This is a genomic window from Mariniradius saccharolyticus AK6, assembly GCF_000330725.2.
Lineage (GTDB): Bacteria > Bacteroidota > Bacteroidia > Cytophagales > Cyclobacteriaceae > Mariniradius > Mariniradius saccharolyticus.
Genome location: NZ_AMZY02000013.1, coordinates 1 through 57671, shown reverse-complemented (window position 1 = coordinate 57671; position 57671 = coordinate 1). Strand labels below are relative to the sequence as shown.

General features: G+C 45.5%; 51 protein-coding genes and 1 tRNA gene (1 of these 52 running past the window's edge). 27 read left to right on the top strand and 25 right to left on the bottom strand.

The window, feature by feature from the left end; all coding sequences use genetic code 11:
• From C943_RS13260 to glsA, 7 genes are all read right to left on the bottom strand, one after another.
• Nucleotides 1–709, bottom strand: the 5' end (the start) of a protein-coding gene (locus C943_RS13260; protein WP_157198545.1) for a patatin-like phospholipase family protein. The gene continues 956 nt to the left of window position 1, outside the view; the window shows 709 of its 1665 coding nt (coding positions 1–709); it begins with the start codon at nt 707–709; its stop codon lies beyond the left edge, outside the window.
• A 408-nt stretch (nt 710–1117) separates the two neighbouring features.
• Nucleotides 1118–2479, bottom strand: coding sequence for a sensor histidine kinase (locus C943_RS13255; protein WP_008628664.1), 1362 nt, complete (start codon nt 2477–2479; stop codon nt 1118–1120).
• 244 nt (nt 2480–2723) lie between these two features.
• Nucleotides 2724–4847, bottom strand: a complete 2124-nt coding sequence (ppk1, locus tag C943_RS13250; protein ID WP_008628661.1) for a polyphosphate kinase 1 — start codon at nt 4845–4847, stop codon at nt 2724–2726.
• Between the two features lie 65 nt (nt 4848–4912).
• The gene (gyrB, locus tag C943_RS13245; protein ID WP_040480734.1) at nt 4913–6871 is read right to left on the bottom strand and encodes a DNA topoisomerase (ATP-hydrolyzing) subunit B; all 1959 of its coding nucleotides are present in this window, start codon (nt 6869–6871) and stop codon (nt 4913–4915) included.
• 229 nt (nt 6872–7100) lie between these two features.
• Nucleotides 7101–7466: a CoA-binding protein gene (locus C943_RS13240; protein WP_040480644.1), complete on the bottom strand. Its 366-nt coding sequence runs from the start codon at nt 7464–7466 to the stop codon at nt 7101–7103.
• Between the two features lie 2 nt (nt 7467–7468).
• Nucleotides 7469–8428: a glycine N(alpha)-acyltransferase GlsB gene (gene glsB / locus C943_RS13235; protein WP_008628643.1), complete on the bottom strand. Its 960-nt coding sequence runs from the start codon at nt 8426–8428 to the stop codon at nt 7469–7471.
• Nucleotides 8429–8439: 11 nt separating this feature from the next.
• Nucleotides 8440–9297 carry a lyso-glycine lipid O-acyltransferase GlsA gene (gene glsA, locus C943_RS13230; protein WP_008628642.1) on the bottom strand — a complete coding sequence of 286 codons (858 nt, stop codon included), beginning with the start codon at nt 9295–9297 and terminating at the stop codon, nt 8440–8442.
• A 181-nt stretch (nt 9298–9478) separates the two neighbouring features.
• Between glsA and C943_RS13225 the strand changes: the two genes are divergently transcribed.
• Complete coding sequence (locus C943_RS13225; RefSeq protein ID WP_008628641.1) at nt 9479–10312, top strand: SDR family NAD(P)-dependent oxidoreductase; 834 nt, start codon at nt 9479–9481, stop codon at nt 10310–10312.
• 15 nt (nt 10313–10327) lie between these two features.
• Here the strand turns inward: C943_RS13225 and surE are convergent, their stop codons facing one another.
• The 4 genes from surE to dnaG form a co-directional block, all read right to left on the bottom strand.
• A complete protein-coding gene (gene surE, locus C943_RS13220) occupies nt 10328–11110 on the bottom strand; it encodes a 5'/3'-nucleotidase SurE (RefSeq protein ID WP_008628640.1) in 783 nt (260 codons plus the stop codon).
• 5 nt (nt 11111–11115) lie between these two features.
• The gene (locus tag C943_RS13215; RefSeq protein ID WP_008628639.1) at nt 11116–11751 is read right to left on the bottom strand and encodes a hypothetical protein; all 636 of its coding nucleotides are present in this window, start codon (nt 11749–11751) and stop codon (nt 11116–11118) included.
• Between the two features lie 105 nt (nt 11752–11856).
• On the bottom strand, nt 11857–13080 hold the full coding sequence (locus C943_RS13210) for a bifunctional 3,4-dihydroxy-2-butanone-4-phosphate synthase/GTP cyclohydrolase II (protein ID WP_008628638.1): 1224 nt from the start codon (nt 13078–13080) through the stop codon (nt 11857–11859).
• Between the two features lie 86 nt (nt 13081–13166).
• A complete protein-coding gene (gene dnaG / locus C943_RS13205; RefSeq protein WP_008628637.1) occupies nt 13167–15107 on the bottom strand; it encodes a DNA primase in 1941 nt (646 codons plus the stop codon).
• Nucleotides 15108–15285: 178 nt separating this feature from the next.
• Here dnaG and C943_RS13200 point away from each other — a divergent pair, with 178 nt between their 5' ends.
• The 3 genes from C943_RS13200 to C943_RS13190 are packed head-to-tail and all read left to right on the top strand — an operon-like array spanning nt 15286 to nt 19683.
• A complete protein-coding gene (locus tag C943_RS13200) occupies nt 15286–16377 on the top strand; it encodes an Mrp/NBP35 family ATP-binding protein (protein WP_008628636.1) in 1092 nt (363 codons plus the stop codon).
• Between the two features lie 5 nt (nt 16378–16382).
• On the top strand, nt 16383–16631 hold the full coding sequence (locus tag C943_RS13195) for a NifU family protein (protein WP_040480730.1): 249 nt from the start codon (nt 16383–16385) through the stop codon (nt 16629–16631).
• 10 nt (nt 16632–16641) lie between these two features.
• Nucleotides 16642–19683: a T9SS-dependent choice-of-anchor J family protein gene (locus C943_RS13190; protein WP_008628634.1), complete on the top strand. Its 3042-nt coding sequence runs from the start codon at nt 16642–16644 to the stop codon at nt 19681–19683.
• A gap of 58 nt (nt 19684–19741) precedes the next feature.
• Here C943_RS13190 and C943_RS13185 read toward each other — a convergent pair whose 3' ends face one another.
• A complete protein-coding gene (locus C943_RS13185; protein WP_008628633.1) occupies nt 19742–20662 on the bottom strand; it encodes a ribose-phosphate diphosphokinase in 921 nt (306 codons plus the stop codon).
• Nucleotides 20637–22130 (bottom strand): nicotinate phosphoribosyltransferase, encoded by a 1494-nt coding sequence (locus tag C943_RS13180; RefSeq protein ID WP_008628631.1) that lies wholly within the window; start codon nt 22128–22130, stop codon nt 20637–20639. The genes C943_RS13185 and C943_RS13180 overlap by 26 nt, the downstream gene beginning before the upstream one ends.
• A gap of 154 nt (nt 22131–22284) precedes the next feature.
• Between C943_RS13180 and C943_RS13175 the strand changes: the two genes are divergently transcribed.
• From C943_RS13175 to C943_RS13165, 3 genes are all read left to right on the top strand, one after another.
• Nucleotides 22285–22899, top strand: a complete 615-nt coding sequence (locus C943_RS13175; RefSeq protein ID WP_008628625.1) for an RNA polymerase sigma factor — start codon at nt 22285–22287, stop codon at nt 22897–22899.
• Entirely contained in the window at nt 22889–23638 is a 750-nt protein-coding gene (locus tag C943_RS13170; protein WP_008628624.1) for an anti-sigma factor family protein, read from the top strand. Before C943_RS13175 ends, C943_RS13170 begins: the two co-directional genes overlap by 11 nt.
• Before the next feature lie 111 nt (nt 23639–23749).
• Nucleotides 23750–24457, top strand: coding sequence for a hypothetical protein (locus C943_RS13165; RefSeq protein WP_081610494.1), 708 nt, complete (start codon nt 23750–23752; stop codon nt 24455–24457).
• A gap of 22 nt (nt 24458–24479) precedes the next feature.
• On the opposite strand, the gene C943_RS13160 is transcribed toward C943_RS13165, so the two are convergent.
• The 4 genes from C943_RS13160 to C943_RS13145 form a co-directional block, all read right to left on the bottom strand.
• Nucleotides 24480–27257 (bottom strand): CHAT domain-containing protein, encoded by a 2778-nt coding sequence (locus tag C943_RS13160; protein WP_081610486.1) that lies wholly within the window; start codon nt 27255–27257, stop codon nt 24480–24482.
• 36 nt (nt 27258–27293) lie between these two features.
• Nucleotides 27294–28181 (bottom strand): hypothetical protein, encoded by an 888-nt coding sequence (locus tag C943_RS13155; protein ID WP_157198544.1) that lies wholly within the window; start codon nt 28179–28181, stop codon nt 27294–27296.
• Nucleotides 28182–28220: 39 nt separating this feature from the next.
• The gene (locus C943_RS13150) at nt 28221–29045 is read right to left on the bottom strand and encodes a DMT family transporter (protein ID WP_157198543.1); all 825 of its coding nucleotides are present in this window, start codon (nt 29043–29045) and stop codon (nt 28221–28223) included.
• Between the two features lie 85 nt (nt 29046–29130).
• A complete protein-coding gene (locus C943_RS13145; RefSeq protein WP_008628617.1) occupies nt 29131–29784 on the bottom strand; it encodes an ABC transporter ATP-binding protein in 654 nt (217 codons plus the stop codon).
• A gap of 138 nt (nt 29785–29922) precedes the next feature.
• Between C943_RS13145 and sucC the strand changes: the two genes are divergently transcribed.
• From sucC to C943_RS13130, 3 genes are all read left to right on the top strand, one after another.
• Complete coding sequence (sucC, locus tag C943_RS13140) at nt 29923–31140, top strand: ADP-forming succinate--CoA ligase subunit beta (RefSeq protein WP_008628615.1); 1218 nt, start codon at nt 29923–29925, stop codon at nt 31138–31140.
• Nucleotides 31141–31155: 15 nt separating this feature from the next.
• Nucleotides 31156–31229: transfer RNA gene (locus C943_RS13135), tRNA-Arg, on the top strand.
• 134 nt (nt 31230–31363) lie between these two features.
• The gene (locus C943_RS13130; RefSeq protein WP_008628613.1) at nt 31364–32200 is read left to right on the top strand and encodes a universal stress protein; all 837 of its coding nucleotides are present in this window, start codon (nt 31364–31366) and stop codon (nt 32198–32200) included.
• A gap of 130 nt (nt 32201–32330) precedes the next feature.
• Here the strand turns inward: C943_RS13130 and C943_RS13125 are convergent, their stop codons facing one another.
• A complete protein-coding gene (locus tag C943_RS13125) occupies nt 32331–33242 on the bottom strand; it encodes a DUF3078 domain-containing protein (protein WP_008628612.1) in 912 nt (303 codons plus the stop codon).
• 258 nt (nt 33243–33500) lie between these two features.
• On the opposite strand from C943_RS13125, the gene C943_RS13120 reads away from it, so the two are divergent.
• The 6 genes from C943_RS13120 (at nt 33501) to C943_RS22580 (ending at nt 35999) form a co-directional block, all read left to right on the top strand.
• The gene (locus C943_RS13120; RefSeq protein ID WP_245545546.1) at nt 33501–33986 is read left to right on the top strand and encodes a DUF4136 domain-containing protein; all 486 of its coding nucleotides are present in this window, start codon (nt 33501–33503) and stop codon (nt 33984–33986) included.
• 4 nt (nt 33987–33990) lie between these two features.
• Entirely contained in the window at nt 33991–34302 is a 312-nt protein-coding gene (locus C943_RS13115) for an Mpo1-like protein (RefSeq protein ID WP_008628609.1), read from the top strand.
• A gap of 110 nt (nt 34303–34412) precedes the next feature.
• The gene (locus C943_RS13110; RefSeq protein ID WP_008628608.1) at nt 34413–34784 is read left to right on the top strand and encodes a response regulator; all 372 of its coding nucleotides are present in this window, start codon (nt 34413–34415) and stop codon (nt 34782–34784) included.
• Nucleotides 34785–34997: 213 nt separating this feature from the next.
• Entirely contained in the window at nt 34998–35483 is a 486-nt protein-coding gene (locus C943_RS13100; RefSeq protein WP_008628607.1) for a hypothetical protein, read from the top strand.
• 70 nt (nt 35484–35553) lie between these two features.
• Nucleotides 35554–35754, top strand: coding sequence for a hypothetical protein (locus tag C943_RS22060; protein ID WP_008628606.1), 201 nt, complete (start codon nt 35554–35556; stop codon nt 35752–35754).
• A gap of 119 nt (nt 35755–35873) precedes the next feature.
• A complete protein-coding gene (locus C943_RS22580) occupies nt 35874–35999 on the top strand; it encodes a hypothetical protein (protein WP_008628604.1) in 126 nt (41 codons plus the stop codon).
• A gap of 49 nt (nt 36000–36048) precedes the next feature.
• Here C943_RS22580 and C943_RS13090 read toward each other — a convergent pair whose 3' ends face one another.
• Nucleotides 36049–37596 (bottom strand): peptide MFS transporter, encoded by a 1548-nt coding sequence (locus tag C943_RS13090; protein WP_085988936.1) that lies wholly within the window; start codon nt 37594–37596, stop codon nt 36049–36051.
• 314 nt (nt 37597–37910) lie between these two features.
• On the opposite strand from C943_RS13090, the gene pckA reads away from it, so the two are divergent.
• Both pckA and C943_RS13080 read left to right on the top strand, forming a co-directional pair.
• The gene (gene pckA / locus C943_RS13085; RefSeq protein ID WP_008628598.1) at nt 37911–39518 is read left to right on the top strand and encodes a phosphoenolpyruvate carboxykinase (ATP); all 1608 of its coding nucleotides are present in this window, start codon (nt 37911–37913) and stop codon (nt 39516–39518) included.
• Nucleotides 39519–39667: 149 nt separating this feature from the next.
• Nucleotides 39668–40105, top strand: a complete 438-nt coding sequence (locus tag C943_RS13080; protein WP_008628597.1) for a peptidylprolyl isomerase — start codon at nt 39668–39670, stop codon at nt 40103–40105.
• A gap of 46 nt (nt 40106–40151) precedes the next feature.
• Here C943_RS13080 and C943_RS13075 read toward each other — a convergent pair whose 3' ends face one another.
• Genes C943_RS13075 through C943_RS13060 form a run of 4 tightly spaced genes read right to left on the bottom strand, consistent with a single transcriptional unit; the run spans nt 40152 to nt 43845 of the window.
• On the bottom strand, nt 40152–41438 hold the full coding sequence (locus C943_RS13075) for a NupC/NupG family nucleoside CNT transporter (RefSeq protein ID WP_008628596.1): 1287 nt from the start codon (nt 41436–41438) through the stop codon (nt 40152–40154).
• 54 nt (nt 41439–41492) lie between these two features.
• The gene (locus C943_RS13070) at nt 41493–42098 is read right to left on the bottom strand and encodes a bifunctional nuclease family protein (protein ID WP_008628595.1); all 606 of its coding nucleotides are present in this window, start codon (nt 42096–42098) and stop codon (nt 41493–41495) included.
• A 5-nt stretch (nt 42099–42103) separates the two neighbouring features.
• Nucleotides 42104–43072, bottom strand: a complete 969-nt coding sequence (locus C943_RS13065; RefSeq protein ID WP_008628593.1) for an electron transfer flavoprotein subunit alpha/FixB family protein — start codon at nt 43070–43072, stop codon at nt 42104–42106.
• A 35-nt stretch (nt 43073–43107) separates the two neighbouring features.
• The gene (locus C943_RS13060; protein WP_008628587.1) at nt 43108–43845 is read right to left on the bottom strand and encodes an electron transfer flavoprotein subunit beta/FixA family protein; all 738 of its coding nucleotides are present in this window, start codon (nt 43843–43845) and stop codon (nt 43108–43110) included.
• 98 nt (nt 43846–43943) lie between these two features.
• Between C943_RS13060 and C943_RS13055 the strand changes: the two genes are divergently transcribed.
• Nucleotides 43944–44252 (top strand): tetratricopeptide repeat protein, encoded by a 309-nt coding sequence (locus tag C943_RS13055; protein WP_008628585.1) that lies wholly within the window; start codon nt 43944–43946, stop codon nt 44250–44252.
• A gap of 5 nt (nt 44253–44257) precedes the next feature.
• Here C943_RS13055 and C943_RS13050 read toward each other — a convergent pair whose 3' ends face one another.
• Together C943_RS13050 and dnaB are read right to left on the bottom strand one after the other, a co-directional pair.
• Nucleotides 44258–45259 (bottom strand): quinone oxidoreductase family protein, encoded by a 1002-nt coding sequence (locus C943_RS13050; protein WP_008628584.1) that lies wholly within the window; start codon nt 45257–45259, stop codon nt 44258–44260.
• A gap of 40 nt (nt 45260–45299) precedes the next feature.
• The gene (dnaB, locus tag C943_RS13045) at nt 45300–46889 is read right to left on the bottom strand and encodes a replicative DNA helicase (RefSeq protein WP_008628583.1); all 1590 of its coding nucleotides are present in this window, start codon (nt 46887–46889) and stop codon (nt 45300–45302) included.
• A gap of 253 nt (nt 46890–47142) precedes the next feature.
• Between dnaB and C943_RS13040 the strand changes: the two genes are divergently transcribed.
• From C943_RS13040 to C943_RS13005, 8 genes are all read left to right on the top strand, one after another.
• Nucleotides 47143–48519: a UDP-N-acetylmuramate--L-alanine ligase gene (locus C943_RS13040; protein WP_008628581.1), complete on the top strand. Its 1377-nt coding sequence runs from the start codon at nt 47143–47145 to the stop codon at nt 48517–48519.
• Nucleotides 48516–49322, top strand: a complete 807-nt coding sequence (locus C943_RS13035; RefSeq protein ID WP_008628580.1) for a 3'-5' exonuclease — start codon at nt 48516–48518, stop codon at nt 49320–49322. Before C943_RS13040 ends, C943_RS13035 begins: the two co-directional genes overlap by 4 nt.
• 95 nt (nt 49323–49417) lie before the next feature.
• Nucleotides 49418–50179, top strand: a complete 762-nt coding sequence (locus tag C943_RS13030) for a PASTA domain-containing protein (RefSeq protein WP_008628579.1) — start codon at nt 49418–49420, stop codon at nt 50177–50179.
• Between the two features lie 6 nt (nt 50180–50185).
• Nucleotides 50186–52021, top strand: coding sequence for a T9SS type A sorting domain-containing protein (locus C943_RS13025; protein WP_008628578.1), 1836 nt, complete (start codon nt 50186–50188; stop codon nt 52019–52021).
• A 6-nt stretch (nt 52022–52027) separates the two neighbouring features.
• Nucleotides 52028–52339 (top strand): rhodanese-like domain-containing protein, encoded by a 312-nt coding sequence (locus C943_RS13020; protein WP_008628577.1) that lies wholly within the window; start codon nt 52028–52030, stop codon nt 52337–52339.
• A gap of 98 nt (nt 52340–52437) precedes the next feature.
• Nucleotides 52438–53913: a M28 family peptidase gene (locus C943_RS13015; protein WP_008628576.1), complete on the top strand. Its 1476-nt coding sequence runs from the start codon at nt 52438–52440 to the stop codon at nt 53911–53913.
• Nucleotides 53914–54226: 313 nt separating this feature from the next.
• A complete protein-coding gene (locus tag C943_RS13010; protein WP_008628574.1) occupies nt 54227–55204 on the top strand; it encodes a PorP/SprF family type IX secretion system membrane protein in 978 nt (325 codons plus the stop codon).
• 646 nt (nt 55205–55850) lie between these two features.
• Nucleotides 55851–57671 (top strand): PKD domain-containing protein (locus tag C943_RS13005; protein ID WP_040480634.1); only part of this gene is annotated, 1821 nt, incomplete at its 3' end.

The window sequence follows — 57671 nt, the reverse complement described above, 5'->3', positions numbered from 1 at the left end:
TGGCGTCCTCGGGATGCAGCAGCAACAGGTAGATTTTCTTGTTGAGGATATTGTTGGAATACAAATCCAGTTTCCTTTCAATGTCACGAAGGCCACTATCTGCATAAAAATCGGTCGCTATAACGACCAAATCAGCATAGATGATGCACTGACGGGACCACTCGAGGTGATCTTCACTGCTTACCAGGAAATTAAGACCCTCATGCTTCTCCAAGGTATCGTACATCGCCTGGAGCTCAAGATTGGCATGGGACTCGTGGTCAAGAATTTGAATGCTTACATCAAGTGATTCGAATTGGGCCTTAACGGCTTCTGTATATTCCGTAATATCATTGTCAGACTGCAAGTTGATCACAGCGATGTTTTTGGCAGAAACTTCGAGGTGTTTCTGAAGGCTGTTTCTTCGCAGCCGATTCACCACAAACCTTGTCAACTTCGTGGAAAATGCGGGATTACTTGCCACAATCTCAAGGTATTGAGGCTCGGTCAGTTTGAGCACGACGGATTTCCGAATCGCAACTACAGAAGCAGACCTTGGTTCGGCCATAAAGAGAGCAAATTCACCTATTGGTTCGCCTTCACCGATGTCGCCAAGTGCATGAAGTATGCCGTCCGATTGCTCTGCAAGCGCTCTGAACCTGCCGGATAAGACTATGTAAAGGGAATTGTCTCGGTCTCCCTGGTGAAAAAGGAAATTCCCTGTATCCATTTCCAAGGCTTTTCCTTTGTTTAAAATCTGTGTCAACAACTCTTCATCGAGTTCACCAAAAAGACTAACTAATATCGCTCGGTTATGTGGGTTATGGGCAAAATCGGAATTCAAAATTCAATTCTTTTAATATTTAACATCTCTACTCGAATACTCTTTTTAAAGATAAAAAAAGAAATTTCAATCCAATTAAAATTATCTATTTAATTGATCTAAATATCGTCATTTGGACAACATTCATTTTTGCTTAATAAAGTCAGTAAAATGCGTGAGCAAAGTGTTTTTTGATAGGGTCTGGCATGAAGTTGATGGATTCCTCAATATGAAAAAACCAATTAGTGAGTCAATCTATTCCCTTTGATGGGACTGAAACGGCATGTCCGGAAAATAGAAAAAATCAAAGTTGACCTAAATACTCGGCAAAGAAATTACGAACTCAGTTCCTTTCCCCAAATCCGACTGTAACCTGAGTTCTCCTCCATGCCCCTTCACGATATCATAGCTCAGACTCAATCCCAATCCTGTGCCTTGCCCAGTCGGTTTAGTGGTAAAGAAGGGCTGAAAAATTTTATCCTTGATCTCGTCAGGGATACCCGGACCGTTGTCAATCACCCTTATTTCAACTTTCTTGGGAAGCTTTTTGGTGGTGACCGTGACGGTCGGCACGTATTCTCCCCCACGGGATTGGGCCGCTTCTTTTGCTTCCTTTCCTCCTACAGCGTAAAAGGCATTATTGATCAGATTCAGCAATACCCGCCCAATATCTTGAGACACTACTTCCAATTGGGGCAAATTAGGGTCGAAGTCAGTTTTGTAGGTGGCGTTGAATGACTTGTCCTTGGCGCGCAGGCCATGGTAACTTAGGCGAAGGTATTCATCCGCCAATTTATTGATGTCGGTTGGTTCCTTTTTCCCACTTTCCTTCCGACTGTGCTGTAGCATGCTTTTGACAATTCCCTCGGCGCGCTTCCCGTGGCTGACGATTTTCTCCTCGTTGTTTTTGAGATCTTGGATGATTTCCTTGATTTCATCTGTGTCCCCTTTCTCAGCTGCCTGCTCAAGTTCATCAAGCAATTCATGATTAAGCTCTGAGAAGTTATTGACAAAGTTCAAAGGGTTTTGAATTTCGTGTGCAATTCCTGCGGTCAGTTCACCAAGTGAGGCCATCTTCTCTGCCAAAATCAATTGTTCCTGGGTCGCCTTCAAGTCAGTCAACGCCTTTTCCAGTTCCTCCTTTTGCTTTGTCAAATCAGCGGTACGTTCTGCCACTTCGATCTCCAATTGGGCTTTGATTTTTTCTGTCAAGACCAATTCCCTTTCTTTTTGTTCCGCTATAAGCCTTTGAACCTCAAGCGCTTTTCGCTGCCGCCGGGAAATCCACCATTGGGCCACCGCCCATATAAAGGCAAAGAACTCTGCCGTTTCAAATAATGCTTCAACACCACTATAGGTACTTGGGAAGAGAATCTGGCCAAACTCCGCAAGAAAAGTAATCGACACATAGGGAAGTATGGCAGCTACAATGGGCCTCCCCTTGGAAAATGATGGAAGAGTCAAAATGCCGTAAATCAACGCTCCCATCAATAGGAGTGACAATAAGCTCGTCAAAAACCTCGGCCCTACATCTGACGCGCCTAATAATCCAAGGAAAGCGGCCACCGCCATCCCGATAATGAGCAATCTGTTAGTATTGGGAAATGGCTCTGGTTTGTCAAAGTTCTTCCGAAGGTAATTCAGCAGAAAAAAAGCGATCAGGTTTTCTAAGGCCATAGATTCTGGGTTTTGATCTTTGGTTTTCTCAAAAATCAAAGTTTAAAATACACCTTTTATTTGAGGATTGGGATTCCATGGAAAAAAAATCATTCAACCAAACTTTGGCTTAGGGTGATTTTTTACCTATAGTCGGAATCCAAAGAATCCCGGTAATGGAAAGAAACGCTTCTCACCAAAGACAATTCAATTTAAAACAGCCTTTTTTTGAAAAATGCCGCTGTCTAAATCTCCTGACTGCCCATCAGGAAACAAGGCTTACCTTCAACACATCTTTTGCGCTAACTTTGAAAAACTCCTTGTGCACGTTGAATTCAGCTTCGTCGACTTGGGGCAATTTTGGAACGTAGCCTCCATCCTCCAACATCCTATATGAATTGACGTTGTCACGAAGATTGTACGAAAGAATGTTCATCAGCTGTTTCTCCAGCAAATTGTCTTCAATCCGAAATAGAGACTCGAGACGCTTGTCAAAACTTCTTACCATCATATCCGCACTGCCGGCATAGGTTCTTGTTTGACCGTTATTGTGAAAATGATAAATCCGCGAATGCTCCAGAAAATCCCCTACTATCGAAATGACTTCGATATTTTCGCTCAATCCCGGACGGCCAGGTCTAAGGCAGCATATGCCCCTGATTATCAATTTCACAGGAACACCTGCTTGCGATGCGCGATATAGGGCATAGATGATTTCTGAATCCTCCAGCGAATTGACCTTGATAAATATCCCTGCGGGGAGTCCCTTTCGAGCGTTTTCGGATTCTTGCTCGATAAATTCGATCAGCTGTTTTCGCATATCCCGCGGAGCGGTGATCAGGTTTTGGTAAGAAGAGGGCATAGAGTGGCCCGTGATTACGTTGAAAAACTCGGAAACATCGTTGGCCAAAACCTCATTTGTCGTCAGCAAACCAATGTCTGTGTAAAGTCTCGCCGTGTCCTCGTTGTAATTGCCGGATCCAAGATGGACAAAGCGGGTGACTTGGTTTTCGTCCCGCTTAACGATCAGCATCAGCTTGGTATGTGTCTTCAAGTTGCTGATTCCATAAATAACAAAACAGCCCGCTTTCTGGAGTTTTTTGGCCTCCCTGATATTGTTCTCTTCATCAAACCTAGCCTTTACCTCAAATAATACCGATACGTGTTTGCCGTTTTCCGCAGCCCGCAACAAGGTTTTGGTCACCCGGGAGTCTTTTGCCAATCGGTAAATGGTCATTTTGATCGCCATCACGGTGGGGTCGTCCGCAGCCGCATCGAGCAGTTCCATGATCGGATCTATGTTGTTGTAAGGATGATGCAACAGGATATCCCTGGTTTTCAAAACCTGGAAAATATCATCAGAGCCCACGGCTGGATAAGAAATTGGAGGCACAGGTGGCGGTATTTGAGGAAGCTTGTCTTTGAATCTCTTGTTACCAATTACCTGCCATAAACCCGTGAAATCCAGCATACTAGCTCTTTCCACTTTAAAAATACTATCATCTGCGATATTCCATCTTTCTTTGAGCAAACTCACCATCCACCGGCTATATCCTTCCTCGATTTCTATCCTTACCACACGGCCGGTCTTACGCTCGTTAAGCTTTCTTTTTACTTCCTCCAGGAAGTTGGCATCCATGTCTTCACTTTCCTCCAAGGTGAAGTCGCCGTTTCGGGTAATCCTGAACAGGTTGATGGATTCGATATTGACATTGCGGAAAAGCGAAACGATATTCTCCCGTATTACCTCCTCAATCGGGATATAAACGACTACGTCTTCGCGCTCGATTTCGAAGAACCGGGGAATATTTGCAGGAATCTGCACGAATGACAATTTCCTGTTATCCTTTTTCTCTCCAATCGCCAGCGTGACTACCCCAAAAATCAGCAGCTTATTCATCAAAATGGGGAAAGTTCTATACCCGTCAAACACCATCGGAGTCAACATCGGATACACCGCCTTCATGAAATAGGATTTGATCGTCTCTTGTTCCTCGGGCTCAAGGTTCCGGACATTGCTCAGGATAAAACCGTCCTTGGCCATATTGGGCAGCAAATTCCGGGTAAAATGTTCTTGCTGGCGCTTGTGAAATTGTTGGCACTCAAGCATCAGTCGCATTTTGAAAGGTTCCTCTCGAAGCCCCGAATAGTCAATCCGCTCTTTGTCATAATCGAGGTAATTGTAAAGCGAACCAACCCGGATCATGAAAAATTCGTCCAAATTGGACGCTGTGATCGCCAAGAACTTCAATTTCTCAAAAATAGAACGGCTGTCCTTTTTGGACTGGTCCAGTACCCGTTCGTTGAATTTCAACCAGCTCAGATCCCTAGAGATCAGATCCGAGCTCTCGATGATGCTTTCAAATTTATCCTTTGCTGTGACTCTCATGGTTGGAAATAGTTCCTACAAATCTAATATTCTGGGCAAAAAAAAGAGCCTCTCGGCTCTCCTTTTTAGGTATCTATCTTGGCGTATTTCGCATTGCGCTCGATGAAATCCCTTCTCGGAGCCACTTCATCGCCCATCAGCATGGAGAATAGGTGGTCTGCCTCTGCGGCGGATTCGATCGTCACTTGTTTGAGCGTCCTTGTGTTAGGGTCCATGGTTGTACTCCACAGTTGCTCGGGGTTCATTTCTCCGAGACCTTTGTACCGTTGGATATTCACGCTGTCCTCCTTTCCTTCTCCTGCCATTTCCCTGATGAGCCTTTTTCGCTCTTCCTCAGTCCAGCAATACCGTTCATCTTTTCCCTTTTTCAGCAAATACAACGGTGGCTGTGCGATATATACGTAGCCTCTCTCGATCAAAGTCCTCATATATCTGAAAAACAGTGTCAGAATCAAAGTCCTGATATGGGAACCATCAATATCCGCATCGGTCATAATGACGATTTTATGGTACCGCAGTCCTGAGAGGTCAAGTTCCTTGTCGTCATTCGCGGTACCAAATCTGACTCCCAATGCGGTGAGGATGTTTTTGATTTCGTCGTTGTCGTAAATCTTGTGCTCGTGGGCTTTTTCAACGTTCAAGATTTTACCCTTCAAAGGCAATATCGCTTGAAACTCCCGATCCCTACCCTGCTTAGCGGAACCACCCGCAGAGTCACCCTCGACCAAGAAAAGTTCGCAAATGGTTGGATCGGAATTGGCGCAATCGGCGAGTTTACCCGGCAATCCACCACCGCCCAAGACGTTTTTACGCTGCACCATCTCGCGGGCTTTCCGCGCGGCATGCCGGGCCTGTGCGGCCAAAATCACCTTCCCAACAATTGTTTTGGCTTCTTTGGGATGCTCTTCAAGCCAAGTCTGAAGCACTTCGGAAACGGCTGAATTTACCGCTCCAGCCACGTCAGAGTTGCCCAATTTCGTCTTCGTCTGACCTTCAAACTGCGGTTCGGCCACCTTTACGGAGATAACCGCTGTCAAGCCTTCTCGGAAATCATCTCCAGCGATATCGATCTTGAGCTTGTCGAGCATGCCAGACTTGTCTGCATAGCTCTTCAAAGTCCTTGTCAGCGCCATCCTAAAACCCGAGACGTGAGTGCCGCCTTCATAGGTATTGATTGTGTTGACGTATGAAACCACATTTTCCGAATAAGAAGAATTATAGTTCATAGCGACTTGAACCGGCACATTTCCTTTTTCGGACTCGATATAGATTGGTTGGTCGATGATCTTTTCTTTGGTTTCATCCAGATATTGGACAAATTCCACCAATCCTCCTTCCGAGAAGAATTCATCGTTTCTTGGCGTTCCATCTTCCTCAAGCTCGCGGTAATCTTTCAAGAATATCCGTATTCCCGCATTCAAAAAGGACATCTCACGAAGGCGATTGGCAATCGTTTCGTACTTGTACTCTGTAATGGTAAAGATGCTGTCGTCCGGCTGAAAATGGATGGTAGTCCCACGCTTGTTGGTGGTTCCCACCTCACGCACAGGATATTGAGGTATGCCGATTGCATATTCTTGTTCGAAAATCTTGCCATCGCGGTGGACTGTCGCTTTCAGATGCGTAGACAAAGCGTTGACGCAGGACACACCCACGCCGTGCAAACCACCCGAAACCTTGTAGGTATCTTTGTCAAATTTACCCCCAGCGTGCAAAACGGTCATGACGACCTCTAGGGCTGACTTCTTCTCCTTGGGGTGCATGTCGGTCGGGATTCCGCGGCCATTGTCTTCGACTGTTACAGAATTGTTTTCATGTACGGTGACGTGGATCGTATCGCAATGTCCAGCCAGCGCCTCGTCAATCGAGTTATCCACCACTTCCCAAATCAGGTGATGGAGTCCTTTGATTCCAACATCCCCGATGTACATTGCGGGCCTTTTTCTTACTGCTTCTAGTCCTTCTAAAATCTGGATATTTCCTGCTGAATACTCCTGTTGACTTCCTGCTTTCTTTTCGCTCATAACTTGTGTAAAAACGTCTTTTTTTTCTAGAAAAAAAGAGATTTTGGTGATTTTCAATTGAGGCGTAATAATACACAAAAAAATCGAGAGCGCCGCCGTTTTGCGACAGCTTGAGACCTTATTTGTAGCCTTATTTTACCAAAAATATCTGCGGAAAATGCGCCTTCTCCATTCAGTCAGGGGTGCGGAAATCGCAGCAGCAATTTGTTTTTTTATTAAGAGACCATCATCAATACTGCCCCGTGCTCAGCAGCACCAAGGTGCAAGCGGGCCATACCTGAATCCCTTGGGCTTTTGCCAATTTCTCGAGTTCGGGATTCTCGGTACCGGGATTGAAAATGATCCGTTTTGGCTTAAGGGATAGAATATAATCATACCATTCAGGTTGATTTTGAGGACCAATGTACAGTGTCACTGTGTCGACATCCGGAATGGCAGGCCTAGTCCTCAAATCCAAAATCGGCTTCCCGAAAACCTCTCCTGTCTTTATGCCCACCGGGATAAAATCAAACTTAAGCCGATCCAACATCGAGGCAGCTGTGAAGGCGTACCGTGTCGGATTATCGGTTGCACCGAGAATCACTGTCTTTTTCATGTTCAAACTGTCCTACTCCCAAACACCCTGTCCCGCTCGAAAGTCTCGAGGTGACGGTGTTTTTTACTTTCGTAGATATCGGCGATGGTGATCAAAATCCCAGTCTCTTCCACTTCACCAAATTCGTCATTGAGTGCCGTACCAAAGGTCTTCATGGTGGGCGAAAGATTCATGTAGGTATTGATCAAGGGTGGGATATTTTCACCAAAACCCCGGATTTTGCTGTTGAGAAGTTTGTAGCCTTCTTTATAATCCAAACCATCAAAAATCCCGAAAAATTGGCTCCTATCTGTCTCGTAGGTCAACTCAAGATGGGAATGTGGCTTTACGAGATTTTCCTTATCAGGGAAATAATAGTGCATGAAATACAGCAACAAGTCCCGCGCTTCACGTTGGTAGTGGGGATACATCGTTACCTTTCCAAATAGGAATTTTATTTCAGGATTAAGCATTATCACCGCTCCCAAGCCATCCCAAAGGTTATCCAAGGAGAATAACCCCTTTCGATTGTCAATACTTGGCTGATATTTGGGTTGGACAAACGACCTCCCAAGTTCGATGGTTACAGGAATGTAATCGCGTTCGAATCTCTCGGAAAATGAAAAAAGATGTGTCGTAGAAAGGTTCGGGTGGCCTTCATCATTGAGCCCCGCTTCCCCACATTTGATCAGCCGATAGCCTGCCACAATTTCCTCATCCTCAGGATTCCAGGTGATCAATTGCTTGTAGCAATTCTCATTGGTATCGTTTTCATCAATATCCATCGACAAACCGGTACCGCCGCCCGCAGCCCGGAACGTCAATTCCCTCAACCGGCCAATTTCACGCATGGTGTTGGGGGCCTGATGGTAATCTATAAGGTAAATATGGTTGTTCCCGTTATTTGCATAACGCAGAAAACGCTCCTCAGTAAGTTCTTCTTTAATCAACCCACGGTCAACTGCCGGAATAAGTACTTGCATAGGAAAATTGTTTAGGACATCTGGTAAACGGTCTGTTTCACCCATTCCGCCCATTGGCTTTCTGTTTTGGATTTATCAAAGTACTGGTAAGAAATTGGTTTTCCTACATGGATTGTGACTTTTTTACCCCGTTGCGAAAACATCTCATCGGGAAGGTAAAACATCTCAATGTTGGACTTTATCCCCAGTCGTTTTCTGAGTCGCGCAAAATTGTAAAAGAAATTTGAATTGCGCCCTTCTATGTACACAGGAACGATGTCTTTTTTGTACCGCTTCGCTTTGCTGATAAAACTCTTCTTCCATTCCAGATCTTTGATACCTCCTGGTTGCTTCCGCGACACCAACCCAGCCGGGAAAACCAAAACGGCATAGTTACCGGCATAAGTATCTTCGATCAATTGACTGACTTCGCGGCTGTTGGTACCATGCTTGTTGACCGGAACAAATATGGGCTCAAAGTTCTTGATGTTCATCAGGATATCATTGACCAAAAACCGCAGGTCATCCCGATATTTCCCCAGCGCGTGCATGAATGCGATCCCATCCAAGCCGCCCAAGGGATGATTGGAGGCAAAAATCACCGGTGAATCTGCTGGGATATTTTCTGCACCTGTCAAGCTAACCTCCACACCAAACTCTGCGATAAGTGCATCGACAAACGCCAAGCCCTGCAAGTGTCCAATCTTGGCCATCACGCGGTTGATTTCGTCCTGATGGACAATTCTCTTCACGTAGCTGATGACAAACTTTGGCAAAATGCCGTAGACCCTCGGATTTTTTTTCCGAAAGACATCATCGATATCAATGAATGGTTTTTTAGTCTCCAATTGGATCGGGGATAGCCTGAAAACGGGTTTCTCGTAAATCATTGACCATCAAGCAAAGGCAGCAAGAAGCACTTTAGGTCGGTTTCTTTCTTTCCTAAAACTCAAGAATCAATTAGGCTAAAATTACAAAAAAATGGACACGACGATTGAAAATTATCGATTCTACCGGGAAAATAGCAAACCAAAATTGCTCGGAGTTGGTTGAAAATCAAAAAACACCAAAATGAAAATAGCCATAACAGGAGCCACTTCCGGAATTGGTTGGGTGACTTTGAAGAGAATAATTCCGGATGCCGAACAAGTTTTTCTTTTGGCCAGGAATAAAGACAAAGCCGATGTACTCCTGAAAAGCCTGCCAAGCGATCAATCGCAAAAAGTAAGATTCGTGGCTTGTGACCTTGCGGATTTTGACTCTGTAAGCGCGGCGGCAAAAACCATCCAATCCCAAACCACGCATTTGGATTGTTTGGTCAACAATGCAGGTGGCATATTTGACAAGAAGGAATTTACGAAGGATGGGGTCGAGATGAGTCTCGCTGCCAATCACCTCGGTCATTTCTTGTTGACAAACAGGCTGATTCCACTCCTTTTGGCCGCAAAAAATCCCAAGGTCATCAATGTCAGTTCCGAAGCGCACCGCATGGCCAAACCCGACTTTGACGATCTGAATTTTGTGAAGAAATCCTACAGCTCGTTTTTGGCCTATGCCAATGTCAAGCTGTTCAACATCCTGTTTTCCAAATCACTTGTCGACAGGTACGGAAAAAAAGGCCTGCGAAGCTATTCCCTGCACCCAGGCGTCGTCAAGACCAATTTCGGGAAAGAGACCAAGGGGATTTTCAGTTTGTTTTGGAAAATGGCGGCTCCGTTCATGATTTCGGCCGACGACGGCGCCAAAAACAGCCTTTTTCTTATTAAATCGGATTTTTCGGCCGAACAAAACGGAAACTACTTCAAGAATCAAAAACCTAAAAAACCTTCTTCCTTGGCACGTTCGGTCAAGACACGGGAGCAATTGTGGGAAGTGTCCGAAAAAATGTTGGAAAAGTGGTTGTGATATTTGGGAGGAATTTTAGAACTCCTCCCATTTCCAATCTTGATTGATCTGATTGATGGCATGGTGTGCCGTCAAATCGTATTGGCAAGGAACTATTGACACGAAGTTGTTGGCAATCGCCCATTCGTCGTTGTCCTCGCCTTTGTCAAAATTCACGAAGTTACCTGCCATCCAAAAGTACTTCCTGCCGTTTGGGTCATAGCGCTCAGAGAACTCCTCCTGCCATTTGGCGTGCGCCTGTCTACAGACTTTAATCCCCTTGATCGCCTCAAATCTTTTGGGCGGAAAATTCACGTTGAGCGCGACTCCTTTTGAAATGCCGTTTTCAAGAACCTGCTTTGAAATCTTGTAGACGTATTCCTCCACATGGCTGAATTCCGCCTTGGAAGAGTAATCACAAAGGCTGAAGCCGATGGATGGAAGTCCTTCCAATGCGCCTTCGATCGCTGCAGACATGGTGCCTGAATACAAAACCGATATCGATGTATTGCTTCCGTGATTGATACCGCTTACGACCAAATCGGGCTGACGATCCTTGAGCACGTAATGTTTGGCCAACTTTACACAATCCGCCGGGGTTCCGCTGGATTTGTAGGCCTGCACACCTTCAAAAATATCCTCTTCGTAGAGCCGGAGCGTTTCACCGATGGTAATCGCATGACCCATGCCGGATTGGGGGCTGTCTGGCGCTACGACCACCACTTCACCCAATTGCTGCATCACATTGACCAACACGCGTATTCCTTTGGAGGTGATCCCGTCGTCGTTTGATACGAGGATCAAAGGCTTTTTGGACATTAAATTTACCTGATTTGATTATAGTATGCCGTAATCCTGAGGAGATCACCACGCTTGTCATGCGAAAGTCTGTTCTTTCGCATGTACACGTCGACCTCGTCCGAACGGTCGGCTAAGATATCCAAAAGTTCTTTTTTCTTTTGGTTGTAATGCTGGATTTTTCCATCCTTCAAAAAATAGAAATTGAATGCCAACTTATACGCTCCACCCATCGGCGGGCCCCAAATGGGATTCATCATCATCGGGCCATACATGCCCATTCCACGGCTATCAGTGGTGATATATTCGCGACACAGCAGGATAATCTCCTCCCCCTCAGTCAGCACTTCGAAAAAAACCGGCGTCTCGTAATCTCCGGTCAGCGGATAGGGAAGCGTGTAAAAGGTCCGGATACCTCCGTATTGTTCGTCAAATATCTCGAAATGGGTCACATTTGAAGCGCCAAAGGTCTCTACCCCGCTGTTTTGGACCTGGACGAGATTGTTTTCCAAGTCATATTTCAGCATTCCCTGAAATACCTGCCCGTTGACACTGAAAACCTGCCCCTTGTGCCAAATCTGGGATGGGAACTGACCGCTTTGTGCAGAGGCCTGATCAACTGCACATAACAACAGGAACCACAGCAAATGAATTTGTTTCATGTATTTGGCTTGATTAGTCCAATTAAGGTACGAAACGAGCGACAAATAAGTTGATGCAATTTGCACGGTTTTTGAAATTTGGGTCGAAAAAACAAAATCCGTTTGTCATTTTAAGTTTTTCAGAATGGAGTGGCCCATCTTATCACGTTTGGTGGCAAGGTATTTTTCATTGTGGGGATTGGGTTTGATTTCCAGGGGAATTTGCTCTACAATTTCGAGCCCATAACCCAAAAGGCCAACTCTTTTGGTAGGATTGTTGGAGATCAGGCGAATTTTGGAAATTCCCAAATCCCTGAGGATTTGGGCACCCACACCATAGTCCCGCTTGTCCATAGGAAATCCCAACGCCAAATTGGCTTGCACGGTATCCATTCCCTGTTCTTGGAGTTTGTAGGCTTTCAGCTTGTTGATCAGGCCTATGCCCCTACCCTCTTGGTTCATATAGACAACGACGCCTTTACCTTCCTTTTCGACCATTTCCATCGCTTTGTGCAGCTGCGGCCCACAATCACAACGACAGCTACCAAATATGTCACCTGTCACACAAGAGGAATGTACCCTGACCATTACAGGCTCATTTTCGTCCCAAGAGCCCTTAATGAGCGCAAGGTGGAGATCGCCAGTGCTCGTTTGGCGATAGGCAATTAGGTCAAAATCACCCCAAGCGGTTGGCATTTCAACTCCAATTTCACGCTTGATAAGCGATTCATGCTTCATCCTGTAGGCGATGAGGTCTTTGATCGATACCAGTTTGAGGCCAAATTTCTTCGCAACGTCCACCAAATCGGGCAGCCTTGCCATGGTACCGTCCTCATTCATGATTTCCACAAGTACCCCTGCAGGTGCCAGTCCTGCCAAACGCGCAAAATCAATCGCAGCTTCGGTATGGCCTGCACGCCTGAGTACTCCGCCCCTTTTTGCTTTCAAAGGGAAAATATGGCCTGGCTTCCCCAGTTCATCGGGATGAATCGAGTCGTCTATCAAGGCTTTGATCGTCTTGGCCCGGTCTGAGGCTGATATACCGGTCGTGCATCCATGGCCAATCAGGTCCACTGACACCGTAAAGGGAGTTTCAAAGGTCGCGGTATTGTTTCCGACCATCAGTTCCAAACCCAGTTGCTCGCACCGGTCCTCGATCAACGGCGCGCAGATCAGGCCACGTCCATGCGTCGCCATGAAATTGACGATTTCGGGCGTCACCTTCTCGGCAGCACAAATGAAATCGCCTTCGTTTTCCCTGTCTTCATCATCGACCACGATGATCACTTCACCGTTTTTGATGGCTTCAATGGCTGATTCAATGGTATCGAGTGTGATGGGATTGGACATTTGCAGGTATTGGTAGAATGAACAGTAGGGAACAAAATTAGTACCCTTTGGCGAAGTAAACAGGGAAAACCCAAATAAAGTTTGGCTCAATAACTAACCACAATGCCGAGCAATTTGTCGATTTCGACTTGGTATTTCTTCAACTCCATATACACTTGGATGCGATGGCTAAGCTCGTCGACTTCCATTTGAAGTGTTTCGGCCTCTTTGATTTTCTGTTTTGCTTCCTCCAACAACTTTTTGATCACCTTTTTCTTCAAATGCAAAATGTTGTCATAAACGGTTTTGGCCAAATCATCTGCCTCATGGTAAGTAAAAATGTGGTAACGGGTCTCCCAAAGTGTCGATAGCTCATATTTTCTCGTGATCATGGTGATGACCTCTTTCTTGACTTCTTGGTCATCTACTTGTAAAAAAAACTCCGGCTGGGGTAGTACCTTCTGCTCGAGTGCGGATTTATAGAGTTCCAATATCTTCCTAAAAACGGGCGTTTCGAAATGAAGCTCGGCGGTCTCCTGCAGCAGGTATTCGCAAACCATCGTTTGGTCAGAAACCATCTCAAAACCATAATTGACCAAGAGGCGCATCGTTTCTCGTTCCTGCAGGAAGATCATCGACTGGAACGAAACCTGCTCTGGCTGCGTCGGAAGAATTTCCTCCAAGGCAGCTTCGCGTTCCGATTCCTCTCTTTGCTCTTTGAAATAGCGGTCCTTTTCGCCCTTTAGCAGAATCTTGTTGACCTCAGTTTGGATTACTGCCTCCTCGATTTCAAGCAATTTGGCCGACTGGCTTGCAAAAACAGTACGGTTAATGGGATCGGGGATTTTGGACAAACTTCCGATCACATGCCGCACAAGTTCGGCTCGCTTGATGGGATCTTCGGCAATTTCTTCCTTGTATAGACCAATCTGAAAGGCAATAAAATCTTGGGTTTTATTCTTTAGGTAATCCGAAAAAGCCGCTGGGCCGACCTTTCGCGCATAGCTATCAGGATCCTCTCCATTGGGAAAAACGACGGCTTTGACGTTGAGCCCCCCTTCGAGTATCATATCAATCCCCCTCAAAGAGGCCTTGATACCCGCGGCGTCTCCGTCGTACAGGACTGTGATATTGTCCGTAAAGCGCTTGATAAGTTTGATTTGGTTTTCCGTCAGGGAAGTGCCGGAAGACGCCACTACGTTCTCGATCCCTGCCTGGTGAAGGGAAAGTACATCCGTGTAGCCCTCAACCAAATAGCAGTTGTCTTTTTCTCGGATCGATTTTTTGGCCTGGAAAATCCCGTAAAGCACATCACTCTTGTGGTAGACCTCCGTCTCGGGCGAGTTGATGTATTTGGGCTGTTTCTTGTCATTGGTAAGAATCCTCGCCCCAAAACCAATCGGCTTGCCGCCAAGGTTGTGAATAGTAAAGGTGACACGTCCTCTGAACCGGTCATAAATCCTTTCAGGTTCGCCTTCTTTTTGGAGAACCAAGCCCGCCTTCAACAAAATCTCCTCCGAATGCCCCGACTGCTTGGCGGCTTGAAGCAGGGAATCCCACTTGTCCAAGGCATATCCCAAGTCAAACTTTTGGATCGTCTCAGGACGAAGCCCCCTTTCTTTGAAATAGCTCAGTCCAATGGCCTTCCCTTCTTCGCTTTCAAGATTTTTGACAAAAAAGTCCTTGGCAAAGCCCAAGGCGATGTAAAGACTCTCCCGCTCGTTGTAGGCCTGTACTGCTTCCGGAGTCGCCTGCTTCTCCTCCTCCACCTCGATGCCATACTTTTGGGCCAAGTGTCGTATCGCTTCATTGAATCCGATCCCTTCAATATCCATGACAAACTGGATCGGGTCGCCCGCCTTTCCGCAGCCGAAACATTTGTAAATTTGTTTGGCCGGCGAAACCGAGAAAGAGGGCGTGCTTTCATTGTGAAAAGGGCAGCAGGCCCATAGGTTCTGTCCCTTTTTCTTCAAGGGCACATAATCTCCGACCACCTCCTCGATGTCCACCCTATCCTTTACTTTGTCTGTTGTCGTTCGGCTTATCACGGTTTTGGATTATTGGATTTCAAAGATAGAAAAGGAAAGGAACAACTCTGTCCAAACTTCGGAAACCAAATTATCGAGCTAGAGGTTAACTCCTCTGAAAAGGCTTCGATAGGCCCTCCGAAATGTTTTTCATTTAGAATAAATATAAATTAATTTGCGCACCAATAAATCCCTCTCCATGCAAATCGACAACACGAATATCCTGAAGGCACTCTCCAAGGTGCAAGATCCAGACCTTAAAAAAGACTTGGTGACCTTGGGAATGATTCAAAAACTTCATGTTGAAGGCAAGAAAATCAGCTTCTCTGTAGTGTTGACCACGCCTGCCTGTCCTTTGAAGGAGGTAATCAAAAACAATTGTGTGGAGGTGCTGGAAGAAGCTTTCGGAGAGGACATAGATTTGGATATCACTATGACTTCACAGGTGACAAGCAGCCGCGCCAATGCACCGCTTTTGCCAAAAGTGAAGAATATTATTGCCGTTGCATCCGGCAAAGGAGGCGTGGGAAAATCCACGACGGCTTCCAACCTTGCTGTGGCGCTGTCCCTTACGGGAGCCAAAGTTGGTCTGATCGACGCGGATATATTTGGCCCATCGATTCCGATCATGTTCAACGTGGAAGCTGAACAACCTGCCATAAGGCAGGAAAACGGCAAAAACGTCATCATCCCCATCGAACAGTACGGAGTCAAGCTGATGTCGATTGGCTTTCTTACCCCCGCCGATGCGGCAGTGGTTTGGAGAGGCCCAATGGCTAGTTCGGCATTGAAGCAATTCATTGGTGACGTGGACTGGGGCGATTTGGATTACCTGTTGATAGACCTACCTCCCGGCACTTCCGACATCCACCTGACTATGGTTCAAACAGTCCCAGTGACAGGCGTGGTGATCGTGACGACTCCGCAAAAGGTCGCTTTGGGAGATGCCACGAAGGGTTTGACCATGTTCCGACAGCCGCAAATAAATGTTCCCATCTTAGGTGTTGTGGAAAATATGGCTTATTTTACCCCGGAAGAGTTGCCAAACAATAAGTACTACCTTTTCGGTAAAGAGGGGGGCAAAAGATTGGCGGAGAAATTCAATGTCCCTCTTTTGGGTGAGATTCCAATCGTGCAAAGTATTAGAGAAAGTGGGGATTCGGGATTTCCGGCGGTGTTGAAGTCGGGAGTCACCCAAGATGCGTTCTCAGCGTTGGCAGAATCAGTGGCAAGGCAAGTGGCGATCAGAAATGCTGAATTGAACAAAACCGAAGTTGTGCAAGTAAATTAAAGATGATGAATACGGAATTAAAAGAAAGAATCGAAACCGCTCTTGACAGTATCAGGCCCTATTTGGAAGCAGACGGCGGAAACGTCAAGATTGTGGACCTGACCGACGACATGGTGTTGCGGTTGGAGTTGATGGGTGCTTGCAGTTCTTGCCCCATGTCCACAATGACACTCAAGGCAGGCGTAGAAGAAGCAATCAAGAGGGCCATCCCCGAAATCACCAGAGTTGAAGCCGTCAATACAGTACCTGCTTAATCCATCTTAAATGAAAAGTAAGTCCTTAGGGTTTGGGACATTTATTTTGTCCTTATCTTTTGTTTTAGCCAGTATCCAGGGATTCTCCCAAAGTTTTTTTGGAAAACCCTATCAGCACATCCATGACGAAAAATGTGCTGCAACTTACCTTGAGCACCTGCAGGAAGAGCGACTTGGTATCTACGGAAGCAAGGATTTCTTCGAGACTTGGATGAACGGCCAGCTTGAGCAGCGCAAGAAAAATGCCCCTGCGGTTGCAAGGACACAAAATGGGACTCGGGTAATTCCAGTAGTAGTGCACGTGATTCACAACGGGACTGCTGTTGGTACAGGAACGAATATTCCCACCGGACAAATTGAAACTCAAATACGGATCCTCAACGAAGATTTCAGACGCCTGAATCCAGATCGGTTCCAAACACCCGAGGAGTTTTTGCCTGTTGCAGGAGACGCGAATATCGAATTTGTCCTTGCCAAACAGGATCCAAATGGCTTACCTACCGACGGGATCGTCAGAGTACAGGGACCTAAGTCAGTCTATACCCCAAGTGACGCCCCGCTCATTGGACAGCTTTCACTCTGGCCACCTGAGGATTACATGAACATATGGGTAGTACCATTAGTATCTCCATTTATTGGATACGCTTCGTTCCCGATATCGGATCTGCCAGGTCTGAATTTTCCTCCCAACTCTAGGGAAACGGACGGGGTAACAATCGACTACAGATATTTTGGGGAAGGTGGTAACGCAGTCGCAGGCTCCCGGGGCAGGACAACCACCCATGAAGTTGGTCACTTTTTTGGACTGAGGCATATTTGGGGTGATGGTGGCTGCGAGGTTGATGATTTTGTCACCGATACGCCCAACCAAGACGGTTCGAACTTGATTTGCAGGACAGATAATCCAAGAATTACCTGCAATACCCGTGACATGGTCGAAAACTTCATGGACTACACGGCAGACCAGTGCATGAATATTTTCACAAAGGGCCAGATAGAAAGGTTTGACGTGGTACTCGCTTCAAGTCCGAGAAGGGCCAGTTTAGTAAATGGGCGGGGAACAGTTGCACCGATTTTGAGACCGGATGACTTGAGGATGAGTAAAATCATCGAGCCGCAAGATCTCGTTTGTAGCCAGACCTTTTCGCCTCAAGTGGAGGTGTTCAATCTGGGCACAAATGTAGTGACTTCGACAAGGGTCGAAATCAGAAATAACGGAGCACTACTCCAATCGAGGGATTTCAATGTTGCCTTGGCTGTGGGAGAAACGACCATTCTCGCATTTGATCCCATCACCATCAATCCAAGCGGCAATAACTTTGAGGCTCGAATCACTCTTGTAAACGGAAGAACCGACTCGAACCCTTCCAACAATACCCTGACTTCGCAGCCAAGGATACAGCCTGCGTTGCAACTCCCATATTCCTTTAGATTCGAGGAATTGAATAGTACGTGGGAGGTCGTCAATCCAGATTCGGATTTTGGCTGGGAACAGCGGACGATAAGTATCGGAGGTACTGCAACCAATACCGTTTACGTTAGAAACTATGAATATGACTCACCCGGCGAGCAGGACTTCCTGATTTCTCCCTCGATTGACTTGTCCAATGTGACAAATGCGCAATTGACGTTCAACTTGGCGCACGCACCATACAATGACCCATCTGTTGGTGACGTCCTGTTGGTGGCAGTTTCCACAGATTGCGGCAATTCGTTTGAGATTGCCAATGCACCCTATAATAAAAACCGTGTATTCCTTCAGACAGTCACTCCTACCCCCGACGAGTTTATCCCCAATTCAAATACACAATTTAGAAGGGAAATCGTTAACCTTAGCCAGTATGCAGGTTTGCCTAATGTGAGGTTGGCATTCATCAACGTGAACGGCTATGGCAACAACCTTTTCATCAAGGATATTGAAATATTGACAAATGAGGTTCATAAGTACGATGTGAGGTTGCTGGAACTGCTGTCTCCAACTCCCATCAACTCCAACAATTATGAAAACGAGGAGATTGTGGTGACGAATACGGGGACACTTCCTATTTCTGGGTTTGTATTCCAGCGAACAGGTACATCTACCCAAAATTTCATTGCCCGAGGCAATCAACTCGCTCCAGGGGATACTACCCTGATCAATCTTCCCAAGTCTACAGCCTCTGGAATCAATACCTTGGGTTATTCAGTTTTGTTTCCAAATTTCGACCAAAACCTACGAACACCGATTGAGCTTAGACGCTTTGTCGTAGTGGATGTTGAACGTATCAGGGCACCATTCAGACAAAATTTCAACAATACCGTGACTTTCTTACCTTGGCTCAACATCAACCCAGAGAATAACCTGTCAGGTTGGAGCATTTCAAATCTCCAATCAGGACCTTTGGGAAGCGCAGTGGCGAGGTTGGCTATCCCGTCAGGTGAAAATAGCTTCTGGTTAGGTTCGCCATTGTTGGATCTGACTGTGAGTCGTCAAGCTGCCGTCTTCTTTGATATAGCGGCCGGCCAAGTGAGTCCAAGCACGGTGTTTAAGGTTTTGGCGAGTGACAATGGTGGAAATGACTATGTCGAAGTCATGAAGATGACTGGTGCTGAAATCACGACGGTACAAGCCGCAGAAGCTAACCCCAATAATTCCAACGAGTTTGAAAAGAAATATGTGAACTTGAGCGCATTCGCAGGAACGGGAAAAAATTCAAGCCGCATCGCTTTTGTGGTAGATAATGGTCAGGAAGGATTCAGTCCGATTTACCTTGACAATGTGGAACTCTTCCTGTCTGCAGATGAAGAACCGGTCAACCCAGGCTTGGGACGCACAAAGATATATCCTAATCCAGCGACTGATTTCTTTAACATAGTTTTCAATTTCCAGAATTTTGAATCGGTCAATATCCAAATCGTGTCGGCAACGGGTGCGGTCGTGCACAATGTAGATTATCCAAACACATTGAACCAGACATACCGGTTCAGTTCAGAACAATTTACGGAAGGGCTGTACATAGTTAAGATTACAAGCCGCTCGATTACAGAAACAATAAAGCTTTTCGTCCAGTAATCGGACCAAATGACGAAGGCCAGCGGACATGTTGGCCTTTGTCATTCAAATCGTCTAATCAACTATTCCTGAGTTGTTCAAGAATTAGTCCCGCTACACTTTTCACGATCAGGAATTCTGTTTTGACGGCATAGCTATTGGGGTGGGTATTGGTCGTGACTACTTTGGAAATAACCCCCGAGTCCTCGATCTTCCTCAAGGCCTCGTTGGTAAATAATCCGTGTGTCGTGATAGTGAAAATTTTCTTCGCCCCAGCGTTTTTATAGGCTTTTGCGGCATTGATCAGTGAACCTCCCGTCCGGACCATATCATCATAAATGACCACATCCCTTCCCTCCACGTCCGCTGAGATACTTGTGACTTCGGTTTTTTCGCCTGAAATCCGTCTTTTGAAAACAAACGCTGCATTGACGCCCATTTCGTTGGCCAATGATTCCACCCACTTAGCACGGCCAGCATCCGTACAAGCCATCACAAATCCATCCTCCGCGAGTTCTTCTGCTGCTTCAATGACGATTGGCTTGCAATAGACATGGTTGATTAGCACCTGTCCTTCAAAATAGTGCGGGATTCCCTCAGAATGGAGATCGAAGAAAATGAAATGATTTCCCAAGCTGGTTCTTGGCAAGGAAGAAAACATCACAGCCCTCGACTTAGCGGTAACCACTTCACCGATTTTAACCGCGCGCTCCATCGTGCTGTAGCCAAAATAGGGAAAGAAAATCCGGATCGACCGGGCGCCATATTTGATCAGCGCATAGGCCAAATCGTAAATTTCTAACGTATCTGAGTCGGAAATCGTGCCGCCTATCAACACCACGTCCCTACCCTGAACAGGTGTCAATATCCGTTGGTATCTCTCTCCATCCGGAAACAGCTTAACCTCAATCTTTCCCTCTTCAAATTCCCCGAGGGCCAAGATTTCCTGTTGTAGGTATCTATAATCGGGAATGCTAAATATGATTTTCTTCTCCGTCATTGTTTTTCATTTTAAACACCAGGCTATTTCTCAATTGGTAGAGACTTTCCTCCAATCCAACAGGATAAATATGTGGATTTACCAAGCGTTTGTGGGTTTTGTCGAAATACTCCAGATTTCTTTGCGCCTTTTGTTTGATTTCGTGGATGTTGGGACGTTCGTACACTTTCTGTCCTTTCTGGAAGATCGGTTTGAGCAAAGACTCCACTTCCAATCCCTTTGTATTGATCTTCTTCATGCGCGTGGGATCGATGGGATCGAGGATGGTGAATTGATCCCTGCCAACGTCACTTCCCTCAAGGCAAATCATATCTGCCACTGCTCTTCCGTTTTTCGAAAATCTAAATACCTGCTGCCTGCCAGGAACATTGATCTTTATCGCCTGTTGGGATACCTTCACGCGGGGCTCCCACTTTCCCTCAGAAGTTTGGATTGCCGCCAATTTGTATACAGCTCCCAAGGCAGGCTGGTCGAAAGCAGTCACCAACTTGGTACCTACTCCCCAAACATCGATAGAAGCATCTTGGACAATGAGCGAAGTGATGATATGCTCATCCAGGTCATTACTCGCGACGATCTTGGCATTGGGGAATCCAGCCTGGTCGAGCATCTCTCTTGCGATATTGCTATAATAAGCCAAGTCGCCTGAATCTATCCTGATGCCCACAAGTTCCCTACCTTTTTCCCTCAGGATTCTTCCAACCTCAATGGCATTGGCCACTCCCTTGATTGTATCGTAGGTATCGACAAGAAACACGCAATGGTCAGGAAATGCCTCTGCGTAAGCTTTGAAGGCCTCCAATTCGGAATCAAACGACATGATCCAGCTATGGGCATGGGTACCAGATACAGGGATCCCAAACAATTTGCCCGCCATGACATTGCTGGTAGCAGAACAGCCTCCAATGTAGGAAGCCCTGCTCGCTGCCAAAGCACCGTCTATTCCTTGCGCCCGGCGAAGTCCGAACTCAAGTACCGACTTACCCTGTGCCGCAAAACAAATCCGTGCCGCCTTGGTCGCAATCAGCGTCTGGAAATTGATGATGTTGAGCAGAGGTGTTTCCAATAGCTGACATTGGATAAGTGGACCGGTCACTTTTACCAAGGGAATGTGGGGAAAAACAACTGTTCCCTCCTCCACGGCTTCGATATCGCAGGCAAACTCAAGCTTTCTTAAATATTCGATGAAACCCGTTTCAAAGGTCGGATTTCCATCTTTGGTCTTCATCTCGGACAGGTAAGCCAGGTCATCTTCGTCAAAGCGAAAATTGCGACAAAAGTCGATCAAGTAATCCAAACCTGCGGCAAGCGTAAATCCGCTTTGAAACGGGTGCTTACGAAACGAAAGGTTGAACACCGCCTGCTGCTCTCCCTTTCCCGACTTCCAGTAGGCATATGCCATTGTCAATTGGTAAAAATCCGTCAAAAGAGCCAGTGAACCCTGGTAAAGATCCCGTGTGATTTTCATATTGCTCGGTCAAAAATCGTGTTATGTCCAAAAATAACACTTCAAGTTGGAATCCATGGGCCTTTGGAACATATTGTCGTCTCGATAAATTGGAAAAGAAAAGTTACCATTAGGTTACAATATCACAAGTAACCGCGACTAAAGTATAGAAAGAATGAAGAAACCAGAAAACTTGACGGATTCTGAGATACTCCACGGCATCATTCTCGGAGGCCCAGATCTGGAACGCTGCCTTGGCTACCTGTATCGCCAACATTACAGTGTGTTGGAGCACTATGTCCAGACAAATTCCGGCGATCAGGATGATGCAGCTGATATTATCCAGGAATGCTTTCTTGTTTTCTTCAGGATGGTGGAAGACCGCAAGTTTAGGGGCGAATCGTCCATCAAATCCGTCCTATATGCGATTTGCCGAAATCTGTGGATTACTGAACTCAGAAAAAGAAAAAACATTATGGCCCGACACGAACTATACGAAGCTGAAAAGGAAAGTATATCTCCCGATGTGAGCAGCGAAATCTCCCGACAGGAAGACAGCCGAGTGGTCATGGACTTGTTTGAGACTTTGGGTGAAAAGTGCAAAAACATCCTGTTGGCCTTCTATTACGAAAACCTCTCGATGAAGGAAATCACCGTAAAGGAAGGTTTTTCAAACGAGCAGGTACTTCGCAACAAAAAACATAAATGCCTAAAAGCCCTTGTGGAAAAAATCCAAAATCACCCAACCCTTTACCAAACCCTAAAAAACGCCCTTCAAAATGGACAATGACCTTCAGATGCTGGAAGACTACCTGGATGGTACTCTCAGCAAAGCCGATGCTGAATCGGTGAATGAAAAGCTAAAAAAAGATCCGGAATTGCGGGAAATGTTGGCACTGCTACAAGCATCCACACAGGGAATAAAACTGGCTGGACGCCGCACATCGATCCGCAAAATCCACGAGGAATTCATTCTCGAGACCAGATCAAACAAAAAAATGGAGCCTGCAACTACTCGGAAAATCTTCCCTTGGTGGATGGGAGTAGCTGCATCCCTTACCCTTGTCCTTGCATTTACTGCAATCAGCATCTTTAGGTTCCCGGGCAGCTTTCTCGATGAGGGTGCAATCAAGTACGAGCTGCCTACGATGCGCAGTGCCGGGACCAATACGGATGATCTAGAGACAGCATTCAAAAACGAAAATTGGAATGTCCTGCTGGAAAAAGTCGATACCCAAGAGACAGATCGCAAGGCTTTGTTTCTAGCCTCAATAGCAGCCCTCCAAAAGGAGGAATTCGAATTGGGCCTCCAGTATCTCGATGCGCTTGAATCCCAAAACAATGTCCAAACCGAACCCCTTTTCAAAAACGAGATATCCTATTATCGCCTGGTGTTTCATTTGGAGCTAAGGGACTATAATAGCGCGCTAGATGCATGGAAAACTTTGGATGCGGAAAAAGACAATCCATACCGATCCTCCCTTGGCTTGATGGACAAAGCGAGCCTGTGGATTTTGGGGAAATTTTGAAAAAACAACAAAAAATTTTATAAAACATGGTTACAAACCGAAGAGCAGGGTAGACTAAAGCATGTAACTAAACAATTTAATGCCATGAAATTTCCAACATCAATCTCCAAAATGCTTTTAGTAATCGCCACAGCCTCCGTGGTTTCCTGTACACAAGAAGAAAATGTTCCCATGTTTGGCCAAGGGGAAGGAAAAATGGGAATTGCTCTTAGACTCAATAACGGCCTGAGTTCCTCCACCAATGCCCGTATTGCCAACAGCAACCTTCGCCTGACAAATGGATTCATTCAGATCAAAGAGTTGGAATTGGACGTGGAAGGCAGGGATTCGAGAGGTGAGTTCGAAAAGGAAATTGAAATCGACTTTGACGATATCAAGAAGGTGACTTTCGACGAATTTGACCGCAGCGTCGACTTTTTCATCAACATACCAGAGGGAGAATATAAAGAAATAGAATTCGAAATGGATCTCATTGAATACCGCAACGAACCTTCCATTTTCATCGAAGGAGTTTACAGCAAAGAAGGAACCGAGATCCCTGTTAGATTCCAGTATTTCGGTGATGAAATTGACTTCAAGGTAGAGATCGAATCCGACGATGATGACAATTACTTCAAGATTGACCGGATGAACAATCCTTTGGCGCTTTTCGAAATCAACGCATTGAATTGGTTTAGCCAAATCACAGACGCTGAATTTAACAATGCGGAAATCACTGAAGGCGTCATCGTAATCAGCAGGCAATCCAATAAAGCGCTGTATGACAAGGTAAAGGGCAAACTCGAAGCTTCTGCCGATATCGAGATTGAACTTGATTAATTCAAAGTGACTTGGTCTCCCTTTAAATCCATCCCAATCGGATGGATTTTTTCATTTTTTTGGACTTTAGCCACCAGAATAACCCGACCATGAGCAGGAGCAGACCAAGAAGCAAACTGTACATCAAAATTGGTTTTTCCGAAGAGGGCAAATCTCCGATCAGAACCAGATGGGCCCAAAAAGCCGGATGGTGAAATTGAGCCATCGTTGGATCCGAAAGGAGGTCATTTTTTGCTTTTTGCAAGGCAATGGCATAGCTGTCGCCTTCATCCAAATACACATAGAATCTGGCCGAAATGTAGGCTGTGGCTTTGTCCTCGGCTTTCCAAAGCGTGGTGATTAGATTTTTGCAACCTGCAAACGAAAAAGAACGCGAAAGGCCAATGATTCCTTCACTCGCGCTGAGGGAACCGTAATTGGTTTCACAAGCACTCAAAAAAACCAAGGAAGTATTCTCCAATGAAAGTCCGCTGATTTCTATTGGATATAGTTTGTTGCCACTTTCATGGGGAAAAAAAGCAACAAAGGCCGCCTCTGGTTGAGCAGATTTGGCGACAGCGTGTGTAGCTAAGTGCAGGATATTTGCATCATCGACCTTATCGAGGAATTTCTCCTTTGTAGCAGCAGAGTCCAAGATTTTTTCTCCCTTAAAAGACTCCAATTCCTCTAAGGAATAAGGCAGCTGGTCCAATTTTTCATCCCCAGTCTCCAAACCCGCCGAATGAAAAGGGGCAAAACCTACGATCGAGGAATGTAGATACTTCGTCTTCTCGGAAGAAAAAAAAGTGGAAGAAAGCTGATAACTTATGCTCAGGGATTCCACCAAAAAACCCCCGTCCTGATTTTCCAGCACTTCGAATGGCAAACCTGCAAGAGAGGAATGCGGAATGATCATAAGATTGTCGTAATCGGACAGCTTGGACATAATCGGCGAAAGCAGCAGCTTGGAAAGTTGGGTCCCGATTCCTCCAGTTTTGTATTCTTTGCCCAATTCGAACGTAGATATCCTCGTTTTGAACTTAGGAATGGCGTTGTTAAGTAAAGCGTAATCCGATATCTCGTATACCTTCAACTGCTGTTCGTCAAGCGTAAAGGCAAACCAAGCACTTCCCGCATCGAAAAATGAAAGCAAAAGCGTGTTTGACCGCTCCAGAGCTTCCTTTAACTCCGCCAAATGAATGGAGTTCTTTTCACCTTTTGCTTTTGTATATCCTGGGAACTCGGCGAATTGGCCGTGTAGCCTTGAAAGTTCCAGCCTTTTGTCCAGAGCCAATTCATTGAGAATCCTTCGCTGCTGCTCATCGCTCTCCGCGAATATTTTCTGTTGGATCTGGGAAAGTGAAAATTGAATATCGCGTTCTTTTTGGATCAAGTCATCCGGTAAATCCTCCAGCGTCTTGACCCGCTTTTCCCGGATTCCGATGTTCAGTCCCATCGCCTTGCTTTCTTCCGACCAAGCAAATGCCCGCTCCAAAAGCGCTTGTTCGCTGGTTTCGAAATACTTCTCTAGTACCTGGTTTATCCCATCCCGATAGCCTTCCAGCACGAAATCAGAGAAAAACACCCTCGCTTCGTCATTGTCGTAGTAGTTGGCTACCAAATAAGCGAAGTCAAAAGCCGATTGAAACGAGGCGACTGAATACCCAAAATAGGGCTCGCTCTTTTCCCCTTTCGCCAACCGCCCAAATGCCTTCGCCTTACCTATCAGTGCCTCGAAAAGGTGGTTTGATGCAAAGCCGACACTGTAATCGCTGGGGTTTTTGAGTATATCCTGTTGGTCAAAATTTCCATCTGCCCTTACGATTGCCTGATGATAATGGGTTGCCGCACCCAGAAAATCCCCCTTCTCCAAGGCCAAGTCTCCGAGCTTGTTGTAGAGGGGGGCAAGACGAAAATCAGATTCTTTCCGGTTTTCTAAAAAGTCGACCAACAAATCTTCTGCCTCCAAGCGGGCACCTTTTTGAATCAAGGCTTCTGCCCTTAGATCAACAAAAAACGGAGAAACATCGCTCTGGTTCACGGCTTGCTGAAGGTATCGATCTGCTGAGTCCACTTCGTTCAAATCGAGGAAAATTCGAGCAATCTGCAGGCGAGTTTTGTCAGTATCAATCCCGGAGATGAGCAGATTTTTATAGATAGAAAGTGCCGAATCTGGCTGATCGAGGTTTACCAGGCATGAACCAATATTATTCAGAAAAGAAAAAAGGGCATACCGGTAGTAAGGCTCCAATTCATCAAAGTCCCTTTGACCGATGGTGAGGTTTTTTGCTTTACTGAAATAATTGACTGCCTGTGAGTAATTCCCCGATTGGTAATAGATGACGCCCAGCGAGTTGAACAGTCTGGAAGATTGATTGGTCGCCATTGGCCCATGAAGTCGTTTTTCGGCTTCTTTCAAGAAAAAAATACTGCTATCTGCCTTACCTAGAAGGTAATAGGACTCCCCCAAATACAATGTGGGATCAAAAAGCAATGAATCCGCAAGTTGGGAGGATATACCAATGTCAATCGAAGTCCGATAGCGCGCGATCGCCAACTCATACTTGGTCGCCAGCACAGCCAATGTGCCAAGCTTCTCAAAAACATCAAGCTGCAGATCCTTCTCCAGCGTCACGAAACCAGGGTCATTTACCATCTCCAAAAAGATGGCTTCTGAAAGACTATCCGTTGACTCAGTGGGGGCATCAGACTCGAAAAGCGACGTCGCCATGCGATACCTTTCCAACAATGGTTTTTGAGGATACCGTTGGGATACCAAGCAGACCAGAAGAATACTGAACAATAGCCATCGTAGTCGCATGGCTAAAAATATACCAACAATTTCTGCTTTCCTAATCTACTGTAAGCGCCCTACAACAACCAAATAAGGCGGTCTTGGCTTGGCCTTTGGGTTTTCAGCCGCCACCCTTGCAAATGGCAAACCTGCAGGGACATTGACTTTCAGGATGGAGTTTTTCTTCTCTTCAATCTCGTCAAGCAGTGACTGAGGTACATCAGACAACTTCTCAAAATAATAAAGCCGAATATCCAGGCGATTTCTGGCCCTCAGACTTGAATCGTTCAACCTGTAAAAAAGTTTGGCATCTACCCTAGTCCCATTCACCGGACTGGCTCCAAAAGCACCGTTTTCCAGTGTCTTTTTCAGGTTGATTTTTCCAGAGGAAGATCCAATTTTTATACCAAGCGAAGCAAGACTGGGCTCCCCGGTACCTTCATCGTCGTCAAACTTACAACTATCGTCGTCATCGTCGTCATCATCGTCATCATCATCATCGTCGTCATCACAGGGCGTTAACAGCGTTCTATTTCCATCAAAAATCGGAATCGCCAAGGTATCGTTTTGGTCGAGGATATAGACTTTGTCCTCATAATTGATCCCCGCGATTACAAGTTCAAATTCGCAAAGTTGACTGCTCCCAACAGGCTGAAACGAAACACGGTAGCGAAGCCCGGATTCACTTTTGTTGATGTCGATTTCCCCGGTCTCTTCATCAATGACCAGTCCTTCAGGAAATACGGTATAGATGCCTTCGGCAGGATTTACGGGTTTGATGATATTTTCCGCTGAATCCGACACATAAAAAATAGTGTCCGGATAGGAGAAAGATGTGCATGAAAAAGTCTCACCCCCTGGATTTTCATCATCAGGCGACATCGAAGACTCACAGGAAGCCATAGCTACCACCATTCCGCACAGCGACAAGATATAGATAATCGTCTTCATTTACACTAGGTCGATTCTTGGTGCCAAAACGTAACCCATTTATTTGAAAATATTTAAAACCACTCCTATCAGTACCAAAATCATACCCAAAAAAACAACGAGGCTATACGTTTCACCAAAAACAAAGAATCCAAAAAACAATGCGTAGAATATTCCCAAATAAGAAAGACTCGCAATCTTCGACAATTGGGCATTTTGATAGGCCAAGGTCATAAAATACTGGGCAAATTGGGTCAATAAGCCCACTGCCAGCAAAATTGCCCAATCCCAACCAACCGGATCCACCCAGACAAAATAACTCGCGACAGTCGCCACCGGTATTGTGATAAAAGGGAAATAAAACATAATCACAAGCGGGTGCTCTGTGGTGTTCAATTTTCGGATAATGTTGTACGCAAGTCCCATGGCCATCGCAGCAACAAGACCAACCCCCAAATCAAACATTCCTATCCTAGGGTCAAAGCCCTCAATTACCATCACGCCCGCAAAGGACAAACCGAAATACAGAAACTGCCGGGATTTGACCTTTTCCTTTACAATGAATATGCCCAAGATCGTGGTGAAAATCGGCCCGAGATAGTTGATCGTCACGGCACTTGCCAATGGGATGGTTTGCAACGTATAGAAGAAACCGATCAATCCAATCGATCCGGCCATTCCCCTCAGGATCAACAATTTCTTGTTTTTCCCAAAGACTGGAATTGACTGCCTCCTTAGCGCCAAAAAAGTGATCACCAAACTGAAAACAGACCGGAAAAGGATGATCTCTATAGCAGGGATATGCGGAATCAGCTTGACAGAGACATTCATCAGGGAAAAGAGGATCCCTGCCAGCAACATGTGTTGAATACTCTGCCTAGTCAATTTTGGTTGAGAAGATATTGTTTAAAAATGACCTTGAATTGAAAATGGTTCATTTATCCAGACGATGAAATTTGGTAAAGACACCTCAAGTCAAAATCTTCCCATCCTGCATGACCAGTTTTCGATCCGCCATTTGTGCAAGCTCTTGATTGTGGGTTACGATCACGAAAGATTGTCCAAACTTCTTTCTCAAATCAAAGAAAAGCTTGTGGAGCGATTCGGCGCTTTTGGAATCAAGGTTACCGCTCGGTTCATCGGCAAAGATGACTTTTGGAGAATTGATCAAGGCCCGCGCGACTGCAACCCGCTGCTGCTCTCCACCGGAAAGCTCGGACGGCTTGTGGTCAAGCCTTCCTCCAATTCCCAAAAGCTCCGCCAACTCCTTTGCTTTTGTTTTAAGTGATGCCGGGTCTTTTCGGCCGATGAGCCCGGGGATCATGATGTTTTCTTCGGCCGTAAATTCCGGTAGCAGGTTATGGAACTGAAAAATAAATCCGATTTGCTGGTTTCTGAAGTCAGCGAGTTTGTCGCCCTTGAGGTTGTTGACCTGTATGCCATTGATCCATACCTCTCCCTTATCCGCTTCATCCAATGTACCCAAAATATGGAGCAAAGTACTCTTCCCCGCCCCAGACGCGCCTACGATGGAGACAACTTCGCCTTCCTTGATGTGCACATCTACCCCTTTGAGTACCTGGAGGTCTCCATAGTTCTTTTGAATTCCCTTTGCTCGTAGCATAATCAAACGTTGCTCCGCCAAATATAAAAATTAGATCAAGCGTGCTTGCTGTTCGGACAATTTATTTGCCGAAAGACCCAAGGCCGATTTGATAAATCCCACCCCAGACCTTAACTTCGGGCAAAAATTTTCACAAGGATGAACATTCACGAATATCAAGCGAAAGAACTTTTGAAAAGCTATGGTGTCAGGATACAGGAAGGCATCGTGGCGGACAGCCCTGAATCGGCACTTGAAGCAGCAAAAAGGCTAAACGAGCAGACAGGAACTTCCTGGTACGTGATCAAAGCCCAAATCCATGCAGGTGGCAGAGGAAAGGGCCAGATCAAAGAAACGGGCTCTCGTGGTGTCGTCCTGGCAAAAAAGCAGGAGGATGTTCCGACCAAAGCAGCCGATATCCTTGGGGGCACATTGGTCACCATCCAGACTGGCGCAGAAGGTAAGAAGGTAAACAAGGTATTGATTGCGGAGGACGTATATTATCCGGGCGCTTCCGAACCGAAGGAATATTATCTTTCTATTCTATTGGATAGAGGAAAAGGCTGCAACGTCATCATGGCCTCTACCGAAGGCGGTATGGACATTGAAGAGGTAGCCGAAAAGCATCCGGAAAAGATCATCAAAGAATGGATCGATCCCAAATTTGGTTTGCAGGGCTTCCAAGTCAGGAAAATTGCGTTCAAACTCGGTCTTGAAGGAAATGCGTTCAAAGAAATGGTGAAATTCATCACTTCCCTTTACAACGCCTACGTCGGTTCCGATTCATCCCAATTCGAAATCAATCCAGTGTTGAAGACGTCAGATGACAAGATCCTAGCAGTAGATGCCAAGGTGAATTTGGACGACAATGCGCTCTACAGACATAAAGACCTCGCTGATCTGAGGGACGTCGCTGAAGAAGATCCTTTGGAAGTAGAAGCCGGCAAATCAGGCCTGAACTATGTCAAGTTGGACGGAAACGTGGGCTGCATGGTCAACGGCGCCGGTTTGGCTATGGCAACCATGGACATGATCAAACTTTCCGGCGGCGAGCCTGCCAACTTCCTCGATGTGGGAGGAGGTGCCAATGCGACGACCGTTGAAGCTGGTTTCAGAATCATCCTTCAGGATCCAAATGTAAAAGCCATCTTGATCAACGTGTTTGGTGGAATCGTAAGATGTGACCGTATCGCAAATGGTGTGGTGGAAGCCTACAGATCGATTGGAAATATCCCTGTACCCATCATCGTACGTCTGCAGGGCACAAACGCCGAAGAAGGTGCCAGAATCATCGATGAGTCAGGCTTAAAAGTATCTTCCGCAATCACGCTCAAAGAAGCGGCCGAAAAAGTAAAAAAGGCGCTCGCTGAGTCCTAATCAGATAATTTTACCGCACCTGTAGTTCAACTGGATAGAATATCGGATTTCGGCTCCGAGGGTTGAGGGTTCGAATCCTTCCGGGTGCACAAGAGCCTTGGCAAACGCCAAGGCTCTTGTTTTTTAGACTGATTTTTATCATTCTACCGACTGATTTACAATAGGTTAACTGTCATTTTTTTGGAATATTTTTAATTCAACAAACATCAAATCCCGAATAGCCATGAAAAAGATACTCGTGCCGACCGACTTTTCGGAATGTGCCAAAGCTTCAGAAAAATATGCCGAGTTCCTAGCAAAAAAGACTGGCGCGGAACTCCTCTATCTACACATCATTCATACACCTGTAGATTGGAGTAAACTCACGAAAGATCAGGAACATTTGTTTCCAGAGATCATGGAGAGCATTGCCAAAGCAAAGGAATCACTTAAATCCCGCATAAAAGCAGCTGAGAGCATGGGGATTACTGCCGCAAAATTGCTCATTTTCAACAATACGAATGAAAAAATCCACCGATACGCGGAGGACGAGAATATTGACCTCGTAGTGATGGGTTCTCATGGACAGTACGGATTTAGAGACCACATTATTGGGACAAACACCTATAGTATGCTTAGGAGGTCAAAAATGCCGGTGGTTGTTGTCAAAAAGGAAATAGAAAATCCAAAGTTGGAAACCTTGGTTTTCGCGACAAATTTCCAGAGTGAAATGGGAAGTTCATTCGCAAAAATCGAACAGCTTGCCGAAGAACTCAAAGTAAAGCTTCACATTCTCTATGTCAACACCCCAAACAACTTCAAAGGGACATATGATATCATCAACCAAGGGAGATCGTTTCTAAAAGAGTATTCTAATTACAACTATGACATCCATATCGTGGATTCACTGAGTGTCGAACGGGGAATCATACAATTCCTTGAACACGGGGAATACGACGGAATTGCAGCGATTACAGAGGGCAAATCGGACTTTGCGCAGTACTTCTCCCCTAGTATTACCGAAAACCTGATTTCAATGTCAAACAAGCCCATAATCAGCCTCAAGGCCTCCGGAAAATAAAAAAGCAGGAGAAACTCTCCTGCCCTTTTTATGAAAACTAAACCAACTATTATTTAACTACCACAATTGAAACAAAAATACTACATAAATATAAAATTCAAAATATTTTGATAAAAACCTGTGAAAAAACCTACTTTTTGTTACTCACTTTGTACACTATGCCCAATGCCAAGGCTTGGCTAAATTGTATTCCTTCAGTCATATCGATATCATAAACGTTGATACTTGTAAACGTCACGTCAACGTACTTTGTAATCTTGGCAATCAACGTAAAATCCAACCTGTGGTCTATCGTCTCAAACGAAAATTCCTGCAAATTGGCAAACAACTGGTACCTGGAATTCAGAGTCAGGTTGTCATTGAATTTCTTGTTGTAAGTCGCAAAAATTTGGAAAGCCAGCCATTCTGTCCTTAGGGTTTCGCCGCGCGCGACACCATAGTTAGTAGGTACATTGTTGATCAATGTCGTGTCTGTGACAAAGGTAAACCTCGGGGAAAATGGTGCTAGGCGAAGCGCGAAATCTTTGTTGGGTTTGTACTCGAAACCAAAGCCAGTGGTCAAGAAAGCAGGCGCAAAAAACCTGGATATCAGGAGTGGATTTGCGTTGTCTGAAAAATCAAAACCATCCGTAAATTGACTAATGAAGTTCAATCCTGCGAAATACCCCCAATGCTTGTTGATTTTGTAGCCAACCTTGGTGTCGTAGAATATCCGGTCATTTGATTTCCTGAACTGTTCCTGTCCATCGTTTTTGACCAAACCATAAATAAGCTCTAATTGGCTATCCCAGCTCCATCGGTCTTTGGCATATTTCAGCCGCCAATCCAGGATCGAGCCAAAAGCAAGGGAATTTACACCACCCGACTTCCAGTTTCCGGAAAATGCAGCCTGGTTGAAATTAAAGCCTACGCTGAACTGCTTGTCCCAATAAGTTGTGTCTTTGGGCGCAGATGCTGTGTCTTGAGGTACGGCAACCTCCCCTTGACCAAAAGCCAGCTGAATACTCAAGAGAAAAGCGAAAAGGGTAGATAGTTTTTTCATAGTTATGATCTTAAGTGAAAAATCGAAAATAAGGATTAATAAGTTGCTGTAAAAGAGTCGGTCTTACATGAGCAAGTCAAAACCATCGGATGAGCGCATTTTAAAAACATTTTTTCAAAATTTGGAGTAAATTGATTTCTAGATAGCCGAAAATAAATGACCACTCGATCCAAAAAATTACCTCAAGCATTATTTCCCGTCCTTGTGTCTTTGTTCATGACTATGTCCTGCGCTTCTATTGAGATTTTCAAAGAAAACATGGAAGTAAAAAACCCAAGAAATTATCGAAGCTTTGTCATCGTCAACAAGGAGCTAGGAAGGAATGGCTTTAAAGATGAGTTTCTGGACGCCATCACCATGGATCAGATTCAACAACTGTTGGAAAAAAACGGGCTTACTTATGATAGGGAAGATCCAGAAATCCTAATTCGTTACACTTCCAACCAGGATCCACGCCAAAAAGAAGTATATGCCAACCAATACCCCATGTGGGGGAGTCGCATGTGGTGGGACCCTTGGGTATACAACCCTTCCTATTTCAACAGACAAATGACCACCTCAACCACACAAAGTTATGAACTTCTTCAAGTGATAGTCGATTTCATTGACCCACATTCTGACAAACGGGTCATGACCCTGACCGCCGTCTCTGAGACGAGTAGTCCAAAACAGCGACAAAAAATGGTTGCAAAATCAACTGAAAAAATCATAGCCACCTATTTAAAGGAAACCCAAGCCAAATAGAACCATGGAAGCAAGATTCAAAACACTCAAAGAATTTTACCCTTTTTACCTGAGCGAGCATATGAACCCAACGAGCCGAAAACTACATTTTACAGGCACCGCATTGCTCTTTGTGATATTGGGAGTCGCAATCTATCTGGGCCGTTTCGGACTTTTGTGGCTAATACCAATCGTCGGATATGGTTTTGCTTGGGTAGGACATTTTTTCTTTGAAAAAAACAAACCAGCTACATTCCAATATCCTTTTTACAGTTTGGCATCCGATTTTATCCTGTTTTTCGAATTGCTGACAGGAAAACAGAAATTCAATCCTTGAAAAAAAGAGGAGTTATCGGAATTTTTTCACTCTTCGACATTGTAAATGAAAAGATTACTCGTAATTTGGCATGGTGATTATCGTATTTCAAATCTAATATTTTGTAGTTAATGCTTAAGATCGTACTCATAGATGATGACCCAATCAGCACCTTCGTGACCGAAAGGCTGATAACCAAAAACATCAAGGTCCCACATAAGATCTTCAAGTACCAGAGTGCGTCCAAAGCTTTGCAGGACATTTATCAAATCGACCCAAATTATTTGTTTTTGGATCTCAATATGCCTGAAATGACAGGTTGGGATTTTTTGGAGGAGTTTAAGGTAGAAAATATCCAGCCGGAAGTCTACATATTGAGTAGTTCCGTAGATGAAAGAGATATGATGAAGGCCGAAAAGTATACATTGGTCAAAAAGTACCTTTCTAAGCCACTAATCAAGAAGTACATCACCAACATCTTCCCGGATTTCGCGGAAAGCTGAAATCCTCCCCCTTGAAAAATCATACTTTTTCAGCAAGTCATTTCTTCTTTTCCCCAAAACCGGATTCTTTTCAGCCCGAAGGAAACCTCCCATGACCTGTTTTACAATGCCACCTCGGTCAAACCGATCAGAATTGACAGTTTTTTGAAACAAAATTTCATGGAGAAAAAACACCGCATACGGTTAATTGGTTAACTTTTGAAAAAAAGTACTATGGCTACACCGAATCCTGAATTGATTTCTGCCCTGGGAAGAACGATAGCAAAACTTAGAAATGGGGCTGCGTACGAGTGGGGGCACATGGGCAGCTGCAATTGTGGCAACCTCGCCCAAGAGTTGATCTACATGACTAAAGACGAAATCCATCGTCATGCGATGACCCGAAGCGGAGACTGGAATGACCAACTGTTGGAATACTGCCCAAGCAGCGGCTATCCGATGGACCTCATGATCACCAAACTTCTGGAAAAAGGCTTGCGAATAAGTGACCTTCGACATTTGGAGCGACTGTCAGACCCAGAAGTATTGCGCGAGATACCTTGGGAAAGAAGGATGCAAATGAATAAAAACTCGAGGCAGGATGTAATTCTCTATTTGGAAAAATGGATGGAAATGTTGGAAAATCAATGGATTGAAAAATCCGAGACACAAGAGGGAAAAAAACTGAAAAAAAATAACCGGAATAAGGTATTTGCATAAATATATATTTTGACTTAATTAGCGCACATCAATCCATTTGATAACATCAACCATTAACCTTATTCATACTATGGAGGAACTTGACGACGATTTTGAAGATTTCGACGATCTTGAGGACGAGGACGAATTTGCAGAGGAATTCCAGGACGAAGTGTACGACTTCGAAGAGGAAGACGAGTTTGCAGAAGAGGAGGACTTTGAGGACTTCGACGAAGATGAATTCGATGATGACTTCGAAGATGAAGATGAATTTGAAGATGATTTAGACTGATAATGCCCGCATCCTAAGCAGGAAACTCTTGGTTCTCCCTGCTTTTTTTGTGAAGTATTTTGTCCTAAAAAAAGTCTGGAGTATCTTTCGGGCGATTCATCAAAGAAATCAATTTAGATATGTTACTAGAAATATTCAGTTCACCGCTTGCATCAGGCGCTCAGTTGTTTTTGTTGATTGTCTGCATCTTGGCTGGCCTGGGTGCCGGACTTAGTGCGATGGATTTCAGGAAGACCAACAAATAGTCTGAACATACAGCTTAAAAAAAAATGGCCCTCTTCGGGCCATTTTTTTTTACCTTACATTTCCCATCAGTTTTCTAAGCGGACTACTGATGAGGATTAGCAGACCGCCAGCACCGATAGCTGTCATGACAATAAGCTTGTATTGGTCCGGCATCTGCAAAATCGCCTCCTCCGTACCACCGCTTGCCTCACCGGCAATCAATCCCGCAAACAGGTTACCAAGCGCCACGGAGAGAAACCAAACACCCATCATCTGCCCACCGTACCGCTTTGGAGCCAGCTTGGTCACAAGACTCAATCCAACAGGGCTTAAGCTCAATTCCCCAAACGTGTGCAGCAAATAGGTGAAAATCAACCAGTTTGGCGCGGCCAAATCACCAGCGGCAGCGATTTTTGCCGCAAAATACATCACCAGAAAACCCATGCCAAGCTGAATCAGGCCCAAAGCAAATTTCAAGGGAGAATTTGGTTCCATGTTTCTACGGCCAAGCCAAATCCACAACGCTCCAAAAAAGGGCGCAAAAATGATGATGAACAGGGAGTTGATGGACTGGAAAAAGCCGGCAGGAATCTCCCAACCCATCATGTTACGGTCCGTGAAACGCTCAGCAAACAAATTCAATGTCGAACCCGCCTGCTCAAAACCTGACCAAAACAGGGCTGAAAACACGAATAGGATTCCGATGACGGTGACTTTCTTCCTTTCGTCCGAATTGAGTCCTCCAAAAAATATGACATAAAGCAAATAGGCATAAGCAAGCACGAGAAACACAATCCCCGACCACTCTGCAATCACGCTTGCATTCACTTGGACGAAGCCCAAGAATATCATCGCCAACAGAAACACGACCACGGCACCAATCCCCAAGAGAATTTTTACCATCAATGACTTCTCACGCTTTTTCTCAGGCGTATCAAATGCAACCTCTTCACCATATCCGTCAAGGTTACTGCCACTCAGTCTGTATTGCACCAATCCGATGACCATCCCCAAACCCGCAAGACCGAAGCCCAAATGCCAATCAACTGTTGCAACAGCGCTACAAGCCAATGGCGCGATAAAGCCTCCCAAGTTGATCCCCATATAAAATATTGAAAATCCCGCGTCACGCTTGATACTCCCCGAGGGGTACAATTGTCCTACAATCGAGCTGATGTTAGGCTTCAGAAGCCCAGTACCGATCACTATCAAAATCAACCCCAAGAAAAACGAGTTGGTGTCCAATGCCGTCAAACCCACCCGGGCCACGCCACTGTCTCCCAACATATGGAAGATGCCAGGCAAGGCCATCGTGAAATGCCCCAAGGCAATGATGATACCGCCATACCAAACTGATTTTTTGAGCCCAAACAGGCGGTCAGCAAACCATCCTCCTGGCAAGGCCAAAAGATAGACTCCCATGGTGTACAATCCATAAATGGCGCCCGAAGTCTTGTCATCGAAACCCAATCCGCCATCGGCCACCGCCGCCGTCATAAACAAAATCAAAAGAGCACGCATGCCATAGTAACTGAACCGTTCCCACATTTCGGTGAAAAACAAAGTCATCAGTCCTTTCGGGTGGCCAAACATGGTTGGTCCCGGATAGAGATCCATCCGCTCCGTGGCTGAATTTGAAGGTATATTTTTTTCCAAAGCGATGATTATTTGGTTTTTGAAACAAGATATAACCACAATGATAAGGGATTTTTTTGTTTTCTTCTATTGACATTTTCCATTGGCAAACAGAAGGTGAAAAAAGGATTTAGCAAGCGTAAATCTCAAAAAAATATGGCCAAAATAGTGTTGGAAAATACGCCAAATAATATTTTCGAAATCGATTGAACAAAGAAAAAATGGACATTTTCTTGTGAAGATGTGCTGGTTTTATCTTTATATTTGAGTCAGATTATAAACCCAAATATTACTTTATGCACCCCAGTACTTTTCAGGAAAATCTTGAGATTTTACCGATACCCCACCCAGTACCAAATACAAATGGCCGGATTTTTTGGAACCTCGAAACCGCTGAATTGGTAGAACTAGCTATTGCCAACGGAGAAGGTCGCCTTACAGACTCAGGGGCCCTGATGGTGGAGACGGGAGAGTTTACCGGAAGGTCTCCCAAGGACCGTTTTATTGTCATGGAAGAATCTACCCGGGACACCGTATGGTGGGGAGATATCAACATTCCGTTTGCGGAGGAAAAATTCGACAAACTTTACGGCAAAATACTGAAGTACCTCGCTGACAAAGACCTGTATGTGAGGGATGTATTTGCAGGGGCCAACATTGACTACAGGCTTTCGATCAAGGTAATCAATACCCTGGCATGGCACAATCTCTTCAGCGCCAACCTCTTTATCCAACCGGACAAGGAAGAATTGGCTAAGTTCAAGGCGGATTTCACGATCATCTGTGTGCCTGATTTCAAGGCAATACCGGGTGAGGATGGCACCCGCCAGGAAAATTTCGCGATCATCCACCTGAGCAAAAAAATCCTCCTCATCGGCGGTACCGCCTACGCTGGTGAGATGAAAAAAGGAATATTTTCCGTCCTGAATTACCTGCTTCCTATCAAACACGGGGTTTTGCCGATGCACTGCTCAGCAAACCTTGGAAAGCACGGAGACGCAGCGATCTTTTTTGGACTATCGGGAACCGGAAAAACAACACTTTCCGCGGATCCAAACCGAGGACTTATTGGCGATGACGAGCACGGTTGGGACGAAAACTCCATCTTCAATTTCGAAGGGGGATGCTATGCCAAAGTAATCGACTTAAGCCGTGAAAAGGAACCCGAGATTTGGGACGCGATCCGTTTTGGCAGCATTGTGGAAAATACCAAATTCATCCCAAAAACCCGTAAAGTCGACTTTCAGGAGAAAACCATCACCGAAAACACCCGTGCCGCCTATTCACTTCGCCATATTGCGAATGCCGTACTTCCGTCAATTGGACCAATCCCAAAAAACATCTTTTTCCTCACGGCGGATGCATTTGGAGTACTTCCACCGATTTCAAAACTCAACAAAAGCCAAGCGATGTACCACTTCGTTTCCGGATATACGGCAAAAGTCGCAGGTACGGAAATGGGGGTTACGGAGCCAAAAACAACCTTTTCCGCTTGCTTCGGGGCGGCATTTCTCCCCTTACACCCGACAACATATGCAAAATTGTTTGGGGAAAAGATGGAGCGGCACCATGTCAACGTATGGCTGGTCAATACCGGTTGGACGGGTGGTCCATTCGGTATTGGGTCTCGCATGAAACTGGCCTATACCCGGGCAATGATAACTGCTGCATTGGAAGGTAAACTGGATAGAGTTGACTACCTAACCCACGAGATTTTTGGGGTACTTGTCCCCCAAGATTGTCCCTCAGTGCCTCGGGAAATATTGAATCCAAAGTCGACTTGGCAGGACCCCCAGGCCTATGAACTCAAGGCAAAGGAACTCGCCTATGGTTTTATCCAAAACTTTGAGAAATACGAGGATTTTGCTGGCGAGACAATTATGGCTGGCGCTCCAAGACTATAGAAATAACCCATCAGAATCAATAAAACCCAAATAGCCAGGAGCACTTCGGTGCTCCTTTTTCGCTGATTTCCAGCTCAAGTTTGATTCATGAGCAATAATTTGATAAGCTCAAGGTATATAATTGCTATTTTTGCCAAAATTCATAAAAAATGAAGCACGCAGAAATCCAAACAGTCAAAGGCACCATGAAAGTGGAGTTTTTTGAGAAAGACGCTCCGAAGACAGTTGAAAACTTTGTTTCCTTGGCAAAAAAGGGCTTTTACGATGGCCTGACTTTCCACAGGGTAATCCCGAACTTTGTCATCCAAGGCGGTTGTCCAAAGGGCAACGGCACGGGCGGTCCAGGCTACAAAATCGACTGTGAACTCACAGGCGGTAATCAATACCACGACCGGGGTGTATTGTCCATGGCCCATGCCGGACGAAACACGGGTGGTTCGCAGTTTTTCATCTGCCATAGTCGGGACAATACCGCCCATCTGGACAGAAACCATACCTGCTTCGGCAAGGTCGTCGAAGGCTTGGAAGTAATCGATGCGATTCGCCAAGGCGACAAGATCGAGAAGATTACGATTTTGGAAGATTGATCTGAAAAAATACGGCCCCGTCACCAACGGGGCTTTTCTTGTTTGTTTACCCGAATAGTGCGCCCGCAATCGTCGCCGTCATCAAGCAGGCCAAGGTGGCTGCAGTCAAAGCCTTGAGTCCAAGTTTTGATAAATTGCCCTGTTGGTTTGGGGCAATGCTTCCGATACCGCCCACCTGAATCGCGATAGAACTGAAGTTCGAAAATCCGCAAAGGGCGTATGTTGCTATCACAACAGACTTTGTGGAGAGGTCACCTGCAGCCTTCATATCGGCCAAACTCAAATAGGCGACAAATTCATTGATCACCGTTTTTTGCCCCAAAAGCGAGCCCACACGCAGCGTCTCCTGCCATTCTACACCGATGATCCACGCAAAAACCCGAAAAATCTGGCCAAGGATATATTCCAATGAGAAACCTGAGAATTGTCCCCCAGTGGACGAGGCCACAAAGGCATTGATCCCGGTGTAGTGTCCGATCAGGTCATCCAAAATGAAATTAAGCGCCGCAATCACCGCAATAAAGGCTAAAAGCATACCCCCTACATTGAGTGCCAATTTCAGCCCATCTGATGCACCGATCGACATGGCATCGATAAGGTTCACGCCAAGGTTCTCACCGCTGACTTCAAGGGAATCATTGATCACCTCCTTGTCGGTCTCGGGAAGCATGATCTTGGAAATCACTATGGCTGCTGGAGCGTTCATGATACTTGCACCCAGCAGGTAGGCAGCAAATTTCGCTTGTTCCACGGGATCACTCCCACCCAAAAAGGCCACATATCCGGCCAACACGCCACCTGCGATTGTAGCCATTCCCCCAGTCATCAAACACATAAGTTCAGATTTGGACATCGTAGGAATAAAGGGTCTCACCAACAAAGGCGCCTCCGTTTGTCCGAGGAAGATATTCCCCGCTGCAGACAGGCTTTCAGGTCCAGACAAGCGCATCGTTCTCGCCATTACCCAGGCAATCCCGAAAACGATCTTCTGCAAAATCCCCAGATAGTAAAGCCCCGCGGAAACCGTAGAAAAAAATATGATCGTGGGCAGGACCTTGAAAGCGAAAATGAAACCGAAGGTATCCGTAGCAAGGTCGCCAAAAATAAACTTGGCTCCGTCCTCTGAAAAGCTTAAAAACTTGACGAATCCCTGACTCACCAAGTTGAAAAGCTCCGCCACTGCGTCAACCTTCGTGATCAGGAAACCAAAAACAGCCTGCAGTGTCACCCCAATCGCCACTAATCTCCAGTCTACGCGCCTTTTATTGGCGGAAAAAAGAAAGGCGACAGCCAAAATGACAATGATTCCAATGATTCCCCTAAAATATTCCATTTGGCTTTGATAGTATCTTAACAGAAAAAAACCTGGCGTTTACCAGGTTTCAGATTAGTTTCTTCGGTTGATTTCGTCCCTAATCCTGGCAGCCTTTTCATAATCTTCATTATTTATGGCTTTGTCCAGCATTTGGTTTAGTTTGTCAAGGCTATAGTCCTTCAGGGAGTCGGGGCTTTTGGTTGAGGCCGGGGTGGATGACCGAGTGGCCTTGCTCTGTTTTTGTTGCTCTTTCTTCTCGTCATCCTCGTTGAACTCTATGGCTGCCTCCGCCATTACCCGCGGCACACAGAAGATCGGTGCATCAAACCTTACAGCGATCGCGATCGCATCCGAAGGCCGCGCATCAATCTCAACCTGTTTGGAAGCATTTTTGCAGATGATTTTTGCATAAAATACCCCTTCCCTCATATCCGAAATAAGAATTTGGACGATCTGGAAATTGAAATTTGAAGAAAATGACTTGAACAGATCATGCGTCATCGGCCTGTTGGGGATGATCTTCTCAATCTCAATCGCAATCGCTTGCGCCTCAAACATGCCGATGACGATAGGGAGCCTCCTACTGCCTCCAACCTCGCCCATGACCAAGGTAAAGGAACCCGACTGGGAATGATTGGAGGACAAGCCCAAAATCTCTAATTCGATAGGTTGGTCCACAGGTGTTATTTTATTGCTTTGACAGCTTCAGTGAGTTTCGGCAAAACCTCAAAAGCATCTCCGACAATTCCATAATCAGCAGCTTTGAAAAATGGGGCCTCAGGATCTTTGTTGATGACGACGATGAATTTTGAGGAGTTCACTCCTGCAAGATGTTGAATAGCGCCCGAAATTCCAACAGCGATATATAAAGTTGGGGCAACTTTTACGCCTGTCTGTCCAACGTGCTCATGATGGGGTCTCCAGCCAATATCGGAAACTGGTTTTGAACAACCTGTCGCTGCACCCAATTCTTTGGCCAAATCTTCTATCATGCCCCAATTCTCTGGTCCTTTCATGCCACGTCCACCAGATACCACAATATCGGCCTCCGGCAACAATATTTCTCCTGTTGCTTTATCAGTCGATGTGATTTTGGTCGCAAAGTTTGTATCCGGGATTTGCAGGGATACCTTTTCTACCGAAGCTTTCGCTCCATCTGTTTTCAGGTCGACGGCATTTTTCCTGATCGCGAGGATTTTGTGTTCTTTCGTTACGGAAGTTTGAGCAAACGCCTTCCCTGTGTAGATACTCCTTTTTACTGTATACCCGTTATCGGTTTCCGGAAGTTCGACGACGTTGGAAACCAAAGCCGCGTCCAATTTGATCGCCAATCTTGCTGCCACAGCATCACCCAAGGAGGATTTTGCCATTACTAGGGTTTTGGAACCCACCTTTTGGTAAACCTGGGCAACGGCTTCTGCGTGGGCTTGTATGACACCTGCGTCAAGTTTACTGTCTTCGACATGAAAAACCTTGGACGCGCCTGCTGCCCCCACATGGGATAGCTCTGCTTCCGACACCGTTCCCAGCGCTACCGCAACCACTTCTCCTCCATTTGTTTTATCAGCGAGGGCTCTGGCGAATGACACCGCTTCCAAACTTGTCTTTTTTATCGATCCTTCGGCTTGTTCGATATATACTAATATTGACATAACTTCTTCTATTACTGATAATTGAATAATTAAAATTAAAGTACTTTAGCCTCATTTTTGAGCAATCTAACCAATTCCGCAACGTTGTCCTTATCCACCAACTTGACGGTGCCCTTTGCTGGGGGAAGCTGGAAATTGATCACTTCCGTCGCCACATTTTGACTGGCAGGTTCGACTACCGTAAGCGGCTTGGTACGGGCAGACATGATGCCACGCATGTTTGGGATTTTCCATTCGGCAATCGGTTCCTGGCAGCCGGCCACCAAAGGCAGCTTGGCCTCCAAATATTCCTTTCCACCTTCGATTTCACGAGCCATTTTCACCTTGTCACCCTCGATCTCCAATTTCATCACCGGTGATATCGAAGGGATTCCCAACAACTCACCGACCATTCCGTGCACCATGCCACCATTAAAATCAATCGACTCACGGCCCATCATGATCAAATCATAATTGTTTTGCTTGGCAATTGCAGCAATCTGTTCTGCGACAAACTGGGAATCCTTTGGAAAGGCATTCACCCGGATAGCATCGTCCGCACCGATTGCCAGGGCTTTTCTAAGTGTGGGTTCAGTTTCTGCTTCACCGACATTGAGAACTGTGAGTGTGGCATTCAACTGCTCCTTCAACTCGACCGCCCTTGCCAAGGCATAATCATCGTAGGGTCCGATGATGAACTGTACGCCGTTTTTATCTAGCTTGGTATTGTTGTCCGTAAACTGAATTTTCGAGGTAGTATCTGGAACGTGTGTGATACAAATAAGAATTTTCATCGACTGATTTTTTGGTTACTTATTTTTAAAATTGCGTGAATTTAGTCATAAGGGTATCATATAAAAAAGAAAAAATGAGCAAAAAATCCCGAATTCAGATGTTACAATCGTTTGCGGAACAAGAACCCGACAACCCCTTCAACTGGTATGGATTGGCGCTCGAACACCTCGACGATGAACCTGGGGAGGCTCTAAAATATTTCGAAAAGCTTTTGGCCGAGTTCCCGAATTATCTGCCAAGTTACTATCATGCCGCACATTTATTTGCTCAAATGGGGTATTTGGAACAAGCCCGTTTGGCTTTCGAGAAAGGGATTGAACTTGCGCAATCACGAAATGAACTGAAATCACTCAGTGAGCTGAAAAACAGCTATTTAAATTTCAAATTTGAAAACGATTTGGATTAAGGCATTCAGGAAATCCTTATTACGATTTTGCCCATTTGTTGCCCGGCCTTCATCCTTTCAAATGCGGCAACGCTGTCCTTCAGTTCGAAAATTTGGTCAATTATTGGGACGATCTGTTTGTTCTTCACAAAATCTACCATCTGCAAAAAGTCTCCATCTGAGCCCATGGTGCTTCCCTTGATCGTGAGTTGGTTCCAGTAGACTTTCCTCGCGTTGAACCCGGATGGATTTCCCATCGTCGCACCGTAGAAAATTATCCTGCCCCCGGGATTTGCCACATCAATCAGATTGTTTAGGGTATCTCCCATAGCGCTATCGACAATTAGATCAAATCCCCCGACTGTAGCCCGCACTTCCTCTACCCAATTGGCATCCTTGTAATTGAATCCAGACAGTACGCCGATTTCCTTTGCCCTTTTGATTTTTTCGGCGCTGCTGCTGCTTATATATACCTGGGCACCGGCCGCTACGGCATACTGCGCTGCAAATTGCGCAACGCCCCCGCCAATCCCGGTAATCAAGACTTTCTCCCCAGCCTGAAGTCCACCCTGCACGAAAACCGCCCTGTAGGCAGTGAGTCCCGCCAATGGCAATGCTGCAGCTTCCTCCCAGGACAGGTGTTCCGGTTTGTAGTGAAGCCGATCGTAGGGTACCTGGACATACTCTGCAAGGGTTCCATTGTCGGGAATGCCGAGAATCCTGAAGTCATTGGACTTCGCATGTTCCGCACCACCCCAATTGGAAGCAGGATTGATAATGACCTCTTTTCCAAGCCAATCACCCGGAACTTTTGAACCAATCTTCACAACCTTACCCGCTCCATCCGAACCTAGGATAACCCCGTCACGGAGGTTTGGATACAAACCCTGTCGACTCCATTCGTCCCGGTGGTTCAGGGCAGATGCTACCAGGGAAATGCGTACTTCGTTTTCCTTTAGCGCGGGAAGTTCGGTTTCTACCAGTTCTATTTTGTCCGAAAGATTTCTGTTGAGGATGATCGCCTTCATTGAAAAAACTTCAAAATTGTGTAAAATGCGTCAATTCAATTTAAAACGGCGCTGGCTCGTTGCTGCCAAAACCACCTGGAAAGGTATCGTCAACATCACCGCCATTGGCCTTGCTGGAAAGCCGGATGGTATTCCCCGATTCAAAGCCTTGACCGGCGGCGCTACTCGGAAACTTGCTTCCGTACATGGCATCCTGTGCTTTGTAGGGCACGTTCATTTCCAAATCCGCAAATTTGGTGTATTTGCCGATAAACCTCAGCTTGACCGTGTCCAAAGATCCATTTCGGTGCTTCGCAATAATGACTTCGCCAACTCCCGCAGTCGAGTGCCCTTCTTCGTCCTCCGTGATTCCATAATACTCGGGCCTGTATAAGAACATAACCATATCTGCGTCTTGCTCAATCGCTCCAGATTCCCTCAAATCCGACAATTGCGGCCGCTTGTCTCCTCCCCTTGTTTCCACAGCCCTCGAAAGCTGTGAAAGCGCAATGACCGGGATGTTGAGTTCCTTGGCGATCTTCTTCAAGGCCCTTGAAATACTGGCAATCTCCTGTTCGCGGTTGCCACCTTGTCCGCCACCCTTGGTATCTCCCGACATCAATTGGAGATAGTCTATGACGATCAATTGAATATCATGTTGCGCCTTTAGCTTTCGGCATTTTGCCCTGAGCTCCAATATGGACAATGCAGGCGTGTCATCGACAAACAAGGGGGCCTTCGAAAGCTTTCCTGTCTTATGTACCAACTGCTCCCATTCGTAATCCGCCAAGCTACCTTTCTTGATCTTTTCCGAATCCAACTCGGCTTCTGCGGAAATCAAACGGTTGACCAATTGGACAGAGGACATTTCCAATGAGAAAATCGCCACAGGGCGACTGTGATCCACGGCGGCATTTCTCAATACCGACAATACAAACGCCGTTTTTCCCATGGCAGGCCTCGCGGCAATGATCACCAAATCCGACTTTTGCCATCCCGAGGTCACCCGGTCAAGTGCCGTAAAACCACTTGGAACCCCTGTAAGGCCGTCCTTTTGTCCTTTCTTCGCCTCCAATTCCATGATTGCCTCCTTCAAAATGGATCGCATGTCCGCGTAATTCTTCCGGATGTTTTTCTCGGAAATCTCAAACAGCGACTGCTCCATTTTGTCAAGCAACTCAAAAACGTCCGTGGTATCCTCGAACGCGTCCTTTTGGACTTCGGACGCGATGCTGATGATTTCACGTTTCATTGCCTGCTCGGTGACGATCCGCGCATGGTACTCTATATTAGCTGCAGAGGAAACTTTGGAAGTAAGTTCGGTGATGAAAAAAGCGCCACCTGCCAACTCCAGTTGACCTTTTTTCCTCAATTGGTTGGTTACAGTCAACAAGTCGATCGGTTGACTGTCGGAAAACAACTCGAGAATAGCAGAATAGATGACCTTGTGCGCCTCTTTGTAGAAACTTTCGGGCTTCAGGATATCGACCACGTTGGTCAAAGCATCCCGCTCAAGCATCAATGCTCCCAAGACTGCCTCTTCCAAATCGATGGCTTGGGGCGGCAACTTGCCAATTGACGAAGTCAAACCAAGCTCGGGCTTCCGCCTTCCTACCAATCTATCTTTCCCTTGGGGTTTATTGTCTGCCATATCAACAAAAGTAGATGCTTTGCAACAATCTTTTTGAACATTTTATACACTTGTTATCAACATCGCGCACAAGTCTCTACAAGTCAAATGTTTGATATACGAACGTTGGGTTTTGAAGCTTATTTTCCAGGACCAGGGACCAAAAGGAGTTTTTGCGGAGCAGGCGCTCGATGTAAAAATTTCCCCAAAAATAATCCATGCCGCATCCTTCGGCCAAAGCCTGATTTATTACTTTTGGACATTCTGAAACAATATGTCAAAGAAATACCATTTCATCGCCATCGGTGGTGCGGTCATGCACAACCTGGCACTCAGTATGGTCGACAAAGGCTACAAAGTCAGCGGTTCGGACGATGAAATCTACGAGCCATCCCGCACGCGGCTCCAAAATGCAGGCATTTTGCCACAAGAAAAGGGGTGGTTTCCCGAAAAAATCAAGCATGACCTTGACGGTATCATTCTAGGCATGCATGCGCGCATCGATAACCCCGAACTGCAAAAGGCAAAGGAATTGGGGATTCCGGTGTATTCTTTTCCTGAGTTTGTGTTTGAGCAAAGCCGGGACAAAAAGCGCGTCGTGATCTCCGGCAGCCATGGCAAGACGACCATCACTTCCATGATTCTGCACGTCTTGAAGTACCACAAGCTGGACTTCGACTATTTGGTAGGTGCCCAAATCGAGGGATTTGAATTGATGGTGAGGCTCTCGGATGCGCCTATAATCATTATCGAGGGGGATGAATACCTCACTTCTCCAATTGACAGAAGGCCAAAGTTTTTCCACTACCACCACGACATATTATTAATGAGTGGGATCGCTTGGGATCATTTCAATGTTTTCCCGACGTTTGAAAATTACAAGGAGCAGTTTCAAATTCTCGCTGAGATGACGCCCGAGCGCGGAACGTTTATCTACTGCAAAGAAGATTCCCATATCGTTGGAATCGCCGAAGGGCTCAAATCGAAACCATTTGCCAAAATCCCCTATGGCGCCCATCCGTACACGATTAAGGATGGCGAGACTTTCCTTCTTACCGAAAAAGGGGAAATCCCAATCCTGATTTTTGGAGAGCACAACCTCCAAAATCTCCAAGGTGCGAAAGAAGTTTGCCTCAGCCTGGGTTTGACGGATGGACAGTTTTATGAAGCCATCGGAAGTTTCAAAGGCGCCGCAAAACGTCAGGAGGTTTTGGCGAAATCCGCGTCATCCATTCTTTTTCGGGATTTCGCACATGCGCCCTCCAAATTGAAAGCCACGGTGCAGGCGGTAAAGACACAATTTCCTGAGCGAAAACTGATTGCGGTACAGGAATTGCACACATATAGTTCGCTCAACAAGGACTTTGTCCACAATTACGTAGGGAGCTTTGCCGCTGCAGACGTTGCGGTTATCTATTTGAACCCAAAAGCAGTATCTTTGAAAAAACTCGAACTGATGGACGAGGAGACACTCAAACAGGCATTTGGCCGCAATGATCTCAGGCTTTTCACCGAAATCAAGGATTTGAAAACGTTCCTCGAAAACCAATCCTACGCCAACACCAACCTGCTGCTTATGAGTTCAGGCAACTACGACGACATGGATTTGTCAGTACTCAAAAACAAAATCAACCAAAACCCACAAGCATGAAGTTAAACCTGAAGACGCCTATCGCATTTTTTGATATCGAATCCACTGGGACCAATGTCGCCACGGACCGGATAGTTGAAATCTCGATTTTGAAAGTCCATCCCAATGGCAGCCAGGAAACAAAGACATTCTTGGTCAACCCGACAATCCCCATTCCCCACGAAAGCTCGCTGATACATGGAATTTACGATGCAGACGTCAAAGACCAACCCACCTTCAAGGCGCTTTCCAAAGAACTCCACCAATTGCTTTCTGGAGCGGATTTGGCAGGTTTCAATGTGCTGAAATTTGATATACCCTTGCTGGTGGAAGAATTTCTGAGGGCGGGAATTGACTTTGATATCGAGAAAAGAAATATCCTGGATGCCCAGAAGATTTTCCATATGATGGAAAAAAGGAATCTGGCAGCTGCCTACAAATTCTACTGCGGCAAAACCCTGGAAAATGCCCACAGTGCAGAGGCCGACACCATCGCCACTTATGAGGTTTTTCTAGCCCAGATCGAAAAGTACGTGGGTGAGGAAGCCGAGGACCTTTTGGGCAACAAATTGGGTGTTTTTGAAAATGACATGAAGAAAATCCACACCTTGCTCAATGAAAAAATGGTGGATTTGGCTGGCAGATTTATCTTTAATGAACGAGGTGAGGAATGTTTCAACTTTGGGAAGCACAAGGGCAAAACGATCGAGGCGGTACTCAAAGAAGAGCCATCCTACTACGATTGGATGATGAAGGGGGATTTCCCTTTGGATACAAAACGCAAGTTTACCCAAGTCAAATTGCGAAGTTTCAATCAGCGTTGAGAACAATTGCTCAGTTACAGGTAAGAATTCAGACGGACATACACAAACTTCAAATTATTCGTTAGCACATTCGGGGCAAGCCCTCAAGAAAAAACATGAGAGAATCATTCAAAAAAATTGGACTTCACCTGCTCTTGGTTTTTGTGGCATTTACCGTACTTGGCTTTCTATTCCTCAAGGTTTACCTGCCATTTTACACCAACCATGGACAAACGGTAAGTGTCCCAAACTTAGAGGGATTTTCAGTGGGCGAACTCGAGGATTATCTTAAAGCCAGAGACCTCACTTACGAAGTGGCTTTGGATAGCGGATTTAGCACAGAGATGAGGCCACATACCGTGATGAAGCAAATTCCAAAGCCAGAAAGCAAAGTCAAAAAGGGACGAAAAATCTACGTGACCCTCAATGCCCAAAACGCCCCTCTTCTCAGAATGCCGAACCTTGTGAATAGCCCGCTTAAGAACGCTCAAGAAATCCTTTCAAATATGGGGCTCTTGCGGGGCGAGATTATTTACGTGCCAGATATAGCACCTAATGTGGTGCTAGAGCAAAAATACCGGGGACGGAGTATTCCCGAAGGTTTCGAAGTACCGAAAGGGGCACAAATTGACCTTGTAGTCGGTGACGGCCTAGGAAACCAAGCTTTAGAATTACCCAATTTTGTAGGAATGGACGAAGTAGATGCAGAGTTTTTGCTGATTGGTTCCGGCCTGCGCATGGGTAACATTAATTATGTAGAAACGGATACTGTACCGAGTGGCATTATCATCAGACAGTTCCCTCCGGCAGGAGTGAGTGTCAAGACCGGAGAGGGTGTCGAACTTTGGATTTCTGAAAGCAAAAACCGCACGAACTGATCATAGTTGAAAAACCTTGTACCCCATATCGGTTTTTTAATGCTCTTTGGGCTGATTCTTTTAGCCCCAAAGGATTTATTTGCCCAGTTTACTCAATTACCAACACCCAAGAAACCCCAGGAGAAAAAATCGGAAAATTTCAGGATACAGGACGATCCCCTGCAAATTCCATTTTGGGATGATTTCTCAATCCCTGGCCTGGATACGACAAAGTGGATTTTTCGTGGAGCTACCCAATCCTTTACCGTCGGAAATGAAGCACCATCCTATGGCGTGGTGTTGCTCGATGGTACAAACGAAAATGGTAGGCCCAATTCCACCACTCAGTTGGATCAAGGCGAAACCGACCAAATCACGTCAAAACCAATTGATCTTTCGGTAATCAGCCCGGCAGAGGAAAACACGGTGTATTTGAGTTTCTTTTGGCAAGCAGGCGGCAAAGCTGAGATGCCGGATGCTACGGATGAAATCAGATTGGATTTTTTGGATGCAAATGGTATTTGGGTGACAGTATGGGAAAAAGCGGGCGGACTCTCGGCAGAACAGCTTTTCTTTACGCAAGAATTAATTCAGGTCAGGCCGATATTCCACCACGCGGCCTTTCAATTTCGCTTTGCAATCAGGGGTCGGAGTTCCGGACCCTTTGACAGCTGGATATTGGATTACATTTTTCTTCACAAAAACAGAAACGCGAATGATCTCTTCACCCAGGACAGAGCATTGACTTTGCCCAACGGCAGGCCATTTGAGCGATATTCGTCAGTTCCTCTTTTTATGTTAAAGAGGGATTCGGAATCCTTTTGGATCAATACCCAAAATGAATTCAAAAACTTGAGCAATTCCTTTCGGGCGATGGAATACAGCTTTGAAATCCGGGACAAAGAAAGCCAGTCTGTCGTCAAGTCCATCAACAGCAACACTCCTTTCAACCCGGTACCAACAGCGCAGGAACGCCGTGGTTTTTCAAGCAACCCTATCGAGGATATTGTGCTAACGGACGAGGAAAAAGACTATGAGCTGGTAAGTTATCTGGTTACTGGGGACGGACTTTTGCAAGGAATCGAAAATGGGCAGCCGGTTAGTTACCCTAGCGTGGATTTTCGGGACAATGACACCGTGAGGACCTTGTTGCCAATTAGGGACTTTCTAGCTTACGATGATGGAAAGGTCGATTACTCTGCCGGCATCAACCAGCGGTCGGGAACCCTCGCCCTTCGCTACGAGGTCGATGGCCCCGCTTTCCTAAAAGGTATCAGTATCAATTTCACCAATTTTGCCCAGGTCAACAGCGTCGTGGACATCAACGTGTGGCGGGATTTGGGACAAGCTCCTATTTACACCAAGGAGGTAATTATCCCGGACAAAGGCGCATTGGAAAACTTCGCCTATTTCGAAATTGACCGCAATGTTGAGGTCGGAGGCGTATTTTATGTGGGATTCACCCAGTTTACCAACGACTTTGTCCACGTTGGTTTAGACAAAACCTATGACAATGGCAGTGAGATATTCTTCAACGTCTCCGGTACCTGGCAGCAAAATGAACGAATCCAAGGTTCACTGATGATTCGTCCCCATCTCAGCGCAAGCCGTGTTATTCAAACTGACGCAGACGCATCTATTTCGGTCCGCGCCTATCCCAATCCAGTATCCGGACCTCTCAACCTAGAGGGAGATTTTGACACCTTTGAGGTATTTGATCCGATCGGCAGGCGCATCAATCTACCCGTGACTGAAACTGAAGAAGGCAAAATCATTAATTTTGAAAACATGCAGATGGGCGTATATGTCATCAAAGCATCCAAAGGAAAACATTTACATACATTCAGGATTTTAGTCAAATAAAAGAACATGGAAGACATCACCGCAGCGGAATTAAAGAAAAAGCTGGAAAACAAAGAGGAATTCATTTTTATCGATGTAAGGGAAGAATGGGAATACGAGGAAGACAACCTCGGTGCTACCAACATCCCCTTAGGTCAACTTCCCTTCCAACTTGGAGAATTTGAATCATCAAAAGACAAAGAAATTGTCGTGCAATGTCGCTCCGGTGCCAGAAGCGGAAATGCCAAAAAATTCATGGAGAGCCATGGCTTCAGCAAAGTCAGGAACCTCCTAGGTGGCATTATGGCATACAGGGCGATGGAGCAAGAGGAGGAATAGGCCTGCCCTTTGTTTAAAAAGCCGAAGCCTTAAAGATGTACCCTATTATCTGCCAAGTGACGCTTTTGAGTCAACCGAATTAATCCAACAATCGAATAATGAAAAGAACACTACTTTTTTTCGCTCTTTTGAGCACAAGTTTCTATTGCCTTGCCCAAAAGAAATCAATAGAGAAACAATTCAACCAGAAGGAAGCCATATCACATTTTAGGTTTTTGGCCTCCGACGAATTGATGGGGAGAGATCCCGCACGACCAGAAATGGACGCCGCTTCCCGATATATCGCTGAGCAGTTTTGGAAGTATGGCGCAAAAGAGGTTCCCGGAGCTAAGGGTTATTACCAAGAAATTCCCTTCCGGCTTTCTGCACCGCCGACAAAAGGAACAATTATGTTTGGAGAAGAAAGTTTCAATCAAGGAACGGACCTATTGGTACTTGATGGAGATGGACTCGAAGGCACGTATGAGCTTGTCGTGTTGCAGCATGGGGTTGAAGCCGACTATCAAGGCGTAGACGTGAAAGGCAAGATCATCGTGGCAAACATCGGTGCACCAAACAGAATGAATCCGGCGGATTTGTTCAGCCTAGGCAGGGAAAAAATCGCCCTTGCAAAAAGCAACGGAGCAGTAGCCATCATTGAAATGTTCAACGTGCCTACCGTTCCCTGGCCCGCAGTTGTCAATTACCTCGGTAGGCCCCAACTGACCATCGGTGCCCCTGATTCGAAGGATGCTTTACCATATATATGGGCGAGAGACCTTAAGAATGAGCTCATCAATGCCATCGGACGTGGCGAGATCAAAAACGCCAAAGTTGATATCCAAGGAAAAAAGAACCGAAACATCATCGGCAAAAACGTCATAGCATATATAGAAGGTACCGATCCTGTTTTAAAGAATGAATATGTAATGCTATCTGCCCACTATGACCATGTTGGCGTAGGAAGGCCTGATGCAAAAGGTGACTCCATATATAATGGTGCAAGAGACAATGCGGTCGGTACCGTAGCCGTCATCAATGCAGCGAAATACTTTGCAGAGAATCCACCCAAACGGTCTATCCTGCTTTGTGCCTGGACTGCAGAGGAAAAAGGCTTGCTCGGTTCCGAGTATTTCGCCAACAACCCGCTCATCCCGCTGAAACAAATCATTTACAATCTCAATATCGATAATGGAGGCTACAACGATACCAACCTGGTCACTGTGATCGGATTGGGCAGAACTTCCGCAGATCCATTGATCGAAAAAGCTGTCAGTGAGTTTGGATTGAAGGCGATAGCAGACCCAGCTCCGGAACAGGGCTTATACGATCGATCTGATAATGTGAATTTCGCACGTCGTGGAATACCAGCGCCGACGTTTAGCCTTGGGTTCACAGCCTTTGATGACGAGATATCAAAATACTATCACCAGCCCGGTGACCATGTCGATAACTTTGATTTGGAATATGCAGTCAAATATTGGAAATCCTATATTCTTTCAGCCCAATATATTGCCAACTGGAATCAAAAACCTGTTTGGCAATCCGGTGATAAATATGAAACAGCCGGAAAAGAACTTTATGGATTGAAATAAGCACCCTTCATTAACATTTCAGGCCGGGCCCACACAGGTCCGGCTTTTTTTATTTTTTCTTTGAAAGCTATTTGGTCGATTTGCCGAGTCAATTTTAATAAAAAGCGCCTTTTCAGCCAAATTTTGGACTTTTATTCACCTTTAACATATCTTCAAATCATTTCTATTTTTCATTAAAATGCATTTCAAATATTTTTTTTTGCATTTTGAATAATTTTTTCTAAAAAGTGTTTGGATACTATTTACATTTTACTCTATATTTACATCATAAATTTGTATGTGAAATACAAATACAACTCTAAACTATCTCGCAATGAAAAGGAATTTTAAACTGAGTGCAATGATCGTATTCATTGTATTCTTCAAACTGACAGCAGGCTCCGCCCAACAGTTACCGCAGTTTAGCCAGTACATTTTTAATGGCTTACACATCAACCCCGCTTATGCAGGGTACAAGAATGAAGGCTACATCCAAAGCACCTATAGAAGTCAATGGGTGGGATTAGAAGGTGCGCCTACAACGTTTACAATGACGGCAGATTTGAGTGCCAACGAAGGAATGATGGGTTTTGGTGCCATGGTATTGGCTGACAAAATCGGTCCAACAAGCACCACAAGCGCGATGCTATCTTATGCATATCGCATTCAGACGGGTCGATCCTCCTACTTCAGCCTAGGTGCAAGTGCAGGCGTTTCCCAATACATGATCAATGGTGATGAATTGAGGGCCATCAACCCTGATGATACCGAGCTTCCCCAAGGCAGGCAAAACATGATGACACCAAATATGAACCTGGGCATGTTTTTCCATACAGATGGATTCTACGCCGGAGTCAGTGGTTTCAATCTAATCGGTAAAAACAATTTGGAAAGGGAACATATGGCACTAGCGGTACACGATATACACTACTACATCACAGCTGGTGGCTTATTGAATATTTCTAACAATGTTCAATTCAAGCCCTCCTTCCTGGTGAAATATGTAAGCGGCTCGCCTACTACTTACGATCTCAACGCGATGTTCCTGTTTGCAGAGAAGTTTTGGATCGGTGGATCGTACCGTTCGAACCTTCACCTCAGCAACAACGATCCCGAGGTGCCAAACTTGAGCAACAGAAACGCGCTAGCCTTTATCACCGAATTCTTTGCGACGCCAAATCTTAGAATCGGCTACGCATACGATTACAACTTGAACGTCCTACAAAACATGAGAACCAATTCACATGAAATATCACTTGGATACTACCTCTCTGCCCGTAAGGTCAACATGAAAAACCCAAGATGGTTCTAAAAGAAAAATAGATCGAGAAAATCACCCACCAAAATCAGATAGACAAGAGGGATTTCCGAAGGCAAGTTGTACCGCGATTTTTTCAACAAAAACCACTTGCCTCATTCCCATCAGGGAATGAAATCCAAAGAAAAGGAGATTTTTTAAGTTTAGAGTTTGTCACACTAAAAAGGCCGCCGGAGGTAAAATCATCTGGCGGTTTTTTTCTTTTTACAAAATTGGGTCTGAAAAAACCGCTTCCAACTGGCTGATGTCTGCTGTTGGTAATTCAAAACTACAATTATATTAATAAAGAAATGCCTTCGAAAAAGTCGGATGTTATCAAATTTTTGCTTTGTAAAAAGGATTTTTTTAAAAATCGCAATAATTCGAAATTTTTGAATGCCTGATTATCAGATTTTCACCATGGTATCGGGTTGGTTTTTCATTTTCAAAAATTCCTTATTCGCTTAATTACCCAATTTTCGAATAATCCTTACTCAATCAGCGCACGCTTCAATCAGTCCAATTCCGACGGACACGATTGAAACCAATGGTGAGATAGATACCTGAATCTACCGGCTTCACCCATCCGTGGGTATCCATGCACCGAGGAATTTTTGGACGACCAAAACCACAGGACTCTTCAATTTTAAACTTTAAGGACATGAAGACTTTAGTAAATGCATTTCTCAGGCTACTAGTTGTCAGTACTGGACTTTTCATCCTATCCCAATCGGATGCTTTTTCCCAAAACCAACCAAATCTTCTCGATCTGAGAACCTGTGGGAAGTCTTGTTCTTCCAACAACTTCACGATCAAGGAAGTCTACCTGAGTAATGCGTCCGGAGTTCCACTTGCCAATTCCTTCGCCACTTGTACACCCGGCGTCCAACAAACAGCCTATATTTCATTTGTATATAGTTCGAATTCCGGATCGTCTACGGACAATACGCGGCTTTTTGCGGACCTTGTCATTGGCGGTACTTCACAATACATCAACATATGGCTGGGTAATCTTCCCGCTGCAAAAAGCGGAGACCGGGTTGTGACCTTGAACTACCAATTCACATGGACCTGTGGTTTAGAAGTTAGTCTTAGAAATCCTCTAATGGCTTGGACAACATCTGGGTCGGCGAATCTTTTTAATTCATATCAGTGTAATGATTACCCAAGCGCACAGTGCCAATTTGGTGCTGACATTCTTGTAAATGCACCCTTGGCGGTTCAATTTGACTTCACTGCCTGTACTGAAAATGGCAACACCTCCGTCAATTTTACATCTACCAGTAACGGCGGAAAAAAACCCTACACCTACAGCTGGAACTTCGGCACAAACTCAAGCCCTACCACATCCAATCAGGCCAATCCGAGTGTCGTTTATTCATCCAACGGGACCGCTACGCTCACACTTACAGATGCAAACGGAGTTTCGAATACTTTTACAAAGAACATCCTTCTCCCTTCGGAAATCACCTATTCTTCATCGGTGAACCAACCAACCCCTGGAAATTCAGATGGCTCTATATCCCTGACAATAAACGGCGGCACAGGCAATAAGAGCGTTACTTGGAACGACGGCGGTACCGGTTCGTCGAGAACCAACCTTGCCCCAGGCACCTACGTGGCTACAATTACAGACGAATTCAATTGTCTAAAGACCGCAACGTTTGTACTTTCTAGTCCCACTCCGGGTGTTTCGCTAGTCAAAACCGGTTTGTATGAAGATTTCAATAATGACGGGATCCAAAATGCAGGCGACCGAATTAACTACACATTCACTATTGGAAATACCGGGAATTTCCCACTCACGAATGTTTCAATTTCGGATCCCGCTATTAACGTAAATGGAAGCCCTATTAGCTTGGGTGTTGGAGAGAGCAATTCTACTTCATTCACGGGATTCCATACCATAGTTCAGAACGATTTAGAGCAAGGTTTTTTTACCAATACCGCCACGGTTTCTGCGACAGCTGGATCAATTGTCTTGACCAATACCGATTCCCACACTGAGAATTTCACAATATCACCGAGGATATCTGTTCAAAAAATTCAGGTTGGAGGTCCAAACCCAGTGACCAATCCCAACCAAGTCATCGAGTATCGGATATCTGTTTCAAATGTGGGCAACAAAAACATTTCAAATGTTTCGGTGCTCGATTTTCTTCCGGGAACACCGAACCCAGTGGTTCTAAATGTCGAAAGTGGAGATACAATTGATCCAGGCATTTTAAACGTTGGGGAGGAATGGATCTTTAGCATCTACTACTCCGTCACCCAAGCTGTGTTTGACTTGGGTGAAAACATTGTTAACGTGGTCAATGTAGCCTCAACGCAGATTCCAGGACCGGTGGTGGCATCAGCCAGCACTCCGATTGTTCAAAGTCCTGCCCTGTCCATTGACAAGTCGGTGGCTGAAAGCAGCTTCGACGCAGTGGGAGACGTGTTGAATTATAATATTGTCGTCACCAACACGGGCAATACAACA

What these genes read in the sequence shown, in the direction of transcription:
- C943_RS13255 (WP_008628664.1), bottom strand. Translation starts at nt 2,479, where the DNA reads ATGGCCTTAGAAAACCTGATCGCTTTTTTTCTGCTGAATTACCTTCGG.
- ppk1 (WP_008628661.1), bottom strand. Translation starts at nt 4,847, where the DNA reads ATGAGAGTCACAGCAAAGGATAAATTTGAAAGCATCATCGAGAGCTCG.
- gyrB (WP_040480734.1), bottom strand. Translation starts at nt 6,871, where the DNA reads ATGAGCGAAAAGAAAGCAGGAAGTCAACAGGAGTATTCAGCAGGAAAT.
- C943_RS13240 (WP_040480644.1), bottom strand. Translation starts at nt 7,466, where the DNA reads ATGAAAAAGACAGTGATTCTCGGTGCAACCGATAATCCGACACGGTAC.
- glsB (WP_008628643.1), bottom strand. Translation starts at nt 8,428, where the DNA reads ATGCAAGTACTTATTCCGGCAGTTGACCGTGGGTTGATTAAAGAAGAA.
- glsA (WP_008628642.1), bottom strand. Translation starts at nt 9,297, where the DNA reads ATGATTTACGAGAAACCCGTTTTCAGGCTATCCCCGATCCAATTGGAG.
- C943_RS13225 (WP_008628641.1), top strand. Translation starts at nt 9,479, where the DNA reads ATGAAAATAGCCATAACAGGAGCCACTTCCGGAATTGGTTGGGTGACT.
- surE (WP_008628640.1), bottom strand. Translation starts at nt 11,110, where the DNA reads ATGTCCAAAAAGCCTTTGATCCTCGTATCAAACGACGACGGGATCACC.
- C943_RS13215 (WP_008628639.1), bottom strand. Translation starts at nt 11,751, where the DNA reads ATGAAACAAATTCATTTGCTGTGGTTCCTGTTGTTATGTGCAGTTGAT.
- C943_RS13210 (WP_008628638.1), bottom strand. Translation starts at nt 13,080, where the DNA reads ATGTCCAATCCCATCACACTCGATACCATTGAATCAGCCATTGAAGCC.
- C943_RS13200 (WP_008628636.1), top strand. Translation starts at nt 15,286, where the DNA reads ATGCAAATCGACAACACGAATATCCTGAAGGCACTCTCCAAGGTGCAA.
- C943_RS13195 (WP_040480730.1), top strand. Translation starts at nt 16,383, where the DNA reads ATGAATACGGAATTAAAAGAAAGAATCGAAACCGCTCTTGACAGTATC.
- C943_RS13190 (WP_008628634.1), top strand. Translation starts at nt 16,642, where the DNA reads ATGAAAAGTAAGTCCTTAGGGTTTGGGACATTTATTTTGTCCTTATCT.
- C943_RS13185 (WP_008628633.1), bottom strand. Translation starts at nt 20,662, where the DNA reads ATGACGGAGAAGAAAATCATATTTAGCATTCCCGATTATAGATACCTA.
- C943_RS13180 (WP_008628631.1), bottom strand. Translation starts at nt 22,130, where the DNA reads ATGAAAATCACACGGGATCTTTACCAGGGTTCACTGGCTCTTTTGACG.
- C943_RS13175 (WP_008628625.1), top strand. Translation starts at nt 22,285, where the DNA reads ATGAAGAAACCAGAAAACTTGACGGATTCTGAGATACTCCACGGCATC.
- C943_RS13170 (WP_008628624.1), top strand. Translation starts at nt 22,889, where the DNA reads ATGGACAATGACCTTCAGATGCTGGAAGACTACCTGGATGGTACTCTC.
- C943_RS13165 (WP_081610494.1), top strand. Translation starts at nt 23,750, where the DNA reads ATGCTTTTAGTAATCGCCACAGCCTCCGTGGTTTCCTGTACACAAGAA.
- C943_RS13160 (WP_081610486.1), bottom strand. Translation starts at nt 27,257, where the DNA reads ATGCGACTACGATGGCTATTGTTCAGTATTCTTCTGGTCTGCTTGGTA.
- C943_RS13155 (WP_157198544.1), bottom strand. Translation starts at nt 28,181, where the DNA reads ATGAAGACGATTATCTATATCTTGTCGCTGTGCGGAATGGTGGTAGCT.
- C943_RS13145 (WP_008628617.1), bottom strand. Translation starts at nt 29,784, where the DNA reads ATGCTACGAGCAAAGGGAATTCAAAAGAACTATGGAGACCTCCAGGTA.
- sucC (WP_008628615.1), top strand. Translation starts at nt 29,923, where the DNA reads ATGAACATTCACGAATATCAAGCGAAAGAACTTTTGAAAAGCTATGGT.
- C943_RS13130 (WP_008628613.1), top strand. Translation starts at nt 31,364, where the DNA reads ATGAAAAAGATACTCGTGCCGACCGACTTTTCGGAATGTGCCAAAGCT.
- C943_RS13125 (WP_008628612.1), bottom strand. Translation starts at nt 33,242, where the DNA reads ATGAAAAAACTATCTACCCTTTTCGCTTTTCTCTTGAGTATTCAGCTG.
- C943_RS13120 (WP_245545546.1), top strand. Translation starts at nt 33,501, where the DNA reads ATGGAAGTAAAAAACCCAAGAAATTATCGAAGCTTTGTCATCGTCAAC.
- C943_RS13115 (WP_008628609.1), top strand. Translation starts at nt 33,991, where the DNA reads ATGGAAGCAAGATTCAAAACACTCAAAGAATTTTACCCTTTTTACCTG.
- C943_RS13110 (WP_008628608.1), top strand. Translation starts at nt 34,413, where the DNA reads ATGCTTAAGATCGTACTCATAGATGATGACCCAATCAGCACCTTCGTG.
- C943_RS13100 (WP_008628607.1), top strand. Translation starts at nt 34,998, where the DNA reads ATGGCTACACCGAATCCTGAATTGATTTCTGCCCTGGGAAGAACGATA.
- C943_RS22060 (WP_008628606.1), top strand. Translation starts at nt 35,554, where the DNA reads ATGGAGGAACTTGACGACGATTTTGAAGATTTCGACGATCTTGAGGAC.
- C943_RS22580 (WP_008628604.1), top strand. Translation starts at nt 35,874, where the DNA reads ATGTTACTAGAAATATTCAGTTCACCGCTTGCATCAGGCGCTCAGTTG.
- C943_RS13090 (WP_085988936.1), bottom strand. Translation starts at nt 37,596, where the DNA reads ATGGATCTCTATCCGGGACCAACCATGTTTGGCCACCCGAAAGGACTG.
- pckA (WP_008628598.1), top strand. Translation starts at nt 37,911, where the DNA reads ATGCACCCCAGTACTTTTCAGGAAAATCTTGAGATTTTACCGATACCC.
- C943_RS13080 (WP_008628597.1), top strand. Translation starts at nt 39,668, where the DNA reads ATGAAGCACGCAGAAATCCAAACAGTCAAAGGCACCATGAAAGTGGAG.
- C943_RS13075 (WP_008628596.1), bottom strand. Translation starts at nt 41,438, where the DNA reads ATGGAATATTTTAGGGGAATCATTGGAATCATTGTCATTTTGGCTGTC.
- C943_RS13065 (WP_008628593.1), bottom strand. Translation starts at nt 43,072, where the DNA reads ATGTCAATATTAGTATATATCGAACAAGCCGAAGGATCGATAAAAAAG.
- C943_RS13060 (WP_008628587.1), bottom strand. Translation starts at nt 43,845, where the DNA reads ATGAAAATTCTTATTTGTATCACACACGTTCCAGATACTACCTCGAAA.
- C943_RS13055 (WP_008628585.1), top strand. Translation starts at nt 43,944, where the DNA reads ATGTTACAATCGTTTGCGGAACAAGAACCCGACAACCCCTTCAACTGG.
- C943_RS13050 (WP_008628584.1), bottom strand. Translation starts at nt 45,259, where the DNA reads ATGAAGGCGATCATCCTCAACAGAAATCTTTCGGACAAAATAGAACTG.
- dnaB (WP_008628583.1), bottom strand. Translation starts at nt 46,889, where the DNA reads ATGGCAGACAATAAACCCCAAGGGAAAGATAGATTGGTAGGAAGGCGG.
- C943_RS13040 (WP_008628581.1), top strand. Translation starts at nt 47,143, where the DNA reads ATGTCAAAGAAATACCATTTCATCGCCATCGGTGGTGCGGTCATGCAC.
- C943_RS13035 (WP_008628580.1), top strand. Translation starts at nt 48,516, where the DNA reads ATGAAGTTAAACCTGAAGACGCCTATCGCATTTTTTGATATCGAATCC.
- C943_RS13030 (WP_008628579.1), top strand. Translation starts at nt 49,418, where the DNA reads ATGAGAGAATCATTCAAAAAAATTGGACTTCACCTGCTCTTGGTTTTT.
- C943_RS13020 (WP_008628577.1), top strand. Translation starts at nt 52,028, where the DNA reads ATGGAAGACATCACCGCAGCGGAATTAAAGAAAAAGCTGGAAAACAAA.
- C943_RS13015 (WP_008628576.1), top strand. Translation starts at nt 52,438, where the DNA reads ATGAAAAGAACACTACTTTTTTTCGCTCTTTTGAGCACAAGTTTCTAT.
- C943_RS13010 (WP_008628574.1), top strand. Translation starts at nt 54,227, where the DNA reads ATGAAAAGGAATTTTAAACTGAGTGCAATGATCGTATTCATTGTATTC.